The organism is Cupriavidus sp. YR651 (assembly GCF_900101625.1).
Classification (GTDB): domain Bacteria; phylum Pseudomonadota; class Gammaproteobacteria; order Burkholderiales; family Burkholderiaceae; genus Cupriavidus.
In genome coordinates this window covers 228,477-285,619 of sequence record NZ_FMYZ01000008.1, presented here as the reverse complement: position 1 = coordinate 285,619, position 57,143 = coordinate 228,477, and the positions used below count along the sequence as shown (strand labels likewise).

49 protein-coding genes and 1 pseudogene (2 of these 50 cut by a window edge) are annotated in these 57,143 nt (G+C 64.4%); 25 read left to right on the top strand and 25 right to left on the bottom strand.

The window, feature by feature from the left end; genetic code table 11:
* Window positions 1–761, top strand: the 3' portion of a protein-coding gene (locus tag BLR29_RS22205; RefSeq protein ID WP_092139605.1) for a LysR family transcriptional regulator. Its footprint begins 166 nt before the window's first position; only the last 761 of its 927 coding nucleotides appear in the window; the start codon falls outside the window, past its left edge; the stop codon is at window positions 759–761.
* Between the two features lie 10 nt (window positions 762–771).
* On the opposite strand, the gene BLR29_RS22200 is transcribed toward BLR29_RS22205, so the two are convergent.
* The 3 genes from BLR29_RS22200 to BLR29_RS22190 all read right to left on the bottom strand — a co-directional run bounded on the left by BLR29_RS22200 (window position 772) and on the right by BLR29_RS22190 (window position 4,638).
* A complete protein-coding gene (locus BLR29_RS22200; protein ID WP_255371357.1) occupies window positions 772–2,553 on the bottom strand; it encodes an IlvD/Edd family dehydratase in 1,782 nt (593 codons plus the stop codon).
* Window positions 2,554–2,615: 62 nt separating this feature from the next.
* Window positions 2,616–3,623, bottom strand: a complete 1,008-nt coding sequence (locus BLR29_RS22195) for a Bug family tripartite tricarboxylate transporter substrate binding protein (RefSeq protein ID WP_092139603.1) — start codon at window positions 3,621–3,623, stop codon at window positions 2,616–2,618.
* A 193-nt stretch (window positions 3,624–3,816) separates the two neighbouring features.
* Window positions 3,817–4,638 (bottom strand): alpha/beta fold hydrolase, encoded by an 822-nt coding sequence (locus tag BLR29_RS22190; protein WP_092139601.1) that lies wholly within the window; start codon window positions 4,636–4,638, stop codon window positions 3,817–3,819.
* 305 nt (window positions 4,639–4,943) lie between these two features.
* Here BLR29_RS22190 and BLR29_RS22185 point away from each other — a divergent pair, with 305 nt between their 5' ends.
* Window positions 4,944–5,642 carry a dienelactone hydrolase family protein gene (locus BLR29_RS22185; RefSeq protein ID WP_092139599.1) on the top strand — a complete coding sequence of 233 codons (699 nt, stop codon included), beginning with the start codon at window positions 4,944–4,946 and terminating at the stop codon, window positions 5,640–5,642.
* 42 nt (window positions 5,643–5,684) lie between these two features.
* On the opposite strand, the gene BLR29_RS22180 is transcribed toward BLR29_RS22185, so the two are convergent.
* The 3 genes from BLR29_RS22180 to BLR29_RS22170 are packed head-to-tail and all read right to left on the bottom strand — an operon-like array spanning window position 5,685 to window position 7,988.
* Window positions 5,685–6,368 (bottom strand): amino acid ABC transporter permease, encoded by a 684-nt coding sequence (locus BLR29_RS22180; protein ID WP_092139597.1) that lies wholly within the window; start codon window positions 6,366–6,368, stop codon window positions 5,685–5,687.
* Entirely contained in the window at window positions 6,361–7,101 is a 741-nt protein-coding gene (locus tag BLR29_RS22175; RefSeq protein ID WP_092139595.1) for an amino acid ABC transporter permease, read from the bottom strand. The genes BLR29_RS22180 and BLR29_RS22175 overlap by 8 nt, the downstream gene beginning before the upstream one ends.
* 50 nt (window positions 7,102–7,151) lie before the next feature.
* Window positions 7,152–7,988: an ABC transporter substrate-binding protein gene (locus BLR29_RS22170; RefSeq protein ID WP_092139593.1), complete on the bottom strand. Its 837-nt coding sequence runs from the start codon at window positions 7,986–7,988 to the stop codon at window positions 7,152–7,154.
* A 169-nt stretch (window positions 7,989–8,157) separates the two neighbouring features.
* Here BLR29_RS22170 and BLR29_RS22165 point away from each other — a divergent pair, with 169 nt between their 5' ends.
* A complete protein-coding gene (locus BLR29_RS22165; protein ID WP_092139591.1) occupies window positions 8,158–8,775 on the top strand; it encodes a PAQR family membrane homeostasis protein TrhA in 618 nt (205 codons plus the stop codon).
* A 45-nt stretch (window positions 8,776–8,820) separates the two neighbouring features.
* On the opposite strand, the gene BLR29_RS22160 is transcribed toward BLR29_RS22165, so the two are convergent.
* From BLR29_RS22160 to BLR29_RS22135, 6 genes are all read right to left on the bottom strand, one after another.
* Window positions 8,821–10,074: a CaiB/BaiF CoA transferase family protein gene (locus BLR29_RS22160; protein ID WP_092139589.1), complete on the bottom strand. Its 1,254-nt coding sequence runs from the start codon at window positions 10,072–10,074 to the stop codon at window positions 8,821–8,823.
* Between the two features lie 27 nt (window positions 10,075–10,101).
* The gene (locus BLR29_RS22155) at window positions 10,102–10,896 is read right to left on the bottom strand and encodes an enoyl-CoA hydratase/isomerase family protein (protein WP_092139587.1); all 795 of its coding nucleotides are present in this window, start codon (window positions 10,894–10,896) and stop codon (window positions 10,102–10,104) included.
* Window positions 10,893–12,419 (bottom strand): tripartite tricarboxylate transporter permease, encoded by a 1,527-nt coding sequence (locus BLR29_RS22150; protein ID WP_092139585.1) that lies wholly within the window; start codon window positions 12,417–12,419, stop codon window positions 10,893–10,895. Before BLR29_RS22150 ends, BLR29_RS22155 begins: the two co-directional genes overlap by 4 nt.
* Before the next feature lie 10 nt (window positions 12,420–12,429).
* A complete protein-coding gene (locus BLR29_RS22145) occupies window positions 12,430–12,936 on the bottom strand; it encodes a tripartite tricarboxylate transporter TctB family protein (protein ID WP_092139583.1) in 507 nt (168 codons plus the stop codon).
* Between the two features lie 53 nt (window positions 12,937–12,989).
* Entirely contained in the window at window positions 12,990–13,991 is a 1,002-nt protein-coding gene (locus tag BLR29_RS22140; RefSeq protein ID WP_092139581.1) for a Bug family tripartite tricarboxylate transporter substrate binding protein, read from the bottom strand.
* A 119-nt stretch (window positions 13,992–14,110) separates the two neighbouring features.
* Window positions 14,111–15,316 carry a pyridoxal-phosphate-dependent aminotransferase family protein gene (locus BLR29_RS22135; RefSeq protein ID WP_092139579.1) on the bottom strand — a complete coding sequence of 402 codons (1,206 nt, stop codon included), beginning with the start codon at window positions 15,314–15,316 and terminating at the stop codon, window positions 14,111–14,113.
* Between the two features lie 250 nt (window positions 15,317–15,566).
* Between BLR29_RS22135 and BLR29_RS22130 the strand changes: the two genes are divergently transcribed.
* Window positions 15,567–16,259 carry a GntR family transcriptional regulator gene (locus BLR29_RS22130; RefSeq protein ID WP_092139577.1) on the top strand — a complete coding sequence of 231 codons (693 nt, stop codon included), beginning with the start codon at window positions 15,567–15,569 and terminating at the stop codon, window positions 16,257–16,259.
* 87 nt (window positions 16,260–16,346) lie between these two features.
* Entirely contained in the window at window positions 16,347–19,373 is a 3,027-nt protein-coding gene (locus BLR29_RS22125) for an FAD-binding and (Fe-S)-binding domain-containing protein (protein WP_092139575.1), read from the top strand.
* Between the two features lie 95 nt (window positions 19,374–19,468).
* On the opposite strand, the gene BLR29_RS22120 is transcribed toward BLR29_RS22125, so the two are convergent.
* From BLR29_RS22120 to BLR29_RS22090, 7 genes are all read right to left on the bottom strand, one after another.
* Window positions 19,469–21,916 (bottom strand): penicillin acylase family protein, encoded by a 2,448-nt coding sequence (locus BLR29_RS22120; protein ID WP_092139573.1) that lies wholly within the window; start codon window positions 21,914–21,916, stop codon window positions 19,469–19,471.
* Window positions 21,917–22,178: 262 nt separating this feature from the next.
* Window positions 22,179–23,774, bottom strand: coding sequence for a flavodoxin domain-containing protein (locus tag BLR29_RS22115; RefSeq protein WP_092139571.1), 1,596 nt, complete (start codon window positions 23,772–23,774; stop codon window positions 22,179–22,181).
* Window positions 23,771–24,781 (bottom strand): FAD:protein FMN transferase, encoded by a 1,011-nt coding sequence (locus BLR29_RS22110; protein ID WP_092139569.1) that lies wholly within the window; start codon window positions 24,779–24,781, stop codon window positions 23,771–23,773. Before BLR29_RS22110 ends, BLR29_RS22115 begins: the two co-directional genes overlap by 4 nt.
* Window positions 24,782–24,828: 47 nt before the next feature.
* A complete protein-coding gene (locus tag BLR29_RS22105) occupies window positions 24,829–25,671 on the bottom strand; it encodes a DUF4198 domain-containing protein (RefSeq protein ID WP_092139567.1) in 843 nt (280 codons plus the stop codon).
* A 29-nt stretch (window positions 25,672–25,700) separates the two neighbouring features.
* Entirely contained in the window at window positions 25,701–26,222 is a 522-nt protein-coding gene (locus tag BLR29_RS22100) for a DUF2271 domain-containing protein (protein ID WP_092139565.1), read from the bottom strand.
* A 41-nt stretch (window positions 26,223–26,263) separates the two neighbouring features.
* Window positions 26,264–26,917 (bottom strand): PepSY-associated TM helix domain-containing protein, encoded by a 654-nt coding sequence (locus tag BLR29_RS22095; protein ID WP_092139563.1) that lies wholly within the window; start codon window positions 26,915–26,917, stop codon window positions 26,264–26,266.
* A gap of 306 nt (window positions 26,918–27,223) precedes the next feature.
* Window positions 27,224–29,038 (bottom strand): phospholipase D-like domain-containing protein, encoded by a 1,815-nt coding sequence (locus BLR29_RS22090; RefSeq protein ID WP_092139561.1) that lies wholly within the window; start codon window positions 29,036–29,038, stop codon window positions 27,224–27,226.
* A 515-nt stretch (window positions 29,039–29,553) separates the two neighbouring features.
* On the opposite strand from BLR29_RS22090, the gene BLR29_RS22085 reads away from it, so the two are divergent.
* Window positions 29,554–31,113 (top strand): methyl-accepting chemotaxis protein, encoded by a 1,560-nt coding sequence (locus BLR29_RS22085; protein WP_092139559.1) that lies wholly within the window; start codon window positions 29,554–29,556, stop codon window positions 31,111–31,113.
* A 99-nt stretch (window positions 31,114–31,212) separates the two neighbouring features.
* Here BLR29_RS22085 and BLR29_RS22080 read toward each other — a convergent pair whose 3' ends face one another.
* Window positions 31,213–32,235 (bottom strand): DUF1338 domain-containing protein, encoded by a 1,023-nt coding sequence (locus BLR29_RS22080; protein WP_092139557.1) that lies wholly within the window; start codon window positions 32,233–32,235, stop codon window positions 31,213–31,215.
* Window positions 32,236–32,497: 262 nt separating this feature from the next.
* Here BLR29_RS22080 and BLR29_RS22075 point away from each other — a divergent pair, with 262 nt between their 5' ends.
* Window positions 32,498–33,406, top strand: coding sequence for a LysR substrate-binding domain-containing protein (locus BLR29_RS22075; protein WP_092139555.1), 909 nt, complete (start codon window positions 32,498–32,500; stop codon window positions 33,404–33,406).
* Window positions 33,407–33,421: 15 nt separating this feature from the next.
* Here the strand turns inward: BLR29_RS22075 and fliD are convergent, their stop codons facing one another.
* Complete coding sequence (gene fliD, locus BLR29_RS22070; RefSeq protein WP_092139690.1) at window positions 33,422–34,885, bottom strand: flagellar filament capping protein FliD; 1,464 nt, start codon at window positions 34,883–34,885, stop codon at window positions 33,422–33,424.
* A 397-nt stretch (window positions 34,886–35,282) separates the two neighbouring features.
* Here fliD and BLR29_RS22065 point away from each other — a divergent pair, with 397 nt between their 5' ends.
* Window positions 35,283–36,356 carry an NAD(P)-dependent alcohol dehydrogenase gene (locus BLR29_RS22065; protein WP_092139553.1) on the top strand — a complete coding sequence of 358 codons (1,074 nt, stop codon included), beginning with the start codon at window positions 35,283–35,285 and terminating at the stop codon, window positions 36,354–36,356.
* Between the two features lie 195 nt (window positions 36,357–36,551).
* Here BLR29_RS22065 and BLR29_RS22060 read toward each other — a convergent pair whose 3' ends face one another.
* The 3 genes from BLR29_RS22060 to BLR29_RS22050 form a co-directional block, all read right to left on the bottom strand.
* Window positions 36,552–36,986: a universal stress protein gene (locus BLR29_RS22060; protein ID WP_092139551.1), complete on the bottom strand. Its 435-nt coding sequence runs from the start codon at window positions 36,984–36,986 to the stop codon at window positions 36,552–36,554.
* 23 nt (window positions 36,987–37,009) lie between these two features.
* The gene (locus BLR29_RS22055; protein WP_092139688.1) at window positions 37,010–37,228 is read right to left on the bottom strand and encodes a YdcH family protein; all 219 of its coding nucleotides are present in this window, start codon (window positions 37,226–37,228) and stop codon (window positions 37,010–37,012) included.
* 242 nt (window positions 37,229–37,470) lie between these two features.
* Window positions 37,471–38,973, bottom strand: a complete 1,503-nt coding sequence (locus BLR29_RS22050; protein ID WP_255371356.1) for an insecticidal delta-endotoxin Cry8Ea1 family protein — start codon at window positions 38,971–38,973, stop codon at window positions 37,471–37,473.
* A 931-nt stretch (window positions 38,974–39,904) separates the two neighbouring features.
* Between BLR29_RS22050 and BLR29_RS22045 the strand changes: the two genes are divergently transcribed.
* Window positions 39,905–40,546, top strand: coding sequence for a response regulator (locus BLR29_RS22045; protein ID WP_092139685.1), 642 nt, complete (start codon window positions 39,905–39,907; stop codon window positions 40,544–40,546).
* An 84-nt stretch (window positions 40,547–40,630) separates the two neighbouring features.
* Here BLR29_RS22045 and ispG read toward each other — a convergent pair.
* Window positions 40,631–41,902 (bottom strand): annotated as a pseudogene (ispG, locus tag BLR29_RS22040) (flavodoxin-dependent (E)-4-hydroxy-3-methylbut-2-enyl-diphosphate synthase).
* 659 nt (window positions 41,903–42,561) lie between these two features.
* Here ispG and BLR29_RS22035 point away from each other — a divergent pair.
* The 16 genes from BLR29_RS22035 to sctE all read left to right on the top strand — a co-directional run.
* Entirely contained in the window at window positions 42,562–43,218 is a 657-nt protein-coding gene (locus BLR29_RS22035) for a response regulator (protein WP_092139549.1), read from the top strand.
* A 397-nt stretch (window positions 43,219–43,615) separates the two neighbouring features.
* Complete coding sequence (locus tag BLR29_RS22030) at window positions 43,616–44,173, top strand: helix-turn-helix domain-containing protein (protein ID WP_092139547.1); 558 nt, start codon at window positions 43,616–43,618, stop codon at window positions 44,171–44,173.
* Window positions 44,170–45,861: a type III secretion system outer membrane ring subunit SctC gene (gene sctC / locus BLR29_RS22025; protein WP_092139545.1), complete on the top strand. Its 1,692-nt coding sequence runs from the start codon at window positions 44,170–44,172 to the stop codon at window positions 45,859–45,861. Before BLR29_RS22030 ends, sctC begins: the two co-directional genes overlap by 4 nt.
* Window positions 45,851–47,038: a type III secretion system gatekeeper subunit SctW gene (gene sctW, locus BLR29_RS22020; RefSeq protein ID WP_176861025.1), complete on the top strand. Its 1,188-nt coding sequence runs from the start codon at window positions 45,851–45,853 to the stop codon at window positions 47,036–47,038. Before sctC ends, sctW begins: the two co-directional genes overlap by 11 nt.
* Window positions 47,035–49,098 carry an EscV/YscV/HrcV family type III secretion system export apparatus protein gene (locus BLR29_RS22015; protein WP_092139541.1) on the top strand — a complete coding sequence of 688 codons (2,064 nt, stop codon included), beginning with the start codon at window positions 47,035–47,037 and terminating at the stop codon, window positions 49,096–49,098. Before sctW ends, BLR29_RS22015 begins: the two co-directional genes overlap by 4 nt.
* Before the next feature lie 32 nt (window positions 49,099–49,130).
* Window positions 49,131–49,538 (top strand): InvB/SpaK family type III secretion system chaperone, encoded by a 408-nt coding sequence (locus BLR29_RS22010; RefSeq protein ID WP_092139539.1) that lies wholly within the window; start codon window positions 49,131–49,133, stop codon window positions 49,536–49,538.
* Window positions 49,535–50,833: a type III secretion system ATPase SctN gene (gene sctN, locus BLR29_RS22005; RefSeq protein ID WP_092139537.1), complete on the top strand. Its 1,299-nt coding sequence runs from the start codon at window positions 49,535–49,537 to the stop codon at window positions 50,831–50,833. Before BLR29_RS22010 ends, sctN begins: the two co-directional genes overlap by 4 nt.
* A complete protein-coding gene (locus BLR29_RS22000) occupies window positions 50,817–51,272 on the top strand; it encodes a hypothetical protein (protein ID WP_143018503.1) in 456 nt (151 codons plus the stop codon). The genes sctN and BLR29_RS22000 overlap by 17 nt, the downstream gene beginning before the upstream one ends.
* Window positions 51,260–52,186, top strand: coding sequence for a SpaN/EivJ family type III secretion system needle length determinant (locus BLR29_RS21995; RefSeq protein ID WP_092139533.1), 927 nt, complete (start codon window positions 51,260–51,262; stop codon window positions 52,184–52,186). Before BLR29_RS22000 ends, BLR29_RS21995 begins: the two co-directional genes overlap by 13 nt.
* Window positions 52,186–53,154 (top strand): type III secretion system cytoplasmic ring protein SctQ, encoded by a 969-nt coding sequence (sctQ, locus tag BLR29_RS21990; RefSeq protein ID WP_092139531.1) that lies wholly within the window; start codon window positions 52,186–52,188, stop codon window positions 53,152–53,154. The genes BLR29_RS21995 and sctQ overlap by 1 nt, the downstream gene beginning before the upstream one ends.
* A complete protein-coding gene (locus BLR29_RS21985) occupies window positions 53,151–53,813 on the top strand; it encodes an EscR/YscR/HrcR family type III secretion system export apparatus protein (protein WP_092139529.1) in 663 nt (220 codons plus the stop codon). Before sctQ ends, BLR29_RS21985 begins: the two co-directional genes overlap by 4 nt.
* A 2-nt stretch (window positions 53,814–53,815) precedes the next feature.
* Window positions 53,816–54,070 (top strand): EscS/YscS/HrcS family type III secretion system export apparatus protein, encoded by a 255-nt coding sequence (locus BLR29_RS21980; protein ID WP_092139527.1) that lies wholly within the window; start codon window positions 53,816–53,818, stop codon window positions 54,068–54,070.
* 15 nt (window positions 54,071–54,085) lie between these two features.
* The gene (sctT, locus tag BLR29_RS21975) at window positions 54,086–54,844 is read left to right on the top strand and encodes a type III secretion system export apparatus subunit SctT (RefSeq protein WP_092139525.1); all 759 of its coding nucleotides are present in this window, start codon (window positions 54,086–54,088) and stop codon (window positions 54,842–54,844) included.
* A gap of 2 nt (window positions 54,845–54,846) precedes the next feature.
* Window positions 54,847–55,968 carry an EscU/YscU/HrcU family type III secretion system export apparatus switch protein gene (locus tag BLR29_RS21970; RefSeq protein ID WP_092139523.1) on the top strand — a complete coding sequence of 374 codons (1,122 nt, stop codon included), beginning with the start codon at window positions 54,847–54,849 and terminating at the stop codon, window positions 55,966–55,968.
* 121 nt (window positions 55,969–56,089) lie between these two features.
* Window positions 56,090–56,554, top strand: a complete 465-nt coding sequence (locus tag BLR29_RS21965) for a SycD/LcrH family type III secretion system chaperone (protein WP_092139521.1) — start codon at window positions 56,090–56,092, stop codon at window positions 56,552–56,554.
* A 21-nt stretch (window positions 56,555–56,575) separates the two neighbouring features.
* Window positions 56,576–57,143: the beginning of a type III secretion system translocon subunit SseC family protein gene (sctE, locus tag BLR29_RS21960; RefSeq protein ID WP_092139519.1), read on the top strand. 1,178 nt of this gene lie beyond the right edge of the window; 568 of the gene's 1,746 nt are visible here — the first part of the coding sequence; the start codon lies at window positions 56,576–56,578; its stop codon lies off the right edge, out of view.

Here is a 57,143-nt window from a genome sequence, read left to right as displayed (position 1 = left end):
TGCCAACCGAGGCCGGCATCCGCATCCTGGACCGTGCCCGGCAGATCATTCGCGACATCCGCGACATGAACACGGTGGCCAGCGGCGATGCGTCGCTCGGCGAATTCCGGCTGGGCTCGTTCGTCACGGCCATGGGCAGCATCGTGCCGCCGCTGCTGGGGCGGCTCTATCGCCAGCATCCCAACGTGAGCCTGTTCGTCAAACCCGGCCGCTCCATCGAGCTGTGCGAAAGCCTGGTGCGCGGCGAGCTGGACGCGGCCATCGTCGTCGAGCCGCAGTTCGCCGTGGCCAAGGGCTACCAGTGGGAAGAATTCATCGCCGAACCGCTGGTGGTGGTGGCGCCGGCGTCGATGGCCGGCCAGGACCCGCACGCGCTGCTGGCGACCCAGCCGTTCATCCGCTACGACCGCTCGGTGCTGGGCGGCCAGCTGGCAGACCGCTACCTGCGCGACCACAACCTGCGGCCGCACCAGCGGCTGGAAGTCGACGGCCTGATGGTCATCGCCGCGCTGGTCAGCGAGGGCCTGGGCGTGGCGCTGGTGCCGGACTGGGCGCCGATGTGGGACGGGCGGCTCGATATCGCCCGCCTGCCGCTGCCGGACCGCGCGCCGGTGCGGCGTGTCGGCCTGATCTGGGCCACGCACGGCCCCCGCGCCACGCTGGCCGAGGCGCTGCTGGCCGAGGCGCGCGCGCTGTTCGGCACCGCCCGCGCCGAGGCGGCGGCACCGCGCACGCGACGCAAGGCGACGCGGCAAGCCTGAGACCACGGCGCTATTCCGGCGTCTTGCCACGGGTCTCGGGCGCGCGCAGGAAGTCGAAATCCACGCCCTGATCAGCCTGCGTCACCGTCTGCAGGAACAGCTTCAGGTAGCCGCGTGGTGCGCTGGGTTCGACCACCGGCGACGCCGCGCGCCGCCGCGCGAGTTCCTCGTCCGGCACCAGCAGGCTCAGTTCGCGCCGGCTGACACTCAGGCGGATGCGGTCACCGGTACGCACCAGCGCCAGCGGGCCGCCCACCGCCGCTTCCGGCGTGACGTGCAGCACCACCGTGCCGAACGCGGTGCCGCTCATGCGGCCATCGGAAATCCGCACCATGTCCTTCACACCCGCGCGCGCCAGCTTGCGCGGGATCGGGATGTAGCCCGCCTCCGGCATGCCCGGCGCACCCTTGGGGCCGATGTTGCGCAACACCAGGATGTCGTCCGCCTGCACATCGAGGTCGTCCGTGTCGATGCGATCGACCAGGTCCTGCGAGTCCTCGAACACGACCACGCGGCCCTCGTGCTCCATCAGCTTCGCATCGGCGGCGGACTGCTTGATGATGGCGCCGCCCGGCGCGAGGTTGCCGCCCAGCACCGCGATGCCACCCTGCGGATAGATCGGATCGGCAATCGTGCGCACCACAGCCTGCCTGAAGCCGGGGCCGGCCGCCTCGATTTCCTCGCCCAGCGTGCGGCCCGTGACCGTCAGCGCGTCCAGGCGCAGCAGCGGCTTCAACTCGCGCAGCAGCGTGGCCATGCCACCCGCCTTGTGGAAATCCTCCATGTAGTGCTGGCCGCTCGGCTTCAGATCCAGCAGCACAGGCGTCTCGCGGCCCATGCGGTCGAGCGCCTGCATGTCGATATCCAGCCCCATGCGTCCGGCGATGGCCGCCAGGTGCACGATGCCATTGGTGGACCCGCCGATGGCCAGCAGCACGCGCATGGCGTTCTCGAACGCCGCCGGCGTGAGGATGCGGTCGATCGTCAGACGCTCCTTTGCCATCGCCACCGCCCGCGCGCCGGTCAGCTCGGCCATGCGGATGCGGTCGGCGGTCACGGCCGGCGGCGTGGCCGAGCCTGGCAGGCTCATGCCCATCGCCTCGGCCAGGCAGGCCATCGTGCTGGCCGTGCCCATCACCGAGCAGGTGCCCACGCTGGCCACCAGCTGGTTGTTGACGTCGGCGGTCTCCTCGGCATCGATCTCGCCCGCACGGAACTTGCCCCAGTAGCGGCGGCAGTCCGTGCACGCGCCCACGCGCTCGCTGCGATGCGAGCCCGTCAGCATCGCCCCGGTCACCAGCTGGATCGCGGGCACGCCAGCGGACGCCGCGCCCATCAGCTGCGCCGGCACGGTCTTGTCGCAACCGCCGATCAGCACCACGGCATCCATCGGCTGGGCACGGATCATCTCCTCCGTGTCCATCGACATCAGGTTGCGCAGGTACATGCTGGTAGGCGCGGCAAAGCTCTCGTGCACCGAGATCGTCGGGAAGGGCATCGGCAACCCGCCCGCCAGCATGATGCCGCGCTTCACGGCGTCCAGCAGCTGGGGCATGTTGCCGTGGCACGGGTTATAGGCGCTGCCGGTATCGGCAATGCCGATCACGGGACGATCGAGCGCGCTGTCCGTATAGCCGGAGCCCTTGATGAACGCCTTGCGCAGGAACAGCGAGAAGCCGAGGTCGCCGTAGTTGGTCAGGCCCTTGCGCAGGCCGCCCGCGCCGGGCTGGCCGGCGTCGGTCGATGCGGGGGTCGTGTCCTTGGGGGGCGTGTCCTTGGGTGTCTGGGTCATGATTCGAATGGGCGATGAAGTCGCGCGTGGATTGGCGCTGAAGCCGGCGATGAAGCCGCCGGTCAGCTATCGGATTTGATCTGGGCGTCGGTAATGACCTTTTCCCAGCGGGTGACCTCGGTCCGCAGGCGATCCGCGGCCTTGTCGGGCGAGGTCGGGCTCAGGGCATAGACGCCCTGCTTCAGGAACTGGTCTTTCACATCGGGCGCTTCCAGCATTCTGGCGATGGCCGCGTTCAGGCGCTCGACAACCGGCGCGGGGGTGCCCGCGGGTGCCAGCACGCCGAACGTGGAGCTGACGTCGAGCGCCGGCATGCCGGCCTCGACGGCCGACGGCACGTCCGGCAGCATCGAGATCCGCCTGGGCGCGGCCACGGCCAGCGCGCGCAACTGGCCGGCCTTGATGAACGGCTGCGCGGCGGGCACGGTCTCCACCATCATGTTGACCTGCCCGGCCACGAGGTCGGTCATGGCGGGGCCGCTGCCCTTGTAGGGAACATGGACCATGTCGATACCGGCCTCCTTGCGGAAGATTTCGGCGGCCATGCGCTGCGGCGCGCCGGCGCCCGACGACGCGTAGTTCAGCTTGCCGGGGTTGGCGCGGCCAAACTGGATCAGTTCCTGCAGCGTATGCACGGGCAGCTTGGGATTCACGACGACCACGAGTGGCACCGAGCCTACCACCATCACCGGCGCAAAGTCCTTGACGAGGTCATAGCGCAGCTTGCCGCGCTCCAGCGTGGCCATCGTCGAATGGGACGTCAGCGCGCCCATCAGCAGCGTGTAGCCGTCCGGTGCGGCCTTGGCGACCACCTCCGCGCCGATATTGCCGCCGGCGCCGCTGCGATTGTCGACCACCACCTGCTGGCCGAGCGCTTCACTGAGCTTGGTGGCGATGATGCGGCCGATCACGTCGGTCGCGCCACCCGGCGGATACGGCACCACCAGCCGGATCGGCTTGTCCGGCCACGCGGCGAAGGCCGGGGAGACACGAAGCGCCGTGGTCGTGGCCAGGCCGGCCATTCCGGCCAGCAGCATGCGGCGACGGGCCGCGCGGGTGAGGTGGGTCATGGGGTCTCCGGTGTCATTGTTATGTAGACAGCGCGGAAAACCGGGGGCCGGCCTCTCTGGGCCGGAGGACGCGCTGCAGGCCACAGTCTGGCCCCAGCCGGAAGAAGAAAAAAGCGATTTTCAGACGGATTAACCAAAAAATTCTTATCGTCTGCGCCCGCACATCCGGGCGCCGGCGCAGACGGCGCGGGGCCTACTGCTTCAGGAATGCCAGCAGGTCCGCGTTGATCACGTCGGCGTTGACCTCGCACATGCCGTGCGAGAACCCGGGATAGGTCTTGAGCACCGCGCCCTTGACGATCTTTGCCGACATCCGGCCGGCATTGTCGATCGGCACGATCTGGTCGTCCTCGCCGTGCAGGATCAGGGTCGGCACGTCGATCTTCTTCAGGTCCTCGGTGTAGTCCACCTCCGAAAACTGCCTGATGCACTCGTACTGCCCCTTGATGCCGCCAGCCATGCCCTGTGCCCAGAACGCATCGATGGTGCCCTGCGAGGGCGTGGCGCCCGGCCGGTTGAAGCCGTAGAACGGCAGGGCCAGGTCCTTGTAGAACTGCGAGCGGTTGCCCGCGACACCCTTGCGAATGCCATCGAACACATCGATCGGCAGACCGCCCGGATTGGTCGCGGTCTTGAGCATCAGCGGCGGCACGGCGCCAATCAGCACGGCCTGCGCCACGCGCTTCGTGCCGTGACGCCCGATGTAGTGCGCCACTTCGCCACCGCCCGTGGAGTGGCCGACCAATGCCGCGCCCTGGATGCCGAGCTTCTCCAGCACGGCGGCGAGGTCGTCGGCATAGGTGTCCATGTCGTTGCCCTCCGACGGCTGGCCCGAGCGGCCGTGGCCCCGGCGGTCATGCGCGATCACGCGAAAGCCCTGCTGCACGAAGAACAGCATCTGCGCGTCCCAGGCGTCGCCGCTGAGCGGCCAGCCATGCGAGAACACGATCGGGCGACCGGTTCCCCAGTCCTTGAAATAGATGTCGGTGCCATCCTTGGCAATTGCGAAAGGCATGATGCGTGCTCCTTGCGAGGGCGGATTGAGGAAGAACGATCGGTACGGGTCGGCCACGGCGCATGGCGAAGGCGCTGCGGCGACACAAGGGGAACTGCGATGAAACCGGGATGAAGCAAGGATGAAGCCCGCCACGGCGGCATGCGGCGCGCCGGCAAACGATTCATGAAATGCCATCGACCGGACAAAGGCAAGGCGTGAGGCGCAGGCTTCACAAGAATTCACGCGACGGCGGTGCGATCCGTTTGCTAAGCTGATCTGGTCCGCTTTGCCGTCAACCGGGTTCCGCCAACAGGAGATCTGTCATGGGCCAGCGCATCACCATCGCCGTGCCGGACGGCAAATTCGCCGCCTATCTCGCCACGCCCGAGGCCGCCAATGCGCGCGGCACGGCCATCGTCGTCATCCAGGAGATCTTTGGCATCAACGCCGACATGCGCGAGACCTGCGACAACTTTGCGCGCGAGGGCTTCGTGGCGATCTGCCCGGACCTGTACTGGCGGCAGGAACCCAATGTGGAGCTGACCGACCAGACCGAGGCCGAATGGAAGAAGGCGCTGGCGCTCTATGGCGCGTTTGACGTCGACAAGGGCGTGGCCGATATCGACGCGACGATCACCGCAGTCCGCCAGCAGCCGGGCGTGACCGGCGGCGTCGGCACGGTGGGCTATTGCCTCGGCGGGCTGCTGGCCTTCCTGACCGCCACGCGCACCGGCGCGGATGCCGCCGTGTCGTACTACGGCGTCGGCATCGACAAGCACCTCGGCGAGGCGCCAACGATCTCGAAACCGCTGCTGATGCACATCGCCGAGGAAGACGAGTTCGTGCCCAGGGAAGCCCGCGCGACGATCATCGAGACACTGGAGGACAGCCCGCATGTGGAAATTCATTCCTACCCGGGCTGCCAGCACGCGTTTGCGCGCATCAACGGCGTGCACTACGTGGATGCGGCGGCCAGAGAGGCCAACGCGCGCACGCTGAAGTGGTTTCAGGCCATGCGCTAACTTCTGCTCAGGTCAGATCAGGTCAACTCAGGTCAGCTCACATCAGCGCATGCGGCGCAGGCCGCGCCGGCCGATCTGTTCGATCGCCGCGCACACGATGAAGTAGATCACGGCCACGGCCGCGAAGATCTCCATCGCATAACCCATGTTGCGGCCGTTCACCTGCGTGGCGGCCGTCGACAACTCGACCACACCGACCACGTAGGCCAGCGACGTGTCCTTGGTCAGCGATACCCACGTGTTGGCCAGCGACGGCAGCATCGCCCGCAGCGTGGGCGGCAGCAAGACGAGCCGCAGCGACTGCGCCGGCGTCATGCCGAGCGCCAGCGCCGCCTGATGCTGGCCCCGGCCGATGGCGGCGAACCCGGCCGACATCGTTTGCGCGATGTATGACGCGCCGATGGCCGCCAGGGCCACGACAACGGTCGAGACCTCCCCCACCTGCACGCCGGCCAGCATCGGCAGCAGGAAGTACGTCCAGAAGATCAGCATCACCACGGGAATCGCCCGCAGGAAAGCCAGGCCGGCACGGACCGGCCGCGCGACGGTGGCCGGCGCCAGTTCGAGCCAGCACGCCAGCCCGATGCCAACAATCGTGGCGCCCAGGCAGGCCAGCAGCGCCATCCACAGCGTGAGCGCTGCGCCAGCGAGCGCGCCCTGCGGGAACGCGCCCTTGAGCAGGTACGGCAGCTGGCCGGCGACGAGATGCAGCGCGGTATCAGGCATGCATCGCACCGGTCCACTTCATCCTGCGGAACAAGGGCGGCGCGGCGGCCTGCAGCAGCAGGATCAGCGCCACGTAGAGCAGCGTGGCCACGCCGAACGCCTGGAAGGCCAGCAGCGAGTCGGTTTCCACCTGTCTTGCGGTGTAGGAGAGTTCGGCGAAGCCGATCGCCATGGCCAGCGACGTGTTCTTGATCGTCATGCAAAACTGCCCGACCATCGGCCGCGCGGCGATGCGCAGGCCTTGCGGCAGCACGATACGGCGCCACGCCGCCCCGGGCGCGAAGCCGAGCGCGAGTGCCGCCGTGAATTGCCCCGGCGGCACGCTGGCGAGGCCGGCTTCGATCTCACGCACATAGAATGCGCTCGCATAGAGGCCGATGCCGAACGCCGCCGCCAGTGCCTCCAGCGACGGCGCCGGCAGCGTGACCGCGCCCAGCGCGATGCCGCGCCAGTCGGAGATTGCGCCGATGGCGCCGTCTCCCAGCCACTGCGCGGCACCGAAATACCAGAAAAACAACTGCACGAGCAGCGGCGTCTTGCGCAGGAAGGCCACGGCGAGCCGGGCCGTCCAGCGCACCGGACGCCACGGCGAGCGGCGCATCAGCAGCCAGACCGCGGCCAGCGTGCAGCCGATGGCGAACGCCGCCAGCGACAGCGCGATCGTCATGACAAAGCCGCCCAGCAGCCATTGAAGGTACTTGGGCGGCAGCGATTGCCAGAGCATGGCGTGCATGATTCACAGCGGCGGATGCCGGCGCCGTGGCGCGGGTCCGCCGCCCCTCTTTACTTCACCGTGCTCCCGATCGTGAAGTCCCGCGCCAGCGGCGCCGTGCTTTGCGGGCCGAACCACTTGTCGTAGATCTTCGCGGCCACGCCGCTCTTCTCCAGGTCCAGCAGGATCTGGTCGATGGTCGCCGTCAGGCGTTCCTCGCCCTTCGGGATGCCCACGCCCATGTATTCCCGCGTCAGCGTGAATGGCGAGATCTCGAACTGATCCTTGTTCGGCAGCGTGGCCAGCAGCGCGCCGAGCTTGGCACCGTCCTGCGCAAACGCCTGGATGGCGCCACTGCGCAGCGCACCGAGCGCCAGCGGGGAGTCGTCATAGGCAATCACGCGCGCCTCCGGATACTTCTGGCGCAGCGTGGTTTCCTGCGTCGTTCCCTTGTCCACGCCCAGGCGCCAGGTCTTGAGGTCGTCCGGCTGGCGCAATGCCCCCTTTTTGGCGATCAGCTGCAGGCCGCTGGCGAAGTACGGCGTGGAGAACGCGATCTGCTGCCGGCGCTCGTCGGTGATCGTGAAGTTGGCCGCGACGATATCCACCTTCTGCGAGGCCAGCAGCGGAATACGGTTGGCCGGGTTGGTCGCGCGGAATTCCACCTTCACGCCCAGGCGCCTGGCGATCTCGTTGGCATAGTCGACGTCGAGCCCGACCGGCGCACTGGTCTTGGCATCGACAAAGCCGAACGGCGGGTTGGCGTCGAACACGCCCACGCGTAGCACACCGGCGCGCTTGATGTCGTCCAGCCGGTCGGCGTGGGCGGGCGCGGAAAATGTGACTAACGCGACCAAAGTGGCGACCACGGGCAGCGCGGCGCGCAGCAGATGCGTACGGAAGTGCATGGTAGTTATCGTGTGAGTCAGAATGGTGCAGACGATAGCGACCCGGCGACGCCGCAGGAACGAATGGTTTCGCAGAACGATATGCTCCGCGTTTGCGCTGACGCGACAGACGGTGCGCAAATCCGTGCCAGAATGGCCGCTTGTCCACAAACGGAACGGAGCTCCGGGGATGTATCGCGGCGAACGGTTCAACGGCTACAGCCACCTCGCGGGGGCGATCCTCGCTGCCGCCGGCATGGCGGTGCTGGTCACGTCATCCGCCCTCAACCACGATGCCTGGAAGGTGGTGAGTTCGGCGGTCTACGGCACCACGCTGGTCCTGCTCTATACGATTTCCACCGTCTATCACAGCGTGCGCGGCCCGGCGAAGGACATCTTCCGCCGACTGGACTATTGCGCGATCTACCTGCTGATCGCCGGCAGCTATACGCCCTTCGCGCTCGTCACATTGCGCGGCCCCTGGGGCTGGACGCTGTTCGGCGTGAACTGGGGCCTGGCGGTCATCGGCATCGTCCAGGAACTGTGGATTGGGCATCGCACACGCATCCTGTCGCTCGCGATCTACGTGATCATGGGCTGGCTGGTGCTGATCGCGTTCGGCCCGCTGGCCGCCGCGCTGCCGCGCGCGGGCTTGTACTGGCTGGTCGCAGGCGGCGCCACCTACACCGCCGGCATCGGCTTCTTCCTGTTCGACGAAAAGGTGCGCCACTTCCACGGCATCTGGCACCTGTTCGTATTGGCGGGCAGCATCTGCCAGTTCGTCAGCATCCTTTATTACGTTAGCTAATCGATGTCGGTTGCGCGGCGCTAGGCCGGGCGACCCAGGCTGACGCTACACCTCCGTCACGGCCGCCGCCGAGTCCGGCGCGGCCACTTCCGACACCACTCCCTCTTCCAGCATCGCCGCGATCTCGGCTGGCTCGTAGCCACATTCGGCCAGCAGCGCCCGCGTGTGCTCGCCCAGCCGGGGTGACGCGCTGTGGTATCGCGCCGGCGTCTCCGACAAATGGATCGGCAAGCCGAGCGTACGGATTGGCCCCGCCTCCGCGTGTTGCTGGCGCACCACCATGCCGCGCGCCAGCGTTTGCGGATGACTCAGCGCCTCCCCAATCGAATGCACCGGCCCGGCCGGTACGCCGGCCTCGTCGAATGCCGCCAGCCACTCGGCCGAGGGCCGCGTCATGAGGATTTCGGCCATCGCCGGCAGCAAGGTATCGCGATGGCGCATGCGGTCCGCATTGAGCCGGTAGCGCGGGTCCTCCACCCATTCGGGTTGGCCCAGCACCTGCGCGATGCGCGTCCAGTTCTTCTCGTTGGCGCCGCCGACGATGATGTGCCCGTCCTGCGTCGGAAAGGCCTGGTACGGCGTGGCGAGCACGTGCGCGGACCCGCTCGGGCCCGGCGATTCCCCGGTGGCAAAGTGGATGGCCGCGTGCCAGTACAACTGCTGCAACCCGGCTTCGATCAGCGACGTCTCCACGACTTGTCCGCGTCCGGTCTTCTGCCGATGCTGATACGCCGCCAGAATGCCGAACGCCGCGAGAATCCCGGCGTTGATGTCGGCAATCGAGTTCCCGGTGCGCAGCGGCGGCCCGCCTTCCTCGCCTGTGATGCTCATCAGGCCGGTGTAGCCCTGCGCGATCAGGTCGAAGCCGCCCTTGTCCGCGTACGGCCCGGTGCGGCCATACCCCGAGATCGCGCAGTAGATCAGTCCGGGGTTTTCGCGAGAGAGCGTGTCGTAGCCCAGGCCGAGCTTTTCCAGCGTGCCCTTGCGGAAGTTCTCGATGACGACGTCCGCATTGCGGACCATGCGCAGGAAGACCTCGCGGCCTTCCGGGCGCTTGAGATCCAGCGCGATGCCGCGCTTGTTGCGGTTGAGCATCAGGAACGGCGCCGAGACGCCGTTGATCGTGGGTTCGCGATAGCCGCGCGCATCGTCGCCGCCATCGATCTTCTCGATCTTGATGACGTCGGCGCCAAGGTCGGCCAGCATCATCCCGCAGGTCGGGCCGGCCATGATCTGGGCGAGTTCCAGCACGCGCAGGCCGGCCAGTGCGCCGGCCTGCGGGTCGGGGGAATCGGACATCGGCATGCTCCTTGGCAGCGGGCCGCCCTAGCGGCCCGAGAACGCCGGCGTTTCCTTGGCCAGGAAGGCCCGATAGCCGGTGCGGAAATCCTCGGTGTCAAAGCAGTCGAACGCCGCGTCGATATCGGCGGGCGCGAGCGGCTTGCCCTCCGCCAGCTGCCGCGCAAAGCGCTTGTGCCAGCGCGCCACCAGCGGCGCGCCCGAGGCGATCCGCGCCGCCGTGGCGAGCGCTTCGTCAGCGACCTTGTCATCGGGCACCACACGCGATACGAGGCCCATCGCGTACGCCTCCGCCGCGCCGACGATGCGCCCTTCGAACAGCAATTCCAGCGTGCGCGAGGTGCCGATCAGGCGGATCAGCGGGGCCATTTCGGCATGGGCCATGACCAGGCCCAGGTTCTTGATCGGCGCGCCGAAGCGGCTGCTCTCGCCACAGATGCGGATGTCCGCCATCGCCGCCACTTCGAGTCCGCCCCCCACGCAGATCCCGTGGATCTGCGCCACCACCGGATGCGGGCAATCCAGCATCGCCTGCGCGGTGGCGTGCATCACGGCGCCGTAGGCCACGGCCTGTGGCTTGTTGGCGCGCGTGGTGGCGAATTCGCCGATGTCGTTGCCCGGCGAGAACGCCCGCTCCCCGGCGCCGCGCACGACGATGCAGCGCACGGACAGATCGGCGGACAGCGCGCGGAACGCCTCGCCAAGCTGGCGCCACATGTCCAGCGTGAACGCGTTGAGCTTGGCCGGCCGGTTCAGCACGAGGGTGACGATGGCGTCATCGCGCGTGACCAGCAGCGTCTGGTCCTGGGCGGCTTCGCTCATTCCGCGCCCCCCGGCTGTGCCGACACCACCTTGCGGCGCCTTGTCTTTTCCACCAGCCCGCCGATCAGCGGCCACACCAGCACCACGACGGCCAGCGCCATGATCGTGCCCACCAGGCCGTTGGACCAGAACACATCCATCTGCCCCTGCGACATCAACATGGTCTGCCGGAACGCATCCTCGGCGCGGTCCCCGAGCACCAGCGCCAGCACCAGTGGCGCGAGCGGATAGTCGAGCTTCTTCAGCACGTAGCCGATCACGCCGAAGATCAACATCAGCCAGACGTCGAACATGGCGTTGTGCACGGTGAACGCGCCGATGGCGCAGACCACCAGGATCAGCGGCGCGATGATCGCAAAGGGAATGCGCAGGATCGCGGCGAACAGCGGTACGGTGGACAGCACCACGATCAACCCGGCGAGGTTGCCGAGGTACATGCTCGCAATCAGGCCCCAGACGAACGTCTTCTGTTCGGCAAACAACAGCGGCCCCGGCTGCAGGCCCCAGATCATCAGGCCGCCCAGCAGCACGGCGGCGGTGGCGGAGCCGGGGATGCCCAATGCCAGCATCGGCAGCAATGCGCTGGTGCCGGCCGCGTGTGCGGCGCATTCGGGAGCGATCACGCCCTCGACGTTGCCACGGCCGAACGATTCGCGATTGCGCGAGAAGCGCTTGGCCACGCCGTAGCCCATGAACGACGCCGCCGTGGCGCCACCCGGCGTGACGCCGAGCCAGCAGCCGATCACCGATGAGCGGATCAGCGTCATCCAGTAACGTGGCAGTTCCGCCCACGTCTTGAGCACGACCTTGAGGTCGATGTTGGCGCGCTTGCCGCGAAAGGCGATGCCCTCCTCCATCGTCATCAGGATTTCGCTGATGCCGAACAGGCCGATCACGACCACCAGGAAATCAAAGCCGCGAAGCAGCTCCGTCGACCCGAACGTCATGCGCAAGGTGCCCGACACGGTGTCCATGCCGACGGCGGCCAGCGCAAAGCCGATGCACATCGCAATCACGATCTTTGGCTTGGCTTCCTTGCCCATGCCGATGAAGCTGCAGAACGTGAGGAAGTAGACGGCAAAGAATTCCGGCGGCCCGAAGCGCAGCGCAAACTTGGCCACCAGCGGCGCCAGGAAGGTGATCAGCAGCACACCCGCCAGCGCGCCGAGGAACGATCCCGTGAAGGCGGAGGTCAGCGCGCGGCCGGCCTCGCCCTGCTGGGCCATCGGATAGCCGTCGAACGTGGTGGCCACCGACCATGCCTCGCCCGGAATATTGAACAGGATCGACGTGATCGCGCCGCCAAACAATGCGCCCCAGTAGATGCAGGAGAGCATGATGATGGCCGAGGTCGGTTCCATCGAGAACGTCAGCGGCAGCAGGATCGCCACGCCGTTGGGCCCGCCCAGGCCGGGCAGCACGCCCACCACGATGCCCAGCAGGATGCCGACCAGCATCAGCCCGACGTTGTGCCACGACATCGCCACCGCGAAGCCGCCCATCAATGCATTGAGTTCTTCCATCCCTGTCTCCTCAGAACCCGAACGCCGCTTCCAGCGGCCCCTTGGGCAGCGGTACGCGGAACTGCATTTCGAAGATCCAGAACAGCACCGCGTTGATCGCCACGGCGGTCAGCATCGCGCGCCACCACGCAAATTTGCCGATGGCCAGCATGAAGCCCGCGATAAAGATGGCGGACGCCACGTAGATGCCGAGGAAGGCGATGATCGCCACGTAGACGCTCAGCGGCACAAGGATGACGGCCACCTGGCGCAGCTGCGGCCAGGTGACGAAGGTGTCCTGCGAGTTGGTGCGCCATGCCTGCCACAACACGGCCAGGCAGGCCACGAAGATGATGGCGCCGATGCGCAGCGGGAAATAGCCGGCCTGCGGGCCGTCCGGCGCCCAGCCGGCGCCGATCTGGTAGTTGCTGACCATTACGACCACCGCGCCGGCGGCAATCAGCAGCGCGACGGCGATCTCCGCCGTACGCACCGTGATCGCCGCCGGCGCGGCAGGCTCCTGCGTGTGTTCACTCATGGGTGTCTCCTGCGACGAAGCCCTCTCCCGCAAGCAGGGAGAGGGCGAGTCAATCATCGGGCTGCGACGAAACCGGCCTCTTTGATGATGTCCTTGTGGCGGTTTTCATCCGCCGTCAGGAAATCGGTCAGCTTCTGGCCCGTCAGGAAGTCGTTCTTGAGCGCATTCTTTTCCAGGTATTCCTTCCACTCCGGCGTGGCCACCACCTTCTGCATCAGGTCCACATAGAACTTCTGCTGGTCCGGCGTCACGCCGCCCGGCAGCATGAAGACCCGCAGCATCTGGTATTGCACGTCCAGGCCCACTTCCTTGCAGGTCGGAATGTCACCCCAGCTCTGCGTGGCCGTGATCTTGGCCGCGTAGTGCATCCGTTCCGGCGCGAACACGCACAGCGCACGGTGTTCGCCGGCACGCCATTGGCCGATGGATTCGGACGGGTTGTTGACGTTGGAGTCGATGTGCTTGCCGGAGAGCTGCGTCGCGGCTTCGCCGCCGCCCTTGTAGGGGATGTAGATGAAGCGCACGCCGGCCTTGCGTTCCACCTGCGCGGTGATGATCTGGTCCTCGCGCTTGGAGCTGGTGCCACCCATCTTGAACTTGGACGGCGTCTTCTTCACCTCGGCAAGGTAGTCGGTCGGGGTCTTGTAGGGCGACTCGGCGTTGGTCCACAGCACGAACTCATCCTGCGCCACCATCGCCACCGGCGTCAGGTCGCGCCAGTTGAACGGCAGCTGGCTGACCATCGGCACGGTGTAGAGCGCGGACGACGTCACCAGCAGCTTGTGGGGATCGCCCTTCGACGCCTTGGTGTCCATCAGGCCTTCCGCGCCGCTGGCGCCGGCCTTGTTGACGACGATGACCGGCTGGTTCATCAGCTTGTGCTTGGCGATGATGCCCTGGATGGAGCGCGCCATCTGGTCCGAGGCGCCTCCGGCGCTGAACGGCACGACGACCTCGACCGGCTTGGTGGGCTCCCAGGCGAACGCCGGGGCGGCAAAGGCAACACTGAGTAGCGATGCACACGCCAGGGCGCGTGCGGTGTAACGCAACGTCATGATTTGTCTCCTTTGATGGCGGCCGTGCGCTCTGGGGCGCATCGGCCTTTTTTATCGAGCCGCCTCGACGGACGACCCCTGTTTGCTACCTGGTTCCTTCTGTCTCCTGCATGCCTTCGTCAGGCCGCGCGCAATGCCGGTTGCGCGGCGGCTGCACGCAGGCTGTTCATCGCCGCCAGCACGCCGCCCGCGTGATGCGGCACGCCCGCCAGCGCCAGGCCCATCTCCACGCCTGCCAGCGTGCCCATCAGCGTGAGGTCGTTGAAATCGCCAAGATGGCCGATGCGGAAAACCTTGCCCGACAACTTCGACAAGCCCTGCCCCAGCGACATGTTGAAGTTCTCCAGCACCACCTTGCGCAGGGCGTCGGCACTGTGGCCATCCGGCATGACCACGGCGGTCAGCGCCGGACTGTATTCGGCGGGGTTCTGGCACAGGACTTCCAGGCCCCACGCGTTGACGCAGGCGCGCGTGGCCTCGGCATGGCGGCGATGGCGGGCGAACACGTTCTGCAGGCCCTCTTCCAGCAGCATGTCGCAGGCTTCGGACAGGCCGTAGAGCAGGTTGGTGGCTGGCGTGTAGGGCCAGAAGCCGTTCTTGTTCGCCTCGATGATTTCTTCCCAGCCCCAGAACGCCCGCGGCAGCTTCGCCTTTGCCGACGCAGCGACGGCCTTCGCGCTGACCGCATTGAACGACAGCCCCGGCGGCAACATCAGCCCCTTCTGCGAGCCCGACACGGTGACGTCCACGCCCCACTCATCGTGGCGGTAGTCGACGGAACCGAGCGAGGAGATGGTGTCGACCAGCAGCAGCGCCGGATGCCCTGCCGCATCGATCGCGCGACGCACGGCAGCAATGTCGGACGTCACGCCCGTGGAGGTCTCGTTGTGGACTACGCAGACCGCGCGGATCTCGTGGTTGCGATCCTCCGCCAGCCGGGCGCCGATGGCGGCGGCATCCACGCCGTGACGCCAGTCGCCGACCAGGAATTCGGGATTCAGGCCGAGCTTGTCGGCCATCTTCTTCCAGAGGGAGGCGAAGTGGCCGGTCTCGAACATCAGCACGCGGTCGCCCGGCGACAGCGTGTTGACCAGCGCGGCCTCCCACGCGCCGGTGCCGGACGCGGGATAGATCACCACGGGCTGCGCGGTCTGGAAGATTTTGCGGATATCGGCCAGTACCTTCTTGCCCAGTTGCTGGAATTCGGGGCCCCGGTGGTCGATGGTCGGATAGTCCATCGCGCGAAGCACCCGGTCGGGCACGTTGGTCGGCCCCGGGATCTGCAGGAAGTGCCGGCCGCTGGGATGGGAGTTCAGTCGGATCATGTCGCCTCGTGTCCTTCGGTTTGAATTTTGTATTCAAAAAACGGAGATGCACTGCGGGTCCGGCATGCGGGATAATGTGGGGCGGCGCAAGCACCGTCCGTTCCGCAAAAAAGCCTTATGAATCAATGAAACCAAGGCTTTTCAGCCGATCATCGCGCTGATCCGGGCATGGCCAGTGGCACCGGAATGCAGTTCGTGCTTGCACCAGATTATGTTTTGAATACAATACTGTCAAGCCACACGATCCCTGATGAGCACAAATCCAACCTCCCCCTCCCAGGCCGTTGACCGCCAGATCCTGCATGTGGCGGTTGCCCAGCGTCTGCGCACGATGATCATGGAAGGCGATCTGGCGCCGGGCACGCGGCTCAATGAGCGAGTGCTGTGCGACCTGCTGCAGGTCTCGCGCACGCCGCTGCGGGAAGCGTTCAAGGTGCTGGCCGCCGACGGGCTGGTGACGCTGCTGCCCAACCGTGGCGCCGAGGTGGTGGTGTTGTCGCAGGAATCCATCAACCACCTGTTCGAGATGATGGGCGCGCTGGAAGCGATGTCCGGCGAACTGGCGTGCCAGCGGATCACCGACGCGGAACTCAACGAGATCCGCGCGCTGCACTTCGAAATGCTGGCGTGCCACGCCCGGCGCGACCTGCCCAACTACTACGCGCTCAACCGGCGGATTCACGACGCGATCAACGCGGCGGCCCGCAATCCGATCCTCGAGGAGACCTATCGCCGAATCAATCTGCGCATTCAGGCGCTGCGCTTCCGCTCCAACTTCGACCACGACAAATGGGACCTGGCGGTGCGCGAGCACGGCGCCATGCTCGATGCCCTGGCGAATCGCGACGGCGCCGCGCTGCGTGACATCCTGCGCGCGCACCTGCAGCACAAGCACGATGCACTGATCGCCGAACTAGAACGCGCACAGGACGCCGCCGCCTGACACGGGCTTGCGCGCCGCGGCTGCCCGCGGCGTGTGACTCCGGCCTAGGCGTCGTCCCCAGTGCATGCAACCGGAGACCCCACGCCCATGGCCCTGCCCACCACCCCCACGCCACCCGGCGTGCAGCCGCTGCGCTTCATGCCCGGCGCCGCCGCCGCGCCGGCCCTGCAGTCGCCGCTGTATCGCCGCCTGGCCGCCGAATTGCGCGGCGACGTCCTGTTCGATGCCGCGAGCCGCGGCCGCTATGCCACCGATGCGTCGATCTACCAGATCATGCCGATTGGCGTGGTGGTGCCGCGCGACGAAGCCGACGCGCGACTGGCCCTCGACATCGCCCGCGACTTCAAGGCGCCGCTGCTGCCGCGCGGCGGCGGCACCAGCCAGTGCGGCCAGACCGTGGGCGAGGCGCTGGTCATCGACAACAGCAAGTTCCTGAACCAGGTGATCGACTTCGATCCCGAGGCGCGCACGGTCACCGTGCAGCCCGGCATCGTGCTCGACCACCTGAACGCGTGGCTCAAGCCGCACGGCCTGTGGTTTCCGGTGGACGTATCGACGGCCGCGCAATGCACCATCGGCGGCATGACTGGCAACAACTCGTGCGGATCGCGATCGATCCAGTACGGCAACATGGTGCACAACGTACTGGGCGTCGATGCCATCCTGGCCGGCGGCGAGGATGTGCGATTCGATGCCGGGTGGCCCGCCGATGGCGCCCCGCATCGCGCCATCGCCGACGGCGTGCGCCGCATCGCCGAACGCGAGCGTGACGCCATCGCGCAGATGTACCCCAGGGTGCTGCGCCGCGTGGGCGGCTATAACCTCGATATCTTCCATCCGCAGAGCGAGCGGCCATACACCGCCGACGGCGGCGTCAATCTGGCGCACCTGCTGGTCGGCTCCGAAGGCACGCTGGCCTACTTCCGGCACATCACGCTGCAACTGGCGCCGCTGCCGACGCACAAGACGCTGGGTGTGGTGAATTTCCCGACGTTCTACCAGTCGATGGACCTGACGCGCCATATCGTCGGCCTGCAGCCGTCGGCGGTGGAACTGGTGGATCGGACGATGATCGACCTCGCGCGCAACAATCCCGCGTTCCGGCCGGTGATCGACCGCGCGCTGGTCGGCGAGCCCGAGGCCATCCTGCTGGTGGAATTCGCAGGCGAAGACCGCGATGCCACGCTGCGCGGCCTGGCGCGGCTGGTCGAGCTGATGGCCGATCTCGGCCTGCCCGGGTCCGTGGTGGAAATGCCCGATGCCGGCCCGCAGAAGGCGCTGTGGGAAGTCCGCAAGGCCGGGCTGAACATCATGATGAGCATGAAGGGCGACGGCAAGCCGGTGTCCTTCATCGAAGACTGCGCCGTGCCGCTGGAACACCTGGCGGAGTACACCTCGCGGCTGACCGAGGTCTTCCACAAGCACGGCACGCGCGGCACGTGGTACGCGCACGCCAGCGTCGGCACGCTGCACGTGCGGCCGATCCTCGACATGCGCCGCGACGGCGCGGCCAAGATGCGCGCGATTGCGGAAGAGGCCGCCGCGATGGTCCGCGAATACAAGGGCGCCTATTCCGGCGAGCACGGCGACGGCCTGTGCCGCGGCGAATGGGTGGCCTGGCAGTTCGGCCCCGCGCTGAACCGCGCGTTCGAAGAGGTCAAGGCGCTGTTCGACCCGGAAAACCGCTGCAATCCCGGCAAGATCGTGCGCACGCCGAAGATGGACGACACGTCGTTGTTCCGCTTTCCGCCGGGCTATACGGTCGCGCCGGTCGAGCCTGCGCTGGACTGGTCGGCATGGAACGTGACGCGCGATCCGGTCACGGAAGCGGAGAGCGCGCCGGGCACCGGGCTCGACCCCGCGCGCGGCCTGGCCGCAGCAGTGGAGATGTGCAACAACAACGGCCACTGCCGCAAGTTCGATGCCGGCACGATGTGCCCGAGCTATCGCGTCACGCGCGATGAACAACACCTGACGCGCGGCCGGGCAAATACGCTGCGGCTGGCGCTGTCGGGCCAGCTCGGCCCGGAGGGCCTGCTCGATCCGGCGGTCAAGGACACCATGGACCTGTGCGTGTCCTGCAAGGGCTGCAAGCGCGACTGCCCCACGGGCGTGGACATGGCCAAGATGAAGATCGAAGTCCGCGCCGCGCACGCCAGGGCGGGCAAGTTACGGGCGCGCGACCGGCTGGTCGCCTTCCTGCCGCGCTATGCGGGCCTTGCCAGCAAGATGCCGTGGCTGTTCAACCTGCGCGACCGCGTGCCGGGGTTGCCGCAGCTGACGGAGCGCTGGCTGGGCCTCTCCGCCAAGCGGTCCCTGCCGCGCTGGCAGCCGGCATTCCTGCGTGACGACTACACGCAACTGCCCACCGGCGGCAAGGAAGTCGTCCTGTTCGTCGACACCTTCAACAACCATATGGAGCCCGCCAATGCCCGCGCCGCGCAGCGCGTGCTGGAAGGCGCCGGCTACACGGTGCATTTGTCGGCGGTGCCGGGAGAACGTCCGCTGTGCTGCGGCCGGACCTTCCTCGCGGCGGGCTTGGTCGACGAGGCGAAAGCGGAGGCAAAGCGTGCGCTCGACGCGCTGCTGCCTTACGTCTCGCGCGGCGTGGCGGTGGTCGGGCTGGAGCCGTCCTGCCTGCTGTCGATGCGCGATGAATTCCTGCAGTACGGCTACGGCGACGCCGCGCGGCTGCTGGCCGGCAATGCCTTGCTGTTCGAGGAATTCCTCGTGCGCGAGCACGCAGCCGGACGCTTCGCACCGACGCTGCAGCCCATCGGCAATGCGCGGGCGCTGTTGCACGGCCATTGCCACCAGAAGGCATTCGACGCCGTGCGCCCCGTGGAACAGGTGCTCGGGTGGATTCCGGGGCTCAAGACCGAACTGATCGAATCATCGTGCTGCGGGATGGCCGGGAGCTTCGGCTACGAGGCGGAGCACCACGAGGCGTCGATGAAGATGGCCGAGCTGTCATTGCTGCCCGCCGTGCGCAACGCCGACGCGCAGACGCTGGTGGTCGCGGACGGAACGAGCTGCCGGCACCAGATCCACGACGGCGCTGGACGCGAAGCACTGCATGTCGCCCGCGTACTGGAGATGGCGATGGCCGGTTAGAGGTTGCTTCAGAAAAAGCCTGGCGTCGTGCGCGGCAAGCTAGTACGGCAAGGCCGCGCAACGACGCCAGCATTATTTTGATAGTGCCTCTCCTCTTACTGCGGCACCAGTTCCACGCGTTCGCGCGCTTCCTTCTCCACGGCCTTGCGCGTATAGACCAGCGGGAAGTACTCCCCCTTGGCCCACAGCGGCGCGAGATCGCGATAGTGCGGACTCGCCGGATTGCCCGACTGGCCCGGTGTGTTCACCACGCGCGAGGCGTCCCAGTTGCCAACGTCCAGCACCATGCGGAACGATGCGCCCGCCGTGAGCTGGAAGTCGCTGTTGCGGTAGCTCGTGTTCATCGGCGTGAACGACGATCCGCCGATCGGCCCCGCGTTCACGTCGTACTGCTGGCGCAGCGCCGGATCGAGGATCGCTTGCAGCGGATGGCTGAACACCGCCGTGTGCAGCTTGCCCCATTGCCACGTCTTCGGGTCGGCGCCCAGCTTCTTCTCGATCTCGACCATCGCGGACTTCAGCGTGCCCATCATGATGTCGTTGCGCTTCTCCACCGCCATCCAGGTGTCCGGGCGCTCCAGCACCGCGATCACGCGACTGGCATCGGCGGCGCCCACCAGCCGCGCGCCCTCCTGCGACAACGCGGCACGCACGACTGCCGTACGCAAATACTTGCTGAACCAGACCTCGTACAACGCCGCCGCGGCGCTGTCGGCGCGCTCGTTGCCATCCCAGTTGCGCAACAGGTCCAGGCCGCGCTGCACCTGGGCGTCGCTGCTGTTGAGCGGCTTGACGAGTGCCACCACGCGCTGCGCGGGCAGCGACACGGTGTCGTTCTGCCACGCCATCGAGTCTTCGAGCGAACTGCGGGGATTCGCCCCGACCAGCGCCTTCAGCCGGCGCGCGCGTGCGCTGTCGCTCCATTCATAGCCCACGCCGATCTTCGCGGCCGGGTGGTTGGCGGGGATGTTGTTCTCGTTGGCGGTCACCACGTAGCCGGGCGCCGGATTGAAGGCCCACGGCAACTCGTCCATGTTGCGATACCCGGCCCACTCATAGCGGCCGTCTCCGGGCACCGGCGTCAGACCGTCCCAGTTCGGACGGTTGACGGTCAACCCGCCGGGAATCCAGCCGATGTTGCCGAAGCGGTCCGCATACACCTGGTTCTCGCCCGGCGCGCCCCAGCGGTTCATCGCCGCGCGGAACTGGTCCCAGTTCTGGGCGCGCATATAGTCCATCGAACCGAAGTACGGCGCCATGCCGTAGTCCAGCCACGCCGCCCGCAGCGACCATGAGCGGTTGCTCTTGGGGTCCGCGTAGAGCACAGGACCGTGGCGCGTGAAATCGATGGTGACCTTGCGCGGCGTGGCTTCGCCACGTACCGCAATCTGCTCGGTGATGGTCTCCATCGGCTCCCAGCGGCCCTTGTACTTGTACTCGTGGGGCTGCGCGGGGTTGGTCTCGTAGACGTACAGATCCTCCTGGTCCATGTAGAACCGCGTCAGGCCAAACGCGACGGTGCCGTTGTGGCCGATCGAGATACCGGGCAGGAACGGCTCGCCCGCGCCGATCACCGACAGCCCCGGTGCATTCAGGTGGCTGATATAGCGCAGGCTCGGCGCGCCATGTGCGCGGTGCGGATCGTTGGCGAGGATCGGGCGCCCGGTGGTCGTGCGGCTGCCGGCAATCACCCAGTTGTTCGAGCCGAGGCTGCGCGCGGTGTCGCTCGACGCGTCCACGGTCGCATAGAGCTGCTCCACAGGGATATTGTCTGCCTTGGCCCCGGTGGTGGGGCTCCACCATTCCTTCGGGAATCGCGGCGCCGCCGTGGCCAGGTCATACGCGCGCCGCAGTTCGGCAGCCGGGATCGCGCAGGGGTCGAGCCCTTCCGGGAGCTTGGGCTCCACCGGCGGATCGAGTTCGCGCCGCACCCAGTCGGCGCGCACCGCATTCGGCTTGACGTAGCAGTAGATCTGCGCGCGATCGATCTCGCCCGTGAAGTTCAGCGTCAGGCCATGATGGCGGATGCGGACGATGTCCTCCGCGCGCCAGCGTGCGGGCTTGTAGTTGAGCACCTTGAACTCCGGCGGCAGCAGTTCCGGGTGTGCCTCGGTCTGCGCCACGTAGGCATTCACGCCCGCGACAAACGCTTCCGCCACACGCTTGGCGTCAGACCCGTAGGCCAGCCATTCTCGATACATGTCCCCCCGGAACAGCACCGCGCGTGCCATGCGGTCTCCGTCCACATAGGCGGCGCCGAAGTCCTTGGCCATCTCGCCCAGGCCGCGCTTGCGCCAGAGATCGATTTGCCAGAGCCGGTCGCGTGCGGCCATGAAGCCCTGCGCATAGAAGGCGTCATAGAGCGTGCCGGCGTAGATATGTGGCACGCCCCAGCGATCGACCAGGATACTCGCCGGCTTTTCCAATCCGGGCACCGTGAAGCGGTCCGGTCCGGCGGCGATGGCGGAGGTGGTGGCGGCAGCCGTGGCGAGCCATGCCAATGCGGCGGCTGTGCGCCGCAGGCGAGGGGGCGTGGGGAACATCAGGTCTACTCCTCGGGAGGCTGGGCACGTACCTGTCAGCGCCAGCAGAGCTGTGAGGATAGCGGAATGTGATGGCGGCGGCGATCATGCGCCGCCGCAAAGACGCGCGGGTGTGGCGTGGCAGCAGCGGGAAGACGGTGGGACGGCGAAGGCTCGGCGGAGACTGGGCGGAGAATCGACGACGAATCGGCGGAGGATTGGCGGAGGCTTGGCGGAGGCTCGATGAAGCCTCGACGGCGGATAGACGGCGAGTCGGAAGCGGCTAGTACACGTCGCGCCGGTAGTGTCCGGTCTCGGTCATCTGCTGCAACCGCGCCTCCCCGAGGATGCCGGCCAGCGCCGCGTGGACGCCTCCGGCCATGCCTTGCAAGCTGCCGCAGACGTAGATGGCGGCACCGTCCTCCACCCATTCGCGCAGGCTCGCTGCCTGCGCCACGACGGCGTCCTGCACATAGTGCGGCGTGCCACCGTCGCGCGACCAGGCGCGGTCGATCCGTTGCAGCACGCCCTGTTCACACCACGCCGCCAGCTCCGCGCCGTGGAAGTCGTCATGCGCGGCGGAGCGCTCGCCGAACAACAGCCAGTTGCGATGCTGGCCGGCGGCGGCTCGCGCCTTGATCACGGCGCGCAGGCCGGCAAGGCCCGTGCCGTTGCCAATCAGGATCAGCGGGCGATCGTCGGCAGGCGGATGAAATGCGCGGTTGGCGCGCACCCGCAATGCAAGGTGCCCGCCAACCGGCGCGTGCTCGGTGAGCCAGCCCGATGCCAGTCCGAGCCGTCCATCGTCATGCTGCGTCTGGCGCACCAGGAGCTCCAGGCGACCATCGGCCGGCAACGACGCAATCGAATATTCGCGATGGGGCAGCGCGGGCAGCGCGTCGATCAGTTGTTGCGGCGCCAGTCCGGCCATCGTCGCGAAATGCGCGTCGGGTAGCGGCAGGCGCGTGGCCAGCGCTTGCGCCAACGTCGTCGCGCGGCTGTCGCAGCGGACCGGCGTGGCGCCGTCGAGCGCGAGTCCGTCCAGCAGGCGCGCGACCACCTCGGGGGCATGGCTCGGGCCGACTTCGGCGATATCGCCCGCAGTCCAGTCCAGATCGCTCGCGTCCTCCGGCGTCAGCGCCAGATGATAGGCCGGCGCGCCCTGGCTGCCGGGGTTCAGCCACCGGCGCTCGACCAGTTGCCAGCGGCCGTAGCGCGGCCGCTCCCAGTCGGCGATCTCAGCGCCGCCGCTCAGCGCGGACAGATGGTTCTGCCAGTGGCGCAGCGCGCCCGGGTCGCCGTTATCGACCTCGACCATATCGAACAACGCCTGCGCCTGATGGCGCTGGAGCCAGCCCGACAGCGCATGGCCGAACGCGCAGAAGCGCGCGTAGCTGCTGTCACCGAGCGCCAGGATGCCGTAGCGCAACTGGCGCAGGCCTTCCGGTGCGGCACCGGACATCAGGCGACGCGCAAAGCCCGACGCGCTGTCCGGCGCATCGCCCTCGCCCGTCGTGCTGACCAGGAACAGGGCCTGCCCGCACGCGGCCAGACGCGCCCCGTCCAGTTCGGCAAACGACAGCAACTGCACGGGCAACCCGGCGCCCTGCAGCGCCTTCGCCGTCTGCATGGCAAGCCGCTCGGCAAAGCCGGTCTGGCTGGCATAGGCGATCAATGTCGGGCGGTCCTCGCCGGTGGGCTGATTGGTCAGCGCCGTCCGTGCGGCACGGCGGCGACGATGCTGGCCGATGATTGCCGCACAGAATCCCGCGTAGGCGATCACCACGCCGGCGGCCATCGCCTGACGGCTGCCGGCGAGCAGGGCCAGCATCACGCCAGCCAGGAAAACCAGCCACGGCAGGGCGCGACGCGCGCTCATGAGAGCATCGCGGCAAACGCCGGAGTGGTGATTTCGTCAAACCCGTCCGGCGTGCGCACCAGGAAACGGGCGGCCAGCGCGTGGCGCTGCGCGAAGGCCAGCCCGGCTTGCGGGCCGAGGACGGTCAACGCGGTGGAGAGCGCATCGGCCATCATGCATTCGCGGTGGATCACCGTCACCGACGCCAGCGCGTGCGCGGCGGGATACGCGGTACGGGGATCGATCGTGTGCGCATAGCGGCGGCCGTCCTGCTCGAAGTAGCGACGGTAGTCGCCCGACGTGGCGATCGACAGGCCCAGCAGTGCAATCCGCGTGCGCGGCACGCGTCGTGGATCACTGTCGGCGGCGGGCGATTCGAGGTCCACCCACCACGGCATGCCATCGGGCTTCAGGCCCTGCCCGCGCAGTTCGCCGCCAATCTCGACCAGGTGGTGCACGATGCCGCGCGCATCCAGATAGCGCGATACCGCATCCACCGCGAACCCCTTGGCAATTGCGCAGAAGTCCAGCGACAGGCCACCGGGTTGCCGCACACGGCGGTTGGGGACGTCGATGTCGATACGCTGCCAGCCGCATTGCTGGCGCACGCGCGCCACGTCGTCCGGCGTCGGCGCGGTCTGGCGCGTGCCCGACGGGCCGAAGCCCCACAGGTCCACCAGCGGACCGGCGCTCGGGTCGTAGGCGCCGCCGCTATCGCGCGCGGTCTGCAACGCCGCCTGCAGCACCGCGAAGGCATCCTCGGGGAACGTGACCCACGTATCGGCGGCGGCGCGATTAAAACGGCTCAGGTCCGAGGTATCGGACCAGTTGCTCATCTGCGCGATCACGCTGTCTAGCACCGCGCGAATACCGTCGGCAATACTGGCGTCGCTATGTTCCGGCGCCATCACCGCCGCGACGGACCACGTGGTCCCCATCGTATCGCCCGCCCACTGCCGCACCTGGCCCCGCTCATCGGGCATGGGCGGCGGCGCGGTCAGCGAGACGGGAATGAGGATGCGATCCATCGGTGGGCGGACGTTGCGGGACGATTGCAGCAGGCTTAATGCGGCATTTACTGCGGCAGGACTTCGACCGTCACGGCATACGTCGCGCGACGTGTCTTGGCCTGCTTGATCGACGTCTTGTCGTCGCGCACCTCGGCTTCCATCCAGTACATGCCCGCGGACGGCCACTTGACGCCGAACTTGCCGTCGGCGTCTGTGGTGGCATCGAATTCCTGCAGCTTGTCGCGATAGCGGATGCCGCCCGGCACCACCGACACCTTCAGGTTGCTGGCGGGCTTGCCGTCGAGCAGCAGGCGGAAGCTGGCCGTATCGCCGGCCACGAGGTCATTCGGGTGCGTGATCGGCGCCAGCTCCAGGCCACGGCCGGTGGTGGCCAGCACCTGCTTGCTCGGCTTGCCGGCCGTGACAAACGCCTCCACGCGGCCTGCGGCTTCCGTCACCTGCAGCTCCTGCGCGTTGGCCGGCACGTTCGCCGCGAAGGCATCGGCGGCGCCGCGCCAGCGTTTGGTCTGGCCATTCTCCTTCCAGCTGGCGAATATCCCCTGATTCAGCACGGCAACCCTGTAGGTGCCGGGCTGCGCCAGGTGCAGGTCAAACGTGCTGCGATACTTGCCGGTGGCGGCGTTCTCCGCGCGCACGGCGGCGCCGTCGGGTCCGGTCACGGCCAGTGCGTCCAGACGCATCGGCACGTGCTCGAAGTAGAACAGGTCGTTGGACACCGCGGCGTCCACCGTCACCCACGGGTCGTTGCCGGACAGCACGGTGGCCGACGGCAGCAGCCACTGGCGGTGGGCATGGGCGGCCAGCGGGGCCAGGGCGGCCAGCGCCAGCACCATGGTACGGGCGGCGCGGGTGGCAATTTGTCGGGAGAAGCGGGCAGGCTTGGGCATCGTCAGGCTCCGTGTCACATCGAATCGGTTCAGGGCTTCAGCTCGACGGCAACGCCGCCGAGCTCGTTGTCGCCCCTGGCGCGCGCGGTCTGGATCGCTTTCGGCGGCCACGCAAATGGCACGCGTACGATCTCGCGGCCACCCACTTCACGCGCGGCTTCCACCACGAGCTGGTAGTCACCGGCCGGCAGCTTGCCGAGCGGCACCTTGCCGTCCGCGAACGAGACCACATGCTCGCCCGGCGCGCGCGTGGCACCGGAGATGCCATCGGCCGGCATCTGCATGTCGCGGCCGGCCTTGCGCCACCACTGGCGCATGTCCTTCAGCCACTTGGTGCCTTCGCCATCCTTCAGCTTGCCGTCGTACCAGACGGCGAGCGTCGACACCGGGCTCTGGTCCGCACGCTCGACCCATACCGAGACATATGGACGGTGGTATTCGGCCACGTTCAGGCGGGGAATCTCCACCTTGACGTTCATGTCGGCCGCCATGGCGGGAGCCAGCGGCGCGGCGGCCAGGCCAGTCACGGTGACGGTAAGGAGTCGGCGCATGTCGGAACTACCTCTCTCGGTTGGATTGAAAGGAAAGCGAATCAGTGAATGAACAGGATGGCCAGCAACAGCGGCACGACGAGGCCGGCGCCCACCAGCGGCCATGTGGCGGCGCGGCCCACGGCGTGCAGCTTCAGCAGGAACAGGCCGGTCACGCTGAAGATCAGGCACGCGATGGCAAAGGTGTCGAGAAACAGGCTCCACGCGCGGCCCGTGTTGCGGCCCTTGTGCAGATCATTGAAATACGAGATCCATCCGCGCGACGTGGTCTCGTACTGGACCTCGCCGCTATCCAGCGCCACGCTGACCCAAGCGTCGCCACCGGGGCGTGGCAGTGCCACGTAGATTTCATCGGCGGACCATTCGGCCTCGCGCCCGCCGGCCTCGATGGCGAGCGAGCGGGACAGCCAGTCCGCCAGCGCGGGCGGCACGGTGCCCTTCTGGTTGCCCGAAGACGCCGCAGCCGGCGCGGCGCGCCTGACCGCCGCCAGGACCTCGCGCGGCGCGGTGTCATTGCGCGTGACCACCGTCGGCCTGGCCTCGATCTGGCCCGCATGGTTGAGCGTGAATCCCGTGATGGCGAACAGCAGCATCCCGATCAGGCAGATCGCGGAACTGATCCAGTGCCACTGATGAAGATGCTTGAGCCAGAAGGCACGGCGCTGCTGGCCGGAGGCTGGCGGGATGTCGGTCATGGGGCGAAGAAGAAAGCAGGCGGCGGTCCGGCTGGATCACACCGCAGTCATGCGCAGGACGGTGGCATCACAATCGCACGACAGACCGAAGGATGATAATAGTTCTCATTTTAAACCGCAATGAATGGCAACCTGGCAATCAGGGGATTTCATTACGGTTGATTACGGAGAATAGGGTCGGGCGATCGACCGGGCGGGAGCTGCCCGGATCGAATGACGCCATCGCGTTGCGCGTCGTCGCGCCAAATCGAGTAGCGGGTGAGTGGCTAGTCGAGTGGCTGGTCGAGGTGGCTGATCGAGTCGTTACTAAGTCGCTCCATACACCATGGCGCGCCGGGCCCGCTCTTCCGGGCGGGATGGGTCGTAATACTTGTCGGCCCAAGTGCGATCCCGGGCCAGCGTCAATCGACGATGCCGCGTCGGGTGCTGTTTATCGTCAATAAAGATGGCGCGTGCACGATAGTGTTCGTATAGCCTCATGAATTCGGCAATGTAGATGCCCGCGACGTGCCGGTCCTTTATCTCCAGTAAATTCTCATCGTTGTTGTGCTCCGAATTCTCGCTCATGTTTGCCGAGCCAGTGAAGACCACCGGGTTTTCGCCCTCTCCATCGATGACGATGAATTTGTGGTGAATGACAACGGGGGCATAACCTGGCGATTTTTCGCCGGGGAAATTCAATAACTCCGGATCGAAGCCAGCCGGCACCGTCTTCGCATTGAAGTATTCGCCGTCAATCACGTCCCGGTTTTTCTTGCTGCGATGGTAGAGCTCCATGTTTGCCAATTGCGGCCCGGTCACCTTCTTTTTCCCATCCACCGCGGCCTGCGTCTTCGCAGCACCACTGGCACTGAGATTGTTGACGATGCCGAACATCATCAACCCTCGCTTTGCCGCACCGAAGCACGCATCACGAAGGCGCTTGTCCGTCGGCGTGAAGATGCAGAACACCACCGAGTGCTCGGCGCGCTTGATGGCATCGACAATGGTGTCTATTTGCTTCGTGATTTTGCCGGGCTCGGGAGACAGCGCAAGGCGCACCGCAGCCGGGCCGACGGAAATCGATGTCGTCCAGGCGGGGGCGAGCTTCGCGGTCGCCCCTTTCTTCGGGTTGTCGGCCAGGGCTCTGGCGCGCTGCGCGTAGTGCTTGGCCAGGGGCGCCGAATCAAACAGGTGGAGCAGATTCGCCTGTTGCGTAATGCCCTCGGTGGTGAAGTTTGCAGAGCCCATCAGCACCCGGGTCGGCTTGCCGGTCGCGTCCGGCCCATCGCTCGCCAGATACTTGTTATGCATGATGGAAGTCTTGTCACGCGGAAAGAAATCAATGCTGTGGCCGTGCTCGTCGACGACATCCTGATTTGGCGATGGTTTTGCGGGGACAGCGGCCCTCGTTGGCTTTCCATTCATCGCGGGCTTTGCCTTCTTTCCCGGGATAATGTGCGAGTCGTACACGATCGCCAGTGAGTGCTCCCCCTGGGCTTGCGCGAATTCGCTCAGTCCTGGAATCGCCCAAAGCTTGTCCGTCAGGTGGTACACCGCTCCGACCGCCTTGCTGGCGCCGCCAAGCACTTGCCCAAACGCCTTGTGAAGGTCGTTGGCCAGCCACTCTCTTAGTACGAGAGCCTTGTCCGCGGGCGGCGCCGCAGTGGGGCTCAGCTTCATGGCCTTCAGTTTGCGCGAGAATGCCTGCGAGCTCAGCACCGCCCTGTTGAACCACGTGCCGATACCATCTTTGATATGCGGCGGCAGTGTTACCGTGGTGGCGCCGGCAGCTTCCGCGAGGATGCGGGGATGCGCTGGCGTGCCGACCACCGGATACGCCGTGTACGTAAAGGTGGCCCCCCGGTCGGGCTCGTCGATGCGGGCATCCCACCACATGAATTTCTGGATCGGCGCCTTGTCCGAATCGACATCCGCGGCATTGGCGGAAACGGGCCCGTCAAATGTCACTCGGTTGGGAAGCCAGCTCTCACCCTTCTGTGTTTTCCCATCGACCGACCTGAATCCCGGGCTTCGCTTGATGGCAAAACCGAGAAAATCCGCGCGGGTACCGCCTTCATCCCAGTCCAGGGCCAGGAGTACCAGGGTTGGCGACAAATATCCTCTGAGTTTGACAGCCATGGTCGACGCTCCTTGAATCCGGATAGGAAAACCATCAGCGTTTCAGATTATTTTGCCGGTTGGTCTTTGACAAGAAATGGAAAGCAAAACCCGCATGCCGATGCCTTTTCATGACAAGTCCAACTCTGCCAACGCAAGCAATCAATCTGCTGTTTTGGGATGCGCAGACTAGCGGGACGCCGATGGCGCTTCAAATATTGCATTCGGCATTCCCCCCTGTTTGAGGGATTCAGGCCAGGGCTCACGCGCAGCAAAAACCGAAGCCAGCGCGGACCGGCTCGATCCCCAACTGGAGACGCGCACCATGCAGTGTGCGTGATGTCTCCAGATCACTTGCAACTCCCCTGCCGCAAACCCGGCGCGCGATGCATGGGTGAGAAGCGCCTTTATCGGCACCCCAGTCCTATCAGTATTTCCCCCCGATCAAGTTTGTCGATGGCGCGGCCGTTATGGGCACGTATAGAGGGCAAAACCCCAAAGAGCCCCGCGGACAAATTACGTAAACGGAGGATTGGATGTTGCACAACTTGAGCTTGAGAAAAAAGCTGTTATTGCCATTGGTGCTGAGTTGGGCGTGCCTGTTGGCGATCACGCTGTGGAATGCGTGGCAAATGCGCGCAATGCGTCTGCATGACCGGCAGTTGACCCTGGAGCAGGTGACCGACACCGCCAATTCCGTCGTCGCCGAGTATGAAGCGATGGCTCGCGCCGGCAAGATGACTACCGAGGAAGCCCAGAAGCAGGCGCTGGACCGTGTGCGCGCGATGCGCTTTGGCGCCGACGGCTACTTCACGCTGATGCGCTCGGACACGGTCGTGCTGATGCACGCGATCAAGTCGGAGATGAACGGCAAGAACATGTCGGACATGAAGGACCCGAACGGCGTCTACCTGTTCCGTGATATCGCCCAGATTGGCAAGACCGCCGGCAAGGGCTTCATCGAGTATCTGTGGGCCAAGCCGGGCGCCGAGGCGCCGCAGCCCAAGCTCAGCTACGTGCTGAACTTCAAGCCGTGGGACTGGAACTTCATCGCCGGCCTGTATCTCGATGACATCCATGCCGAGTTCCGCGCCGCGCTGTGGAAGGCGATGGGCTGGCTGCTGGCGGTGGGCGCGTTGATGAGCGTGGTGATGGTGCGGGTGTCGATGAGCCTGCAGAAGCAGCTTGGCGGTGAACCCGCGTTGACGTCCGAAATCGCCGCGCGTATCGCCGACGGGGATCTCGGCTCCCATGTGGAAACCGCGCCGAACGACCGCGAGAGCGTGCTCTACAACATGCAGCAGATGCAGGCGCGGCTGACCGGCGCCATCGGCCAGATTCGCGGCTCGGCGGATTCGATCGCCGGCGCGGCGCGCCAGATTGCCGCCGGCAACGTCGATCTGTCACGCCGCAGCGAAGAACAGGCCGCATCGCTGGAGCAGACCGCCGCCAGCATGGAAGAACTGACCAGCACGGTCCGCCAGAGCGCCGACAATGCCCGGCAGGCCAGCCGACTGGCCGAGGGCGCGTCGGATATCGCCGTGCGCGGTGGCGAGATCGTCCACAAGGTGGTTGGCACCATGGGCGAGATCAAGGCGGCATCCGGCAAGGTGGTGGACATCATCGGCGTGATCGAGGGCATTGCCTTCCAGACCAACATCCTGGCGCTGAATGCCGCCGTGGAAGCGGCACGTGCCGGCGAACAGGGTCGGGGCTTCGCGGTGGTGGCGGGCGAAGTGCGCAGCCTAGCGCAGCGCTCGGCGACGGCGGCCAAGGAGATCAAGGCGCTGATCGACAACTCGGCGCAACGGGTGGAGGACGGCTCCCTGCTGGTGGAAAACGCCGGCAAGGCGATGGAGGAAATCGTCGAGGCCGTGAAGCGCGTGACCGACCTGATGGGCGAGATGCGTGCGGCCACCGAGGAGCAGACCGGCGGCATCGAGCAGGTGAATCAGGCGGTGTCACAGATGGACCAGATGGCGCAGCAAAATGCGGCGCTGGTGGAGGAAGCCACCGCAGCGGCGGCATCGCTGGAAGACCAGGCCGATTCGCTGCATCGGGCAGTGGGACAGTTCAGGCTGGCAGGCGCGATCTGAGCGCCGGCAGATCCGCGTCGATAAAGGAAAGGCCAGCGACCCCACAAGGGTCGCTGGCCTTTTTCATGGTCGGGTGCTTCGCGCCCCGCAGTGCGCGCCTCAGGCGGCTGCCGTCATCTTGAAGATGCCCTGCGCATTACCGGCGTCGAACCCCAGGTCATAGCGCTTGCGGGCCACGGCCTCGTCATGGAACTGGTCGCGCGTGATGAACTCGTAGAACGACCCCGGCACCTCGCGTTGCACGATGCCGCCCTCGGCGCCCACGAATTCCCGCTGCACCGGATCCGCCCGGAATGCGGTCTGCCGGACCCGGCCACTGCCCGACACTTCCACCTTCTCCTTCATCGGACGGCCCAGACTTTTCTGATGTTCGGCGAGCGCGAAGACATCCGCCACGCGATCGGTTGCGTGATTGAACGCGTTGCCTTCCGTTGCGATCCACGCCATTTCCGCCGACTCCTTCAGCAGCACTTCATAGTCCGCCAGGCGCGGCGCCGCGTGTTGCCGCGCGAAGCAGCGCGCCAGCAGGTCGACCAGTTCCGCGCCGTCCTCCACATCCAGCACACCGTCGCGTTCCAGTTGCCACAGCAGCGATTGCGCGCGCGGGGTCAGCGGATCGGTCGAGCTTGCCGTCACGCGCGTCACGGCGGCGCGGAAGGCGTCGCTGTAGCGCTCGCGCTCGGGGTGGAACTCGCTCAGGAAAAACTGGGCAATCTGCTCTGGCGCATCGGCGTGCGCGTAGGAGCGGCCCGTCATGCCGATGCGGTCCAGCAGATACGTGCCGTTCAGCACGTAGCCCAGCGGGCGCAGGATGCGCGTGAACGCGGACTCGCCCTCCGGCAGTGCGCCGTTGGGCCACTTGACCGTGCGCAGCGCACCGTGGTCGAACGTCACCTTGCCACCGGCCTTCGCCACGTCGTCGGTGTAGGCGCGGCCCGTCGGCACGCGGTCCAGGATGTCGCCGAACAGCACGATGTTCAGCGCCTGGGCAATCTCGGCGCGCGTGGCGCGGCCCTCGATGTCGACGGGCAGGCCGTCCGGCATCGTGACCAGGGTCAGCAGGTGGGCGGCGCGGGACTCGCCCAGGTTGGCATTCAGCAGCTTGGCAATGTTCGGATTCATGGGGACGCGGCATCAAGAAAGGTTCGCGCGCAGGATAGCGGGCGCGCCGCCACCGTCACAAGCGATGAATGCGCACAACATTGTGCGTACGGCGCACGATCCGACATGGCTGCCAGTACGTCGCAATACATTGCGGGTCGGCGGCCGGTCGCCTGAGACTCGTCTGAAACTCGTCTGAATCTGTCGTCAGCCTTGCCTGAACCTCGCCACGCCCTCGCTATACTCTCTGCCGGTCCCCCTGCCAGCCCTGCGCTTTCCCCCGATGAGAAAGGACATTCCCAACCTGAACGCCCTCCAGGCGTTCGAGGCTGCCGCCCGGCTCGGCAGCTTCACGCGCGCTGCCGACGAACTGGCGCTGACGCAAAGTGCCGTTGGCCGGCAGGTCGCCCTGCTCGAGCAACGACTGGGCGTCGCCCTGTTCACGCGGGTGCGCCGCCGGCTGGAGCTGACCGAAACCGGACGCGAGTATGCCGCTCGCGTGCGCCGGCATCTGGACCACATCGAACGGGACACACTCGAGATCAGCGCGGGCCGGACACAGGGCTACACGCTGGAACTGGCCGTCGTGCCGACCTTCGCCACCCAATGGCTGATTCCGCGCCTGCCCGATTTCGCCCGACGGCACCCTGACATCACCGTCAACCTGAGTGCGCGCTCACAACCGTTTTCGTTCCAGGACTGTGCCTACGACGCCGCGATCTATTTCGGCGACCAGTTCTGGCCCGGCACGCGCGGAGGGGTGATCTTTCGGGAAGGCGGCATGGTGCCGGTGTGCAGCCCGGCGTTCCGCGCCGCGCATGCCCTGGTGGATGCGGAAGACTTCGCGCACTGCCGCCATCTGCACCTGAGTACGCGCTCACAAGCGTGGCGTGACTGGTATGCGGTGCAAGGATGGGATTACAGCGTGGCGGCGGCGCGCGGGCCGCGCTATGAGCTGTTTACGATGATGACCGCGGCGGCGGCCGCGGGGCTGGGCATCGGCCTGGCGCCGCGCCTGCTGATCGAGCGCGAGCTGGAAACCGGCCAGCTGGTGATCCCCGCCGAGCGTGTGCTCGACGTGAGCCAGGGCTACTACTTCGCCTATCCGGAAGGCCGCCCCCAAGCGCCGGCGCTGGACGCCTTCCGCGACTGGGTGCTGAGCCTCTCGCCGGATGCGGCGCGCCAGGACTGACGCGCCGCCTGCTGCTTACTTCTTGGAGCCGCCGTTCAGCGCCGAGAACTGCTGGTTCAGGAAGCTGCTGGTCTGGTTCATCTTGCTGACCAGCAGATCCAGCTGCGTGAACTGCTTCTTGTAGCGCTCGACGGTGGCATTGATGCGGGTCTCGGTCGCGTCGTAGCGCTTTTCGATCTCCTTCATCGCCTTTTCCAGGCCATCCGTCACGCTGCCCAGCGGGCCGTTGGTGCCGTTCATGCGATCCACGGCATCCGACAGGCGCCGGCCAAAGCCGCCCGTGCTGCCATCGCCGGCGAAGACCGCCGTCACGTCGCGCAGGTTGTCCTTGAGCGCGGCGTCCAGCTTCTTGCTGTCGATCGACATCGTGCCGTCTTTCTGCAGGGACACGCCGATCTGCGAGAGCATGCTCGGCGCATTGGCGGCGAGGCCCGTCTCCGGCGTATTCAGCACGGCGCGAAGCGACGCCTGAATGCCCCGCAGCACGCCGTCGCCGTTGAGCGCGGCCTTGGTGTGGGTCTTGGTGTCGTAGGCGGTGAGCTGCTTGGCCGTGGTCTGGATGTTGTTGTAGGCCGTCACCATCGCCTGGATGGCCGTCTTGATGCTTTCGTTGTCCTGCGTCATCGTCACCGAGGTGGTGCCGGTCTTCTTGAGCGTCATCGTCACGCCCTGCGCGGCATCGGTCACCGTATTGGTGGCGCTGGTGACGGCGATGCCGTTGACGGTCAGCGCGGCATTGGTGGCGCGGACGACTTCCTTCATGCCGCCCGGCTGGGGGCCCGCCACCGGATCGAAGCCGGCCAGCCCCTGCAGTTCGGGCGACGAGCCCGAGATCCGCATGCTCATTGCCTCGCCGGTCTTTTCCGAGTTCAGGACCAGACGATACGGCGTGCCGCTGCCGTCGTTGATGACGCTGGCCTTGACGCCGATGTTGGCCTTGTTGATCGCGTCGCGAATGCCCTGCAGCGTGTTGTTGCTGCTGTCGATCGTCACCGTCTTGCTGGCGCCGGCCGTCGGCGTGAACGTCGGGTTCACATAGGTGCCGTACGTCGGCGAAGCGGGATTGTCGTCGTAGCCGGTGGTGACGCCGAAGTCGAACGTCAGCGTACCCGTGCCGATGGCCACGTCCTGCTTGGCCTGGCCAGCGCCGGCCAGCGACTGGGCCTGGGCCAGGCGGGTCACGTTGATCGCGAGGTCGCCCGGCACCGTGCCAGCGCCGGTTGCGACCGACAGCACGTCCGAATTGCCCACCTGCGCCTTGACCGAGCCGAACGTCTTGATGTCGGACAGCGCCTTGGCGGCGGCCTGGAAGCTGGCCAGCACGCTCTTTACCGTGCCGTAGCCGGTCAGCTTGGTCTGATAGGCCGCGTGCTGGTTATCCAGGCTCTTCAGCGGAAGACGCTCCGCCGCCTCCAGCTTATCGAGGAGTTCATTCAGCTGCAGATTGGAGCCAATACCGAGGGAGGAGACTGCTGCCATGTTCTTTTGCCCTTCGCTGAAATCAGCATGGTCGCCGGCTGCACGACGGCGCATTCAGAGGGGATCCATTCAATCCGGACGGTGAATGTCTCGACATGCATGGTTTACGTCAGGGAAAAGTGGTTCTTTAGGCTTTTTGATACAGAGCCGATACAAAGACGATACAAAAACAGGCTCAAGTTTCCCGCATGTGAGTTCTCACTCTCGCCCGGCAGCTTCATGGCGCTAGTGCCAGATGGCGGCGAAATGTGCGTAATACTCAACTCTGAATGGCTTCGCTGATGGCGTTGATATGCGTCAACGGCCCTGAAACCCCCTCCCCTAGACTGCCTGAGGACTTTTGCGGCGCCACGCTGCGGAGTCCGCTTTCTTCGTAGTTGCTAACACGGAGCGAATCATGGCAAGCATGCAGGCCGCAGTCTTCCTGGCACCCGGCAAGATCGTGCTGCGGGAAAAGGCCATTCCGGAAGTCGGCCCCACGGACGCACTGATCCGTATCACGACCACCACCATCTGCGGCACCGACGTCCACATCCTCAAGGGCGAATATCCAGTCAAGCCCGGCCTCACAATCGGCCATGAGCCCGTGGGCATTATCGAAAAGCTCGGCAGCGGCGTGACCGGGTATCGCGAAGGCCAACGCGTGATCGCCGGCGCCATCTGCCCCAGTTTCTATTCCTATGCGTGCCAGGATGGATGTTCGTCGCAGGACGGCCAGGGACACGCCCACGGCTACAAGCCAATGGGGGGCTGGCGCTTCGGCAATACGATCGACGGCACGCAGGCCGAGTATGTGCTGGTGCCCGATGCGCAGGCCAACCTCGCCCCGATTCCCGATGGACTGACCGACGAGCAGGTGCTGATGTGCCCTGACATCATGTCGACCGGCTTTTCGGGAGCCGAGCAAGCCAACATCAGGATCGGCGACATCGTTGCCGTGTTCGCCCAGGGCCCGATCGGACTCTGTGCCACGGCAGGGGCGCGGTTGCGCGGCGCCTCGATGATCATCGCCGTGGATGGGATCGACGAACGGCTGGCCATCGCCAGACAGATGGGGGCCGACGTGACCATCAACTTCCGCAAGGCGGATGTGGTCGAGGAAATCCTGCGCGTCACCGGCGGCCGCGGCGTGGACGCGTCGATCGAGGCGCTGGGCACGCAGGCGACCTTCGAGGCTGCGCTGCGGGTGTTGAAGCCCGGTGGCACGCTGTCCAGCCTGGGCGTCTATTCCAGCGATCTGCGTATTCCGCTCGACGCGTTTGCGGCGGGGCTTGGCGACCATCGCATCATCACCTCGCTCTGCCCTGGCGGCAAGGAACGCATGCGGCGACTGATGAATGTCCTCGAGACAAACAGGCTCGACCTGGGCCCGCTGGTTACCCACCGGTTCCCGCTCTCGCGGATCGAGGAAGCCTATGCGATGTTCGCAAACCAGCGCGACGGGGTGCTGAAGGTCGCCATCACGCCTTGAACCACATTCGCCGCTTGATGCGGCGATGGTCTGTCGATGTCTGTAAGCAATAGGACTCGATGCCGATGCGGCGCATATCGGCCGCATCGGCATCGATGCATCGCTGAATCAGCAATGCGTCATGGATTGATAGATCCTCGCTGGATGGAGGATCGCGCCGGGTCGCCCACGGAAGATCGCCCGGCGCAGGTTTGTTTAGCGAAATACCAGGACTGGAATCTGGCTGTGCGTCAGCACCTTCTGCGTCTCGCTACCCAGCAGCAGACCCGAGAGACCGCTTCTGCCGTGCGAGGCCATGAAGATGACATCGCATTCCAGTTCGTTTGCCATGGCGATGATTCCACGATACGGCGCCGCGCTGACCGAGATCGCGCCCTGGCAAGGCACGCCGGCTTGAGCAGCCGCCGCCTCGATCTTCGACAGTTCGGCCTGGGCCTCGTCCTTGACGCGCTTCTCGAAGACCGACCGCTTCTCGTGCCCGGCATCGCTGGAGCTCACGAATGGGTACTCCGGCACGCACATATAGGGCGTCAGTCGCGCGCCGTTGGTACGCGCGAACGAGATGGCGGCCGTAACGGCCTTCTGGGACAGCTCGGTGCCGTCCACCGGCAGCAATACATGCTTGAACATTTGGCTTTCTCCGGATGACCGCGTCAGGCCGCGCCCGATTTGCGCAGGATCGCGTAGAGCTGATCCTTCAATAGTAGTTTCTGCTTCTTGAGCTGTTCAAGAGATGTGTGCGTGGTGGGAATGATGCCGGCCTCCCGGTTCTTGATCTCCTGATCCAGGTCGTTGTGCCGGTGGAAGAGCCGTGCGAAGTGGGCATCGGTCGTCTTCAGCTGGGATATCGTCTCGCGGTACTCGGGGAACATGCACCCTCCTCTCGATGAAAAGTCGGTGATTGCTCCAGTGTCACAGGCAACGCCGGGCATGGCCTTGATGCCGCGCAGTATTGACTGCCAGCGCATCGAGTCAGCAGCAGCGAGCGCGTTCCGTTCCGGAAGATTGCCTTCGCCGAAGCCCCATGCCCGTTGTGCGGGAGGCGCGAGCATGTCGATGGACACCATCGTATTTGCGGTAGTCATTATCTGAACATCGAGAAAATCATGCCCCTTCACCGATTGAATGGCGTTTCCGGCGAATGGGATTCCGTGAGATCACGCCAGAACGCAGTGCGTCGCTCCCGAAGTTCGCTTGAAATACGCTGGTCAGACAAACGCCGGATACCATCACTTTCGCCAGCGGCAGTGATATAGAGCAACTCACGCAAATGGGACGGTACATCGTCGGGGTCCCGGCTGAATCCGAACACGATGCAGCCAAGGTCATCGTCGTAGTAGCGGCTCCGGGTCCACATTGCCAGAGTGGTCAACTTATGGGCGGAGATTTGCACGTCTTCCCACCATGCACCCAGAGAATTGGCACGATTCCATAGCGTCAACTTTGTGCCATCCGCCAGCTTCAGTGCCAGTCCCAGTGGAATACTGCCGGTGTTAATGGAGGCGCCAACGATATTGAAGCGCGTACCTGCCTTCGGAGGGGGAATATGGATGGTCGCGCACTCCTTGCCTGGAACGGCATTGGCGATAATCCTGCACGTATCCATACGCGTTTCGGTGCTCCAGAGCAGCGGACCTTTTCCGGCGGGATAGCTCACGTCCACACGGCGCGGGGTGGAGTTGAAATACTCGATATAGATGCTGTCCGGGTTGGCAAGAGGGAGGGAAAATGGCGTCGTCACCTCGCCCGCCCAGGCGCTGCAAGTGGCGTCCCAGTCATCGGCAGTGCCATAGGCCTTGCTGTAGACGTCGTCGAATACCACGTTCCCTACCGGCCCCGGATGCGCGATCGGATCCATCGCCTGAATCAGCACCCGGAAATCGGCGATGAGCCGGATACGTGCCTCCTGGAACGGCTGCCAGTAGTTGTAGATCGCAGTGCGGTGAATACCAGGATGGGTCGGGGCATGGGGTCGCAAGCGATCTGCTTGTGCTTGCACGACCTTATCGAGGTACTGGGTGTAATCCCGCAAGGTACTGTCCGTGAGCTTGACGTAGTTTGCATAGGTCTCGGCGCTCCAGCCCCAATTCTTGCCATGGAGAATGACATCACGTAGCAATGCCATGTGGATCTGGGAGAATATGGCGAAAAGCGGTGCCACTTTCCATTGAAAATCGGGATTCCGAAACTCCTCCGCCGCTTCGATCATGGCGGTATTGGTGGCAATGAACTGCATCATCATCGTCTGCGTATCACCAGTCGAGGTAGCGGAAACGTAGAGTTTCAGCGTGGCAGCGATGCCATCGAGTTTCTGCTTGAGAAGACTGAATACCGCCGCTTCGATTTTCTCGTTGATCATCGCTTCGACACGGGCACGTATCTGGTCCCAGACGTCATCATGGCCCCAGGGCCATAACAGTTCCAGCAATGCGGCGCAGATTGACCCCACGCCGGGAATTTCGTTGAGCAAGACGCCGAGCAAGGCTTTGATATCCTCGAGCGGGTCTGTAATGGGAAGATCCGTCGCCCTCGGCACACCCACCGCTCCCGATCTCCCCATCGTATTCGCAAGGGCAAACGCCGGGATGGATTTTAGAATTCCGCGCCTTGTCATCATGCTCGAACTCCTGCTGCGTAGCGATCCGAATTCAGAGTAGCAACGGCGAAGAAGGCGAATACATAGAGATGTCTCGATTATTGGTCGGCCACTTATGGCGCGACGCAATATATTCCCGATGGAACGGCGCGAACAAACAGAGATATCTCTATTGAATTGGGGGGATTAGCCTATAGAATTTTTTCAGGATCAGGCGACGCAGCTGCGCCCATGACGAAGCAGAGATGTTGTGAAATCGGAAGGATCAAATGGATGGCAAAAGCAAATTGATCTTGATTGTCACCATCGCCACGGCTGTCTGTATATGTGCCTTATATGCCGTCGATTATGCGGTGAAATTTTGATAGTTTTCCTTGCACCCGCTTTCCGCTCAGCTTGTCCGATTTTGAATCGCGGGTCGATTCGCCGTCGTCGCTCCAGTAACCGGGGAATATTTCGACTAGAGACGCCTTGCGTATGCGCCATCAGGTACGCCCTGAATCACCTTTGCGAGTTGCGCCCCCGCGGCGCCCCCTTGCGTGCGCAATGGCCTGGCGTTTTTCATCGGACGCGGTCCGCGCACCGTCCGTACCGGGCAAGCTGCCTTTCCAATTGGACCCGAGGTGTCTTGCCAGACCTCGCCTGGCCTTGCGCAGGGCACTTCCGCAACGGCATCCGTCTGTAGCTGTCACTCACCGCGTAGCCGGTCACGAATACCCGGCATCGAATGACCTCCATGCACGCGTCGGACCTGGTTCCGATCGATAGACGATAGAGCGATTCCTTGTATCGCGAGAGCGCACCGTCAGTGTAGAAAGTCTCAGGCTGCCGGGGCGTTCGATCACCCTGTCAGTCCCGAATCTTCGATCACCCCCAGGGAAACCGATGAAAGCATCCATGCATCGCCCTTGAAAAATGACTGGCCCTGCCGGCCGCAACCGACGTGTCATTCATGAGCATTCGACTTATTGTTGCCGACGACCATCCACTGATCATATTTGCCGTGAAACAGCTGTTCGCTGCCACTGCCGGCGTTGAGGTCGTGGCGGAAGCCTCCAATCCTACCGAGCTGAACGAAAAACTGCGCACCGTGGGGTGCGATGTACTGATCACGGATTTCGCCATGCCATCTGACAGAGATCCCGACGGACTCCTCATGCTGGATGCCCTCCGTATGAAGCACCCCACCGTAAAGGTGATAGTCCTGACGATGCTGGGAAACGCGGGATTGTTCGCCAGCATATTGAATCGCGGCGTGTCCGGCCTGCTAAGCAAGCGTGACGACATTAGAGAGCTTCCAGCCGCGGTGCAGGTTGTCTTCCGCGGCGGCTGCCATGTTGGACGTCGGGTGAAGTGCGAAATGGCGCTGCAACTCAACAATGGCTCCGGACGGACCGACCACCGGCCGCTGAGTCCGAAAGAACTGGAGGTGGTGCGACATTTCATGAGCGGCATGACGATCAACCAAATCGCCGAGCATCTGCATCGGGCTCCCAATACGGTGAGCACCCAGAAACGCAGCGCAATGGTCAAGCTGTGCCTGGCGACTGATCTGGAACTGTTTGATTACGCGCTGAAACACGGGATGCGATAACCGGTGTACGTTCCCCGGCCCACACCGTTGGAAATGGGCGGCAGTTCAGAAGCCCGAAGTTCCGGCCGCCCCCTCTTGTCTTCCTTATTTCGTGCCCGGACCGTAGTGCGTGCGAACGTATTCGTCGACGATCGCCCGAAATTCCTCGGCCATGTTGTCGCCGCGCAGTGTCTTCACCTTCACGCCATCGACGAAAATCGGCGCCGCCGGCGATTCGCCCGATCCGGGCAGCGAGATGCCGATATTGGCGTATTTGCTTTCGCCAGGGCCATTGACGATACAGCCCATCACAGCCACATCCATCTCTTCCACACCCGGATAAGCCGTTTTCCAAACCGGCATCTGCTCGCGCAGATACGCTTGAATGTTCGCCGCGAGTTCCTGAAACGTCGTGCTCGTGGTGCGGCCGCAGCCAGGGCATGCAATGACCATCGGCGTGAAACTACGCAAGCCCATCGTCTGCAGAATTTCCTGGCCCACGTGGACCTCCTTCTCGCGCGGCGCACCCGGTTCCGGCGTCAGCGAGATACGAATCGTGTCGCCGATTCCCTCCTGCAGCAATACTGACAGGGCGGCCGTCGAGGCCACGATGCCCTTGCTGCCCATGCCGGCTTCGGTCAATCCCAGGTGCAGCGCCTAGTCGCAACGGCGCGCCAGCTCGCGGTACACGGCGATCAGCGCCTGCACCTGCGATACCTTGCACGACAGAATGATCTGATTGCCCGGCAGGCCGATTTCCTCCGCCTTTCGCGCCGATTCGATTGCCGACGTGATCAGCGCTTCCGCCATCACACTCTGCGGGTGCCATGGTTCGGCGCGTTGGGCGTTTTCATCCATGATGCGCGCGAGCAAATCCTGGTCCAGGCTGCCCCAGTTGACGCCAATGCGAATCGGCTTGTTGTGGCGGCACGCCACCTCGATCATTTCGGCGAACTGCTTGTCACGCTTGGCGCCCTTGCCCACGTTGCCGGGGTTGATGCGGAACTTCGACAATGCCTGCGCGCATTCCGGATAGTCGCGCAGCAGCGTATGACCGTTGTAGTGGAAGTCTCCGACCAGCGGCACGTTGACGCTCATGCGGTCGAGCTGCTCGCGGATCGCCGGCACCGCTGCGGCGGCCTCGGGGGTGTTGACCGTGATGCGAACGATCTCGGAGCCCGCGCGGGCCAGCTCCTTGACCTGAATCGCCGTGCCAATCGCGTCGACCGTATCCGTATTCGTCATCGACTGCACGCATACCGGCGCGCCGCCGCCAATCGGCACGATGTGATCGCCCCAGGAAATTTCTGCCTGCCGCGAAGGGTGACGCGGCATTGGACGGGGTATGACGGCTGGGGATTGTGTGATCTCGTTCATCTGCGCTATCGCTTGATGTTGTCGAGCCGACAGCTTACGAGCGCGCGCAATGGGAAATCTATCGAGATTGCCCGAAACAAAATGGAAGAGAAGCGAATGCGCCTTTCGTTTGTCCGATGCGCTTTCAATTTCCGCGCATCAACTTGTGAATCCTGATCACGCATACAGTTCCAGCGATTTAGCCGCTGATATTTTCACGCACTGCAATTGCGAAAACAATTCGCATCGATCAGTGAATTCCAATTGCGACAATGTCAACTAATGCAGTCGGAATTTTCCCATCCGCATGGCGGCTTCCTCGAACCGCCGTCAGTTCACGCATTTCACGTCGACGTCTTCCGGGCGTCATCCGCATCGCCTTCGTGACAGCGTAAGCATCCTGGCCGCCGACTCGCACGATCAGACGCGAGATTGCCAGCAGCGCTCACCCCATCCCGCCGGCAGCGTATCGCTGGCGACTCACTTTATTCAGTCAGCGATGAACCGATTACACGCATCCATGCTCAGTTGTTTGTAGCTTGGCCCCATACCAACACCTAACATCGGGGTGTTGCTGCACTGGATTCCGGAGACCGCCTACGGAATCCAGCGCTTCATGCCGGAGGCAAGCACATTGAAGTAGTGGCAGCACGGTATCGCAACAAATAAAAGGAGTAAAGGTGGAATCTTATCAATTGCGCATCATCATCGCCGATGACCATCCGCTTGTTGTCGAGGGGCTGAAAATGCGAATTGCCTGCACCCAGCTTGAATTGGTCGGGGTAGCGAGGAATTCAACAGAACTGGTCGGACTCCTCGAGCAGCATCCCTGCGACGTATTGGTGACCGACTACTCGATGCCCGGTGGAGAGTTCGGCGACGGCCTGGCCATGCTGGGCCTCATTCGTCGTCGTTATTCCCAAACACACATTCTGGTCATGACCATGCTTGAAAACCCGGGCGTATTGCAGGCTATCGGCCGGCTTGGCGTGTCATGCATCATCAGCAAATCGGACGACCTCAGTTATCTGGTTCCCGCCATCCATGTTGCCGGCACCGGGGGTACGTACCATTCGCCGACGATTCGCAGATTGACCGGTAGCGGACTCTGCGATTGCGCAACGGAACGCCGACCGCGGTTGTCGACCCGGGAAGCCGAAGTCGTCAGATTGTATGCATCCGGAATGGGGGTGAACGAAATCGCCAGCCAGTTGCGTCGCTGCAAGCAAACGATCAGTTCGCAGAAATGCAGTGCAATGCGCAAGATCGGCGTTATTCGAGACTCGGATCTCATCAAGTACGCCATGTCTGTCGGACTGATCTCACCACCTGGATGAGTGAGCAAAACGTTGCGCGCAACGGTCCCAGCGTGACGTGTAACCGACCGTTGCGACAACGAGGGGCAGGGCAAGCGCGGACGCCCTGGCGCATCGACCAGAGTCCGCCGCCCGCCCCAAACCTTGCGCTTCCCGGATTGGACCGTCCATCCTGCCCCCTTTTAGTTCCAGTCCTAGCCGTGTCTGCAGCTGTTTGCCGTCTCGTCTGATATTGACGCCCGCTCGATGTCAATAGACTGAACTCGGCAATAGCGCACAGAGGACTCCGGGCACAAGCGAACAAGATGTGCCAGGCAAGCTCCGAGGACCGGAGACCGGACGGCACATTGCGGAAGGGACACACTTCCGCCCGGATCCTGCGCGCCGACCGGCATGCGATTTCTGATGGGAGCGGGATATGGTGAAGGAAGAAATGAATTCTCTGGCGGAGCTACAGGCGTTCGTCGATCTCGCGCTAGAGAATCCAGCCCGGCGGCATGACAACAAGGGCAATAGTCCGGATGCCAATCTTCCGCAGTATGTCGAGAGGATGGAACGCTCCGGATGTTTGCGATCCACGTTCCTGCGGGAAGCCGTTCGGAATTCCACCGAGTATCGCGCGCTTGCCGCTTCGCTCAGGCGAGCGGAAACGTACGGCATCGTCTCTTTTCTTCTCAAGGAAAACAGCGAGCACGAGAGTATCTCGGGCCTGAGTTCGCGCTATGGCGTCTCGCCCTCGCATTTTCGCCGTCTGTTTCGCAAGTCCGTGGGGATTGCGCCCAAAAGTGCCATGAGGGCATGGCGAATGGCCAGTGTGGTACTCGCCATCGTGGATAGCCGCAGGCCAATCACCGAAGTGGCCATCGAATACGGCTACGCCTCTCCTTCGCATTTTTCCAAGGAGTTCCGTGACGCGGTGGGTCGCAGCCTGACGGATGTGTTTGGAATGAAGGATCGCGCAGGAAGCCAAGAGTGAAGACACGATTCATCAGCGGCGCGAAATGCCTGCTGCTGGCGGCAGCGGTCATTGCCAACTCCCCGGTCCGAGGGCAGGACGTGACCAGCCGCCAGTCGGAACCAGGCTATGTGGCGAAACAGGAAGGGCTACGGGCCCTCCTTGGCGCGATATCCGCGCAACTTGCCAAGCCCATTATCGTCAGCAAGGGTGCGGCGGCCAAACAGGTGTCCGGTGAGTTCAGGCTGGCCGAGCCTGGCATTTTGTCGGAAATCAGCAGGCAGCTTGGACTCATCACCTATTCCGATGGCCATGCCATTTATGTCTACGACGCCAGCGAAACCAAGACGGTGGTAATTGCACTCAAGCATGTTTCGCCGTCGTCCCTGCAACGCTTCCTGAAGAGCTCCGGGCTTGTCGACGCCAGATATCCGCTGCGCTCCGATGGCTTCAGTACCATCTATCTGGCGGGGCCGCCCATTTATGTGGATCTGGTAACGCAAGCCGCGGAATCAATGGATCGGGAAGCCGCGACTTCAACCGATCAGCATGTGGAGATCATTCGGCTGCACAACACCTTCGTCACGGATCGCACTTACACGCGCCGGGATGAAGGCGTGGTTATCCCGGGCATCGCGACCGTGATCCAGCGGCTCCTCAATACGAGCCTGACGAACCCTTCGGAAAACCAGCACGCGAGGATACTGCCGCCGTCGAATACCGGGCGTGGCGAAAAGCCCGTGCCCCTGCTGGACGACCCCATACCGCGTCCCTTGCCCGCTGCCGATCCGGCAACACAGGACCTGGCGCTGACCAGGGTGCGGATCATTGCCTATCCCGATACCAATAGCCTGCTCGTCAAGGGCACCGTGGAGCAAGTCAGCCTGGTACGCCGCATCGTTGAAGGGCTCGATCAGGAAAAGCGTCATGTGGAACTGGCCTTGTGGATCATCGATCTGGAGAAGGACGACCTCGACCAGCTTGGTGTCAATTGGCAAGGCGCCGTGAAACTTGGTAACGCGTTTGGCGCCACGTTCAATGCCGACGGCATCGCGTCGTTCACCACGGTCGGTGGCGCGGAATTCATGGCTTCCGTGGTGGCGCTGGCGCGCGATAACCGCGCCCAGATCGTATCCAGGCCGGTCGTGCTGACACAGGAGAACACGCCTGCGATGTTCGACAACAGCCACACGTTCTATACCCAGCTGATCGGAGAACGTGCGGTGGAACTGCAGCAGGTGACATACGGAACGATGGTCAATGTGCTGCCACGCTTCACCTTCAAAAGCGATATCGAGCTGTCGGTCAATATTGAAGATGGCAGCGCGACGCCGGTCGAGGATGTCAACACCAGCGAGACGCGCCCTTTGCCTTCCGTCAGCCGGACAAGAGTCAGCACCGTGGCGAGAGTGCCGCGCGGAAAGAGCCTGTTGGTAGGCGGCTATGCGCGCGGCGAAACCGGCGACACCACCAGCAAGATTCCGCTTCTGGGCGACCTTCCGTTCGTGGGCGGCATCTTCCGATACAAGCAGTCCCGCAACAAGAACACGGTCCGCATTTTCCTGATTCGTCCGCGTGAGATTGTCGATAGCATGGATCTCCCCCTGCCGAACCTCCAGGACCAGACGGATTTCAATGAAGTCATACGGAGACTCGGCGGCACATCGGGGGCCGCACCGACGCACGGGGAGGCGAAGGATGGAGATTAGATTTCCTCCGGCGCCAATCGATGCCAGACGCTTCGACAAGGCGCTTCATCAGGATGCGGGCAGAACCACGCAAGGCACCTTCGGCGCCGATGCGGACGAAGATCCGGAGGCAACGCCCGCATCGTTGCACCAGAAGATCGTCAGTCTCGCCGATGACATGGCGAGCGTTGCCGCGCAATTCCAGCGCAGGCGGGAAGCGGGAAGAAAGGGCGATGACACTCCGGAGAACTTCGACAGCGTTCTCCAGGATGACGTACGTCCGCAAGCGGACCAGCTGATGAAGATCGCCAGCGACCCGACGATTCGCATCGACGCCCTGCTGCAACACGCGCGCGCGATGTTTGCGGACGAGAGCGACCTGTGGATCGTGCTGCGTGAGCTCCTGCGGCGCAGGAATCTCTCGAAGACCGTGAGGGCGAGACTGGAAGCGCTGCGCCAGGACGTCGAGCGGGAAGCGAATGGCAAACATCTGAAGGGCGGCATTCAATGCGCGCTCAAGGCCAAGCTGTTCGGCAGGAAGCTGGGGCTGGATCCACGTCGGCTGCGCGATACCTATCGCAGCTTTCTCGACGGCCATCAATCCATGGTCTCCTCGTACGAAAGCTGGGTCGGCACCTATGGCGCGGTACATCGCGGGAAGGTGATGCGTTTCGTGGAAGCGTCGCTGGCGATCGATATTCATTCGGCGGACCCCAGTTGCAGCAGGGTCGAGTTTGGCGCCCTGCTCCACACGGTCTGGCGGCTGCGCCTGCTTCGCGCCGCGGACCACGACTTCGTTCGCACGCTCTTGCAGCGGTCATGCCTGCATCCCTTCCAGCGCGAGCCGGCACAGCCCGCCATGAGTCGTGGCGGGCCGCAAGGCACGCCAGACGATGCGGAGGAAGACGCGTGGATTCTGCTGCTGTGCTCGCTGTTGCGCGGTGCGGCGCCGCTGGAAGACGTACTGGCCGATAGCGTGGGCGACGCCATGCGCGGGCTCACCCCCGAGGCGCGCAGTGTCATGCTGACGGCACTGCGTGCGGCGTATCGGAATCTTCCCGACGAGCTTTTCGAGGGGGCGCGAGAGGCAGACCAGGTGTACGCCGCACTCGATGCGATGATGGACGACAACTATCGTCGCGAGCTCTCCGCCCAATGCAAGGGGCCGCTTCGGTCGGTAGTGGACGGCGAATCATGATGACGACCTTGCTCCATCACGCAAGATCGCGGCCAGAGCTGATCATCGTATGCCTCATGGTGATGATCATCGCCATGCTGATCGTGCCGCTACCGACGCACCTCGTCGACTTCCTGATCGCGTTGAACATCGTGATCGCGATCCTGTTGTTCATGGGGTCGTTCTATATCGACCGCATTCTGAGCTTCTCGACGTTCCCGACCATCCTGCTGATCACCACGCTGTTCCGCCTGGCGTTGTCGATCAGTACGAGCCGCCTGGTGCTGACGCAGGCCGACGCCGGGGAAATCATCACGACCTTCGGCGAGTACGTGATCGGCGAGAGTCTTGTCGTGGGCTTCGTGATTTTTTCCATCGTGATGATCGTCCAGTTCATCGTCATCACGAAAGGCTCGGAACGCGTCGCCGAGGTTGCCGCGCGATTCTCGCTGGACGGGATGCCCGGCAAGCAGATGAGCATCGACGGAGACCTGAAGGCAGGTGTCATCGACGCCGACGGCGCACGCGAGCGGCGCAGCATCCTCGAGCGGGAAAGCCAGCTGTACGGCTCGTTCGACGGGGCGATGAAGTTCATCAAGGGAGATGCGATTGCCGGCATCATCATCACGTTCGTCAATCTCATCGGCGGGATCGCCGTCGGGGTGGGCAGCCACGGCATGGACATGTCGACGGCGGTGTCGACCTACACGGTGCTGACGATCGGCGATGGACTGGTGGCGCAGATCCCCGCGCTGCTGATCGCCATCAGCGCCGGCTTCATCGTCACACGCATCAACGGCGACGGCACGAATCTTGGCCAGAACATCATGAGCCAGATGTTCGGCATGCCTTTCGCGGTGGGCATCACCGCAGCGCTGGCCGTGCTCGTCGCGTTTCTGCCGGGCTTTCCAGCGTGGGTCTTCGTGCTGTTATCGATTGTGCTCGGCGGATTCCTGTATCTCCAGCATCGGAAGACGGCGCGGGACGATGCGAGCGGCACCGGCAGCGGGCGCTATCAAAACGATGCGAATGCGCCGGAAAGCCAGGAGCTCGGGATGATCACCGACGTGGACAGCCTGGCGCCGGAAACGATTGCCTTCATCCTGCTGACGTCGCCGTCCCAGATCGACTGGTTTATGCGCGAACAAATCGCGGCGCGCATCCGGAGCCAGTTCTTCGTCGACTATGGCGTCAAGCTGCCCGAAGTCGCCGTCAGGATGTCCGACGCCACGCCGGCGGACCACGCGATGCTGTTGATCAATGAAGTGCGTACGGAACGCCTCCACGTCCGGCCCGGCATGCTGAAGGCGTGGGCGGCCGCCGACTATCTGCAGGCGCTGCAGATCGAGGCCGAACCGGCTGTGGGCGGCGATGACACGGCGACCGCGTGGGTGGACATGCGGCATCGGCAGCAGCTCGACGAACTGGGCATCCCGACCAAGACGGCAGCAGACGAGCTCTACCGTGGCGTCGTTTCGGTACTGGTCAGGATGGTGCCGGAATACTTCGGCATCCAGGAAACCAAGAAGATGCTCGATCACGTGGAAGCGGACGCACCGGACCTGCTGAGAGAGGTGATGCGCAACGTGACCGTCCAGAAGATCTCGGAGGTGCTGCAGCGCCTGTTGGCCGAACGGATCTCCATCCGCAACTTCAAGTTGATCCTGGAAGCGCTGGCACAGTGGGGCAGCCGGGAGAAGGACGTCATCGTCCTGGTCGAGCACGTGCGTGGCGCGATGGCGCGCTATATCACCGACAAGTTCGCCGTGGCCGACCAGCTGCGCGTGATCATGCTCGGCATGGACATGGAGGAAGCCATACGCCGCTCGATCCGCCAGAACTCCAGTGGCGCATACCTGAACGTGGAACCATCCCTGAGCGAACAGATCCTGGATCAGCTGTCGATTCTCTTCGGCAACACCTCGGCGCTATCGCCGCGCAACGTCGTGCTCCTCACTTCCGTCGATGTCAGGCGTTTCGTGAAGCGGCTGATCGAACAGCGATTTCGCAATCTCGATGTGATGTCGTTTGCGGAGGTTGCGGGCAATGCGGAAGTTTGCGTCATCAAGACCCTCGATTAAGTTCAACGCCGGATCTCTTCAAAGGATGAATCATGAATGAATGTCACATTGGCGACATGGTCAAGCAAGCGTTGATGGCTGCCGGATGCGATAGCGTGATGGTGGAATCGCTCGACGAAGACGTGACCGTCCAGATCGACTTCGAGAACACGCCGTCGATCCTTGTGGGACAGAACAACGGACTTCCCGTGATCTGGAGCGATATCTGCGAGTTTCATCAGAACCTCGTCGCGTTGCGCGGCGCCCGCCTGCTGGAGGAAGTGATGAAGTGCGCCGATTTTTCCGCCAACGGTCAGCTTGTCCTGCGTGAACAGGACGGGCAATTGCAGGTATTCGCCGACATCGCTGACGCCTATAGCCGGGAACCGGAAATGCTCGCCAGGGCCATCGACGGATTCTACGAACGGGTAGCGACGCTTTCGGAGATCGTGAAGCAATGACACGAAGGGGTCTGGTCGCCAGGTACGCGCGGCCCAGCCGTCTTTCCGGCCCCATCATCGAGGCCGATCTCGACGACGTCTTTGTCGGCGAAATCTGCGATGTTCGCGCGCATTGGATGCGCGAACCCGTGGTGGCAAAGGCTCAGGTGATCGGCTTTCGGGATGGCATGGCGGTGCTGAGTCTCCAGGGCAGTCCGACGGGTCTCTCCAGGAACTCGCTGGTGATGCCAACGGGCGGCATGCTGCGCGTGGACATCGACGATGCCATGCTGGGCGGCGTGTTCGACGCGTCCGGACACTGCATGTCGCGGATGGCGGCCATTCGATACTCCGGGCGCGCCTGCCAGGTGCGGGAGCTGGAAGCGCGCCCCCCCGATTTCATGGCACGCGCGCCAATCAAGGATCGCTTTCTCACGGGGCTTCGTGCCATCGACGGCATGACGGCTTGCGGCGTCGGACAGCGGATCGGCGTGTTCGCGGAAGCCGGCACCGGCAAGACGACGTTGATGCAGATGTTGATCGACCACTCGTCGGCCGATGTGTACGTCGTCGGCCTGATTGGCGAGCGCGGACGCGAGGTCACCGAGATCGTCGAGCACATCGGCCGATCACCGAACCGTGCGCGCACCGTGGTGATCTACGCCACATCGGACGCGCCGTCGCTGGATCGATGCAACGCGGCGCTGCTGGCCACCACCGTCGCCGAGTATTTTCGCGAGGCGGGTCTTCACGTGCTGCTCCTGCAGGACTCGCTGACCCGGTATGTTCGCGCGCTTCGTGACGTATCGCTCGCGGCAGGAGAGCCGCCGGCGCGTCGCGGATACCCCGCATCGGTGTTCGAGGCGTTGCCCAGGCTGCTGGAGCGGCCGGGGGCCTTGCGGCAAGGCGGCAGCATCACGGCCTTCTACAGCGTGCTGCTGGAAAGTGCCAATGAGGCCGATCCGATGGCGGAAGAAATCCGTTCCATCCTCGACGGCCATATTCATCTCAGCCGGCAGCTTGCCGCGCGACACCACTACCCAGCGATCGATGTGCGCCGGAGCCTCAGCCGCACCGCATCGGCCGTCTGCGATGCGACCCATCTGCAGGCGGCGGCTTCGGTCCGTCGAAAGCTGGATCGGCTCGATGAACTGCAGATGCTGACGGACCTTGGCGAATTCCGCCCTGGCGAGCGCCCGGAAGACGACCGGCTGTTGCAGTGCAAGCCGCTGATCGACAAGTGGTTGCAGCAGGCCAATGCCGAGTATTGCGCCGACGAAACGATGCTGAGGGGGCTTCATGAGATCGCCCGCTAGTGTCGACGCCGGGCTGCGGCTATGCGAGATGCGGATCGTGGCGAACGAACGCCGCCGATGGCGTCTGGAGCGGCAGAGCCGCGAACTGCATGCACGGCATGCGCAACTGGCGAGCGAGCGAGACCTGCTCGCACAAATGGAGCGGGTCACGGTGCTCGACGGCAATACCGTCGACCGCTCCGCGCTATTCGGCTGGTTGCGAAGGCGAGCAATGGCCGTGCACAGGACGCAGGCGCTGCGCGTGGAAATCGGCGAATCCGAGGAGAAGCTGCGGGCGTGCGCCGCCGAGACGCGGGCCATGCAGGCGAGGATCGACATGCTGGGTCGCAAGCACGATCGCTACAGCGACCGCAAGCTGTCCATCCTCCGCTGGCAGCACATCGCTCGCATGAACAGGGACGAGGCTGACATCGAGGAGCGCGTGGCGTGGAACAGGTGAAGGGAAACGGCGGCATGGCCGCAACCGCGTGTGGGATCGCTGACGTCGCCATCCGTCAGCTCGAAGACGTCACGAGTGCCGCCGAGGCATCGGCGGAACGTGATGCACTCGCACGGATCGTCAACGAGGCGATGGCGGAGGACGCCCGGCAGGAAGAGTCCGAACTCGGCACGGCGGAACTCTCCTGCATGATGCTGGCGCAGCGCACGGCCGCCATCGAGCGTCTCCGTGGCGACGGCACAGGGCAACGCGCGCCGGCAGACCTGTCGCGGCGTGGCCACGTTGCTCCGCCTTTCGCCGAATCCGGAGAGATCCGTTCCGGACAAGGCTTGCAACGTCACGCCGGTGTATCGGCGCCGGCATTGCGGATGGCATCGCTGTCACCCACGTTATCCGCCGCGATGCATCACCATCCGGGCAGCGCTGGCGCGGCGGTCCCCACTGCGGAACCCGCCGCCCCCGTTGCGGGGAAGGACGGCGATCCGGGAAGGGTCGCTGGCGATGGGATTCGCGATGGCTCGCCGGAATCCGCAGGCCCGGACGGGGCCCAGTTCGCTGGCCGCCCTATGCCGGCCAGGATGCTCGATGCAAGGGACGTGAGCCAGGGGCAGCCTTCCCACCCGAGTCCTTCCTTCACCTCGGATGCCGACCGCGTCCTTCGCGAAGCGTCCGGCAGCGCAGATGGCCGGGAGCTGCGCTACAAGTTCTCGTCGTGGGGCGCGGAACACTCGGTCAGGTTGGTGCCGGCGGGGGACCGCATCCAGCTGCATCCTTCAACGAGCCTTGTCGAGCAGCGGCTGCAACCCTTCGTATTCGATGGCTTGCCGTGGACGCCGCCTGACCGGCAAGACGACGGGGGACGCGGCCGACAGGATTCTCGCGCCCGCCATCCTGACGAAGACGGAGAAGGCTGATGGGCTGGCGTGCCATCCGAAAGACTTCTCGCGCTGCGTTGAATGCATCTTGCCTGATCGGGCGATGGCGCGAGCGGTGCCTTGATCCTGCCCGGCTGGGGCTGCCCGAGGGTGCCAGGCTGGCCAAGGTGACTGCGGCACAGCGCGACGTGTCATGGAGCGGCTATGTCGAGCTTGACGAGTGGCTGTCCTATATCGCGCCAGAGCTTGGCGCCCTTGCGGGCAGAGGCGCGCCGCCGATGACTGACATCGTGCGCCTGCTGAACGGCATGGACCATCCGCTCGCGATCCCCGGGGAAATGGCCGAACTCGACTATGTCGACCTTGTCGCTCAGCCATGTGGTCCGGCGGATCGGATCGATGGCACCTACTGGTCGGTGCGGCTGGATAGCGGGCGGCTCTGGCTTGCCACATTCCCTACCGCCTCCGCGCGGCCGACGCAGGCATCAGGCATCGCAGCCACGGTGCCGCTCCTTGCCGACATCCGACTCGGCCGAACGGCTCTCCGCAGCGGGCTGCTTGGGACGATCCGATGTGGCGACATCGTGCTGATCCGCGAGGCCTGTGCCGACATCGCGCTACAAGGCCGGCGAATCGGGTACCACAAACTGACCGAAGAAGGACACGCAATCATGCAAGAGCTTGAACCGACTGAAGGCATGGAACGGATCACCGACCCGGCACCCGGCGGCATCGATGGCGTCACGGGCGCCGATAGCGCTGACGGCAAGCCCATCGACATCACCCTCGTCCCCGTGGAGCTCCAGTTCATTCTCCAGCGACGCCAGATGACCATTGGCGAGCTCGATGGACTGCACCGCGGTGCCTATCTGCCGCTCGACCCCGCTGCCGAAAGGAACGTTGCGCTGGTCGTGAACGGTGTCGTCATCGGAACAGGAGAGCTGGTGGAGATCGACGGCAACCTGGGCGTGGAGATCCACCGGATAGGCGGAGAGCCGGGCAGATGAGCAACGACATCTCGCTGGTCGGGCTGCTTGCGTTCGCGTCCCTTCTGCCGTTCCTGGTGGCCGCCGGCACCTGCTACCTGAAGTTCTCCATCGTGTTTGTCATCGTGCGCAACGCACTGGGCCTGCAGCAGGTGCCTTCGAACATGGTCCTGAATGCGGTGGCATTGTTCATGGCGGTGTTTGTCATGATGCCGGTGGCCAAGCCGGCGTACGACTACCACGCCGAGAACCCCGTCAACTTCGCGCGCCAGGAATCGGTGTCGGCATTCGTCGAGAGCGGACTCGGCGCCTACCGCGACTATCTGCAGAAATACTCCGATCCGGAACTCGCGGCCTTTTTCGACACGCTGCAACGGGATCGCATTGCGCTGAAGCACGACGAGGCGCCTTCGGCAGAGGCGCAGCCGTCCATCGTGGCGCTGATGCCTGCCTATGCGCTCAGCGAGATCAAGAGTGCCTTCGAGATCGGCTTCTACATCTACCTGCCGTTCGTGGTGGTGGACCTGGTGATCTCCAGCATCCTGCTCGCACTGGGCATGATGATGATGAGTCCGATCATCATCTCGGTGCCGATCAAGCTCATCCTGTTTGTCGCGCTCGACGGCTGGACGCTGCTGGGCAAGGGCATGATCCTGCAATACGTCGACCTGGGTACCTGAGCATGGAAAGCATTTCGTACGCCGGGAACAAGACGCTGTATGTGACGCTGCTGCTCGTGCTATGGCCGGTGACCGTGGCAACCATCGTGGGTCTTGTGGTCGGTCTGGTGCAGACCGTCACGCAGTTGCAGGAGCAGACCTTGCCGTTCGGCATCAAGCTGCTGGCCGTGGGCCTGTGCATGCTGCTGCTGTCGGGGTGGAGTGCGGAAGTGCTGATGGAGTTCAGCCGCGAAGTGTTCGCACTGGCACTACGGTAGCCGGCACGCTGCACCATGATTTTCGATGTTCACACGTGGATGCTCGGCGCGGCGCTGGGGTTCGCGCGGATCGCGCCGATCTTCTTCATGCTTCCGTTCCTCAACGGCAGTGTGCTGACTGGCGCCGGCCGGAATGCCGTCATCGTCATCGTCGCCACGGGGTTCTGGCCCGCGCCCTCCGAGCTGGTGCTGGCGCTCGACACCATGGAGTACGTGGTGGCGATCTTGCGGGAGATTGTCATCGGAATGCTGCTGGGCGCGCTGCTGGCATGGCCGTTCTGGGTCTTTCATGCGGCGGGCAACTACATCGACAACCAGCGCGCGGCCACGCTGAGCAGCACCATCGATCCGGTGAACGGGATCGAAACGTCGGAACTGGCCAGCTTCTTCAACCTCTTTGCCGCCGCCATCTACCTGCAGGGTGGCGGCATGCTGCTGATGTCGCGCGCCATCGAATCGAGCTATCACCTGTGCGACCCGCTCGGCCCGTGCGTGTTCGAGATGGCGCCCGCGGTCGCGCTGCTTGACGAAGTGGTGGTCAAGGCCTTGATCGTGTCGAGCCCAGTCGGCGTGATGCTGATGATCGTTGAGTTCTCGCTGGGGTTGCTGTCGCGGTTCGCGCCGCAGCTCAACGCGTTCGCGATCTCGCTGACCGTCAAGAGCCTGGTGGTTGTGCTGATACTGCTCGTGTACTTCCGCCCCCTCTTTCCCGATCGCATCATGGCGCTCACTGGCGTGGTGGAACGCATGCCCTTGTTCTTTTCGGCGCCCTGATCATGTCGGCGCAGAACAAGACCGAAAAGGCCACCCCGAAGAAGCGGCGCGATGCCGGAGAGCGCGGCCAGAGCTTCAAGGCCCATGACCTGGTGGTGACGTGCCTGACGATCGGCGGCGTCATCGCCGTGCTCTCGCTGGACGCCTTCTCGCGAATTGGTGCGGTGCTGGTCAATGTGATGCGGTCGGGATTCGAGCACAACACCGCACAGTACGCGCGCAATGTCGTGCTAGAGGGCTTCTGGATGGTGGTGCCAATCGTCGCGGTCGCCATTGTCTGCAGCGCGATTCCGTCACTGCTGCAGAGCGGATTCCAGCTGGCCACCAAGGCCGTCCGTATCGACCTGGAAGCGATCAATCCGATGCGCGGCTTCAGGAAGATCTTCAGCCTGCGGTCGGCAAAGGACGTGGTCAAGACCCTGCTCTACCTGTGCACGTTTGGTGTATCGCTCTGGATCGTCTGGTTGCGCAACCGGACCCAGCTCTTTGCGCAGTACCACGGCAATCTCCACAGCATAGTGCTCACGTGGAAGGCGATGGTGATTGACCTCGTGCTGGTGAGCTTCACCTGCATCTTCGTCGTGCTCGTGCTCGACGCGTTGGCGGAGCTTTACTTCTACCTCAAGGACCTCCGCATGGACAGGCAGGAGGTCAAGCGCGAGTTCAGGGAAATGGAGGGCGATCCGCATATCAAGAGCAAGCGGCGGGAGTGGCACCTGGAGCTGCTTTCCTCACAGGACCGGCACGATATCGAAAACTCGCGGATGCTCGTCGTCAACCCGACGCACGTTGCCATTGGCATCTATTTCAAACCGGAGGTCTCGCCGATTCCGTATGTATCGGTGAAGGCGTCCGACTTCAAGGCGCTCGCAGCCAGGAAGTATGCGGAGCAGGTCGGTGTTCCCGTGATCGTCGACGTTCCGCTCGCCCGGCGCATGTACCAGTCGCACGACCGGTACGCGATGGTCAGCATGATCGAGATCCGACCGATCGTCGCGCTGTTGCTCTGGCTCCAGGATGTTGAACGCAACGCAGCCTGTCCGCCAGATGGCGCGGGCGACCGCGGCGATGCCATGCCGGAAGGCGATGCCGAGGCACCACGCGAAGCGCCGCCGGAATCGTAGCGCTAGAGCAAACCACGGCATCAGCGCATCAGCGCATCACAGTCTGCTCGCTTTCTTAAGGTGAGCCGGAAGACTCCCACCCACAATGGCATCACAGTCGGTGACTTGATCGGAGCGACACATGGGCCATCAGTTTGACGCCAGCGATTTGCAGCTGGATTCGATTATCGAGTCAGTCAATCACGGCGTCACGCTCAAGGAGATCTATGGCATCTCCGGCGAGCAGATGGAGGCCGTCTACTGCATCGCCCACGACCTCTACAACGAAGGGCGTCTGGACGAGGCAGAGAAGTTCTTCAGGTTTCTTTGTGTCTACGATTTCTATTGCGTCGAGTACCTGATGGGCCTGGCTGCCGTATATCAGCTGAAAGGGGCCTACCAGAAAGCCGCGGACATCTATGCGGTGGCCTTCGCCCAAAGCAAGGGGGACTATCGGGCGATGCTCTTCTCGGGCCAGTGTCAACTGGCTATGGGAAAGGTCGGCCGGGCGCGGATGTGTTTCAGGCAGGTCATCAAGTCATCGACTGAACCCTCATTGAGATCACTGGCGCAGGCCCATCTGGATGCGCTGGCAAACCGTACGTGATATCGAACGGACAGGACCAAAATGAAAATCGATGCGACGAACCATGGCGGTTATCCTGGCAAAGCCCATCAGGCAGCCGAAGCGCCGCGACTCAACATTACCCCGGATTTCCAGCGCCTTGGCGCTGACTTTGTCGTAGCGGCCACGGAAGTCGAGCGGCGGCTGGCAAAGCAGAAGACCGCCGCCGCCGGCAGCGACGGACGGCTGGCGCCACCGTCGATTCCGTTTCGCGACGCCGTGCTGCTGCTATCGCGCGTGGTGGAGCTTGTCGAGCAGTCGACGCTCGACAAGCTGGCATTGAATGCCGAGACCGCGGGCAAGGTCCGCCAGGAAATCGTGGCAGCCAATGCGAAGCTCGCTGCGCAGTACGAAGCCGCCGTGCATGGCCAGGGCGTGGCACTGGCTGCGCTGGCGGCGATCCTGCCCGATGCCCTTGGCCTGGCGACGAGCGTCGCCACACTGAAAGCCAGACTGGCCGAACTGCAATCCGCCCTGGCTTCCACGACACCCGGCAGCGCCGGGCATGACCAGTTGCTTCTCGAGATCGATGCACTGAAACGCACGCTGGCCATGCAAGAGGTTGCCTTGG

Excerpts from the sequence above, each read along its gene's own strand:
- BLR29_RS22190 (WP_092139601.1), bottom strand. The coding sequence starts at position 4,638 with ATGCCTTTCGCAATTGCCAAGGATGGCACCGACATCTATTTCAAGGAC.
- BLR29_RS22105 (WP_092139567.1), bottom strand. The coding sequence starts at position 25,671 with ATGCCCAAGCCTGCCCGCTTCTCCCGACAAATTGCCACCCGCGCCGCC.
- BLR29_RS22125 (WP_092139575.1), top strand. The coding sequence starts at position 16,347 with ATGGCCCTGCCCACCACCCCCACGCCACCCGGCGTGCAGCCGCTGCGC.
- BLR29_RS22200 (WP_255371357.1), bottom strand. The coding sequence starts at position 2,553 with ATGACCCAGACACCCAAGGACACGCCCCCCAAGGACACGACCCCCGCA.
- BLR29_RS22170 (WP_092139593.1), bottom strand. The coding sequence starts at position 7,988 with ATGCACTTCCGTACGCATCTGCTGCGCGCCGCGCTGCCCGTGGTCGCC.
- BLR29_RS22195 (WP_092139603.1), bottom strand. The coding sequence starts at position 3,623 with ATGACCCACCTCACCCGCGCGGCCCGTCGCCGCATGCTGCTGGCCGGA.
- BLR29_RS22055 (WP_092139688.1), bottom strand. The coding sequence starts at position 37,228 with ATGTTCCCCGAGTACCGCGAGACGATATCCCAGCTGAAGACGACCGAT.
- BLR29_RS22175 (WP_092139595.1), bottom strand. The coding sequence starts at position 7,101 with ATGCACGCCATGCTCTGGCAATCGCTGCCGCCCAAGTACCTTCAATGG.
- BLR29_RS22075 (WP_092139555.1), top strand. The coding sequence starts at position 32,498 with ATGAGAAAGGACATTCCCAACCTGAACGCCCTCCAGGCGTTCGAGGCT.
- BLR29_RS21980 (WP_092139527.1), top strand. The coding sequence starts at position 53,816 with ATGGAAAGCATTTCGTACGCCGGGAACAAGACGCTGTATGTGACGCTG.
- BLR29_RS22085 (WP_092139559.1), top strand. The coding sequence starts at position 29,554 with ATGTTGCACAACTTGAGCTTGAGAAAAAAGCTGTTATTGCCATTGGTG.
- BLR29_RS22045 (WP_092139685.1), top strand. The coding sequence starts at position 39,905 with ATGAGCATTCGACTTATTGTTGCCGACGACCATCCACTGATCATATTT.
- BLR29_RS22060 (WP_092139551.1), bottom strand. The coding sequence starts at position 36,986 with ATGTTCAAGCATGTATTGCTGCCGGTGGACGGCACCGAGCTGTCCCAG.
- sctW (WP_176861025.1), top strand. The coding sequence starts at position 45,851 with ATGGAGATTAGATTTCCTCCGGCGCCAATCGATGCCAGACGCTTCGAC.
- BLR29_RS22150 (WP_092139585.1), bottom strand. The coding sequence starts at position 12,419 with ATGGAAGAACTCAATGCATTGATGGGCGGCTTCGCGGTGGCGATGTCG.
- BLR29_RS22100 (WP_092139565.1), bottom strand. The coding sequence starts at position 26,222 with ATGCGCCGACTCCTTACCGTCACCGTGACTGGCCTGGCCGCCGCGCCG.
- BLR29_RS22165 (WP_092139591.1), top strand. The coding sequence starts at position 8,158 with ATGTATCGCGGCGAACGGTTCAACGGCTACAGCCACCTCGCGGGGGCG.
- BLR29_RS22000 (WP_143018503.1), top strand. The coding sequence starts at position 50,817 with ATGAGATCGCCCGCTAGTGTCGACGCCGGGCTGCGGCTATGCGAGATG.
- BLR29_RS22080 (WP_092139557.1), bottom strand. The coding sequence starts at position 32,235 with ATGAATCCGAACATTGCCAAGCTGCTGAATGCCAACCTGGGCGAGTCC.
- BLR29_RS22110 (WP_092139569.1), bottom strand. The coding sequence starts at position 24,781 with ATGGATCGCATCCTCATTCCCGTCTCGCTGACCGCGCCGCCGCCCATG.
- BLR29_RS22120 (WP_092139573.1), bottom strand. The coding sequence starts at position 21,916 with ATGTTCCCCACGCCCCCTCGCCTGCGGCGCACAGCCGCCGCATTGGCA.
- BLR29_RS22115 (WP_092139571.1), bottom strand. The coding sequence starts at position 23,774 with ATGAGCGCGCGTCGCGCCCTGCCGTGGCTGGTTTTCCTGGCTGGCGTG.
- fliD (WP_092139690.1), bottom strand. The coding sequence starts at position 34,885 with ATGGCAGCAGTCTCCTCCCTCGGTATTGGCTCCAATCTGCAGCTGAAT.
- BLR29_RS21970 (WP_092139523.1), top strand. The coding sequence starts at position 54,847 with ATGTCGGCGCAGAACAAGACCGAAAAGGCCACCCCGAAGAAGCGGCGC.
- sctN (WP_092139537.1), top strand. The coding sequence starts at position 49,535 with ATGACACGAAGGGGTCTGGTCGCCAGGTACGCGCGGCCCAGCCGTCTT.
- BLR29_RS22090 (WP_092139561.1), bottom strand. The coding sequence starts at position 29,038 with ATGGCTGTCAAACTCAGAGGATATTTGTCGCCAACCCTGGTACTCCTG.
- BLR29_RS22050 (WP_255371356.1), bottom strand. The coding sequence starts at position 38,973 with ATGATGACAAGGCGCGGAATTCTAAAATCCATCCCGGCGTTTGCCCTT.
- BLR29_RS22030 (WP_092139547.1), top strand. The coding sequence starts at position 43,616 with ATGGTGAAGGAAGAAATGAATTCTCTGGCGGAGCTACAGGCGTTCGTC.
- BLR29_RS22135 (WP_092139579.1), bottom strand. The coding sequence starts at position 15,316 with ATGATCCGACTGAACTCCCATCCCAGCGGCCGGCACTTCCTGCAGATC.
- BLR29_RS22145 (WP_092139583.1), bottom strand. The coding sequence starts at position 12,936 with ATGAGTGAACACACGCAGGAGCCTGCCGCGCCGGCGGCGATCACGGTG.
- BLR29_RS21985 (WP_092139529.1), top strand. The coding sequence starts at position 53,151 with ATGAGCAACGACATCTCGCTGGTCGGGCTGCTTGCGTTCGCGTCCCTT.
- BLR29_RS22130 (WP_092139577.1), top strand. The coding sequence starts at position 15,567 with ATGAGCACAAATCCAACCTCCCCCTCCCAGGCCGTTGACCGCCAGATC.
- BLR29_RS22065 (WP_092139553.1), top strand. The coding sequence starts at position 35,283 with ATGGCAAGCATGCAGGCCGCAGTCTTCCTGGCACCCGGCAAGATCGTG.
- BLR29_RS22140 (WP_092139581.1), bottom strand. The coding sequence starts at position 13,991 with ATGACGTTGCGTTACACCGCACGCGCCCTGGCGTGTGCATCGCTACTC.
- BLR29_RS22015 (WP_092139541.1), top strand. The coding sequence starts at position 47,035 with ATGATGACGACCTTGCTCCATCACGCAAGATCGCGGCCAGAGCTGATC.
- sctT (WP_092139525.1), top strand. The coding sequence starts at position 54,086 with ATGATTTTCGATGTTCACACGTGGATGCTCGGCGCGGCGCTGGGGTTC.
- BLR29_RS22160 (WP_092139589.1), bottom strand. The coding sequence starts at position 10,074 with ATGTCCGATTCCCCCGACCCGCAGGCCGGCGCACTGGCCGGCCTGCGC.
- BLR29_RS22095 (WP_092139563.1), bottom strand. The coding sequence starts at position 26,917 with ATGACCGACATCCCGCCAGCCTCCGGCCAGCAGCGCCGTGCCTTCTGG.
- BLR29_RS22180 (WP_092139597.1), bottom strand. The coding sequence starts at position 6,368 with ATGCCTGATACCGCGCTGCATCTCGTCGCCGGCCAGCTGCCGTACCTG.
- sctQ (WP_092139531.1), top strand. The coding sequence starts at position 52,186 with ATGGGCTGGCGTGCCATCCGAAAGACTTCTCGCGCTGCGTTGAATGCA.
- BLR29_RS22155 (WP_092139587.1), bottom strand. The coding sequence starts at position 10,896 with ATGAGCGAAGCCGCCCAGGACCAGACGCTGCTGGTCACGCGCGATGAC.
- BLR29_RS22185 (WP_092139599.1), top strand. The coding sequence starts at position 4,944 with ATGGGCCAGCGCATCACCATCGCCGTGCCGGACGGCAAATTCGCCGCC.
- BLR29_RS22010 (WP_092139539.1), top strand. The coding sequence starts at position 49,131 with ATGAATGAATGTCACATTGGCGACATGGTCAAGCAAGCGTTGATGGCT.
- BLR29_RS21965 (WP_092139521.1), top strand. The coding sequence starts at position 56,090 with ATGGGCCATCAGTTTGACGCCAGCGATTTGCAGCTGGATTCGATTATC.